This window comes from Pseudomonas sp. P4_D7, assembly GCF_056401755.1.
On record NZ_JBFUIR010000014.1, the window covers coordinates 1 to 57,671 of the forward strand.

At 59.9% G+C, this 57,671-nt stretch carries 49 protein-coding genes and 1 pseudogene (1 of these 50 running past the window's edge); 31 read left to right on the forward strand and 19 right to left on the reverse strand.

Annotated features, from left to right (window positions below):
• Positions 1–196, forward strand: a pseudogene (locus AC1DVF_RS11255) (IS110 family transposase); the annotation flags it as partial.
• Positions 197–299: 103 nt separating this feature from the next.
• On the opposite strand, the gene AC1DVF_RS11260 reads toward AC1DVF_RS11255, so the two are convergent.
• The gene (locus AC1DVF_RS11260; RefSeq protein ID WP_477782464.1) at positions 300–1,598 is read right to left on the reverse strand and encodes an MFS transporter; all 1,299 of its coding nucleotides are present in this window, start codon (positions 1,596–1,598) and stop codon (positions 300–302) included.
• 376 nt (positions 1,599–1,974) lie between these two features.
• On the opposite strand from AC1DVF_RS11260, the gene AC1DVF_RS11265 reads away from it, so the two are divergent.
• Entirely contained in the window at positions 1,975–2,379 is a 405-nt protein-coding gene (locus AC1DVF_RS11265) for an acyl-CoA thioesterase (RefSeq protein ID WP_003229628.1), read from the forward strand.
• Between the two features lie 57 nt (positions 2,380–2,436).
• Positions 2,437–3,336 carry a D-hexose-6-phosphate mutarotase gene (locus AC1DVF_RS11270; protein WP_257356625.1) on the forward strand — a complete coding sequence of 300 codons (900 nt, stop codon included), beginning with the start codon at positions 2,437–2,439 and terminating at the stop codon, positions 3,334–3,336.
• A gap of 125 nt (positions 3,337–3,461) precedes the next feature.
• Here AC1DVF_RS11270 and AC1DVF_RS11275 read toward each other — a convergent pair whose 3' ends face one another.
• The 5 genes from AC1DVF_RS11275 to AC1DVF_RS11295 form a co-directional block, all read right to left on the reverse strand.
• Positions 3,462–3,998, reverse strand: a complete 537-nt coding sequence (locus tag AC1DVF_RS11275) for a DUF3299 domain-containing protein (RefSeq protein WP_477782465.1) — start codon at positions 3,996–3,998, stop codon at positions 3,462–3,464.
• A 93-nt stretch (positions 3,999–4,091) separates the two neighbouring features.
• On the reverse strand, positions 4,092–4,337 hold the full coding sequence (locus tag AC1DVF_RS11280) for a GlsB/YeaQ/YmgE family stress response membrane protein (protein WP_003229635.1): 246 nt from the start codon (positions 4,335–4,337) through the stop codon (positions 4,092–4,094).
• A 110-nt stretch (positions 4,338–4,447) separates the two neighbouring features.
• A complete protein-coding gene (locus AC1DVF_RS11285; RefSeq protein WP_047596872.1) occupies positions 4,448–5,530 on the reverse strand; it encodes a 5-(carboxyamino)imidazole ribonucleotide synthase in 1,083 nt (360 codons plus the stop codon).
• A gap of 10 nt (positions 5,531–5,540) precedes the next feature.
• Entirely contained in the window at positions 5,541–6,032 is a 492-nt protein-coding gene (purE, locus tag AC1DVF_RS11290) for a 5-(carboxyamino)imidazole ribonucleotide mutase (RefSeq protein WP_085579114.1), read from the reverse strand.
• A gap of 331 nt (positions 6,033–6,363) precedes the next feature.
• Positions 6,364–7,272, reverse strand: coding sequence for a LysR substrate-binding domain-containing protein (locus tag AC1DVF_RS11295; RefSeq protein WP_093429621.1), 909 nt, complete (start codon positions 7,270–7,272; stop codon positions 6,364–6,366).
• A 180-nt stretch (positions 7,273–7,452) separates the two neighbouring features.
• On the opposite strand from AC1DVF_RS11295, the gene aspA reads away from it, so the two are divergent.
• From aspA to AC1DVF_RS11325, 6 genes are all read left to right on the forward strand, one after another.
• Positions 7,453–8,877 (forward strand): aspartate ammonia-lyase, encoded by a 1,425-nt coding sequence (gene aspA / locus AC1DVF_RS11300; protein ID WP_095049638.1) that lies wholly within the window; start codon positions 7,453–7,455, stop codon positions 8,875–8,877.
• Between the two features lie 463 nt (positions 8,878–9,340).
• Positions 9,341–10,789: an alanine/glycine:cation symporter family protein gene (locus AC1DVF_RS11305; RefSeq protein WP_093429619.1), complete on the forward strand. Its 1,449-nt coding sequence runs from the start codon at positions 9,341–9,343 to the stop codon at positions 10,787–10,789.
• Positions 10,790–10,960: 171 nt separating this feature from the next.
• The gene (locus AC1DVF_RS11310; RefSeq protein ID WP_099757546.1) at positions 10,961–11,965 is read left to right on the forward strand and encodes an asparaginase; all 1,005 of its coding nucleotides are present in this window, start codon (positions 10,961–10,963) and stop codon (positions 11,963–11,965) included.
• Positions 11,966–12,213: 248 nt separating this feature from the next.
• Entirely contained in the window at positions 12,214–13,206 is a 993-nt protein-coding gene (locus AC1DVF_RS11315; RefSeq protein WP_116254211.1) for an AraC family transcriptional regulator, read from the forward strand.
• Positions 13,207–13,329: 123 nt separating this feature from the next.
• Positions 13,330–14,355 carry a histone deacetylase family protein gene (locus AC1DVF_RS11320; protein WP_093429616.1) on the forward strand — a complete coding sequence of 342 codons (1,026 nt, stop codon included), beginning with the start codon at positions 13,330–13,332 and terminating at the stop codon, positions 14,353–14,355.
• Positions 14,356–14,506: 151 nt separating this feature from the next.
• On the forward strand, positions 14,507–19,102 hold the full coding sequence (locus AC1DVF_RS11325) for a dermonecrotic toxin domain-containing protein (RefSeq protein WP_477782466.1): 4,596 nt from the start codon (positions 14,507–14,509) through the stop codon (positions 19,100–19,102).
• On the opposite strand, the gene pdxR is transcribed toward AC1DVF_RS11325, so the two are convergent.
• On the reverse strand, positions 19,059–20,612 hold the full coding sequence (gene pdxR, locus AC1DVF_RS11330; RefSeq protein WP_477782467.1) for a MocR-like pyridoxine biosynthesis transcription factor PdxR: 1,554 nt from the start codon (positions 20,610–20,612) through the stop codon (positions 19,059–19,061). The two genes, AC1DVF_RS11325 and pdxR, sit on opposite strands and share 44 nt — an antisense overlap.
• Positions 20,613–20,704: 92 nt before the next feature.
• On the opposite strand from pdxR, the gene AC1DVF_RS11335 reads away from it, so the two are divergent.
• Genes AC1DVF_RS11335 through AC1DVF_RS11345 form a run of 3 tightly spaced genes read left to right on the forward strand, consistent with a single transcriptional unit; the run spans position 20,705 to position 22,470 of the window.
• A complete protein-coding gene (locus AC1DVF_RS11335; protein WP_093429613.1) occupies positions 20,705–21,328 on the forward strand; it encodes an FMN-binding negative transcriptional regulator in 624 nt (207 codons plus the stop codon).
• Between the two features lie 11 nt (positions 21,329–21,339).
• On the forward strand, positions 21,340–21,786 hold the full coding sequence (locus tag AC1DVF_RS11340; protein WP_093429612.1) for a GNAT family N-acetyltransferase: 447 nt from the start codon (positions 21,340–21,342) through the stop codon (positions 21,784–21,786).
• Positions 21,787–21,798: 12 nt separating this feature from the next.
• The gene (locus tag AC1DVF_RS11345) at positions 21,799–22,470 is read left to right on the forward strand and encodes a GNAT family N-acetyltransferase (RefSeq protein ID WP_477782468.1); all 672 of its coding nucleotides are present in this window, start codon (positions 21,799–21,801) and stop codon (positions 22,468–22,470) included.
• A gap of 100 nt (positions 22,471–22,570) precedes the next feature.
• On the opposite strand, the gene AC1DVF_RS11350 is transcribed toward AC1DVF_RS11345, so the two are convergent.
• Complete coding sequence (locus AC1DVF_RS11350) at positions 22,571–23,470, reverse strand: homocysteine S-methyltransferase family protein (RefSeq protein WP_093429610.1); 900 nt, start codon at positions 23,468–23,470, stop codon at positions 22,571–22,573.
• 113 nt (positions 23,471–23,583) lie between these two features.
• Here AC1DVF_RS11350 and AC1DVF_RS11355 point away from each other — a divergent pair, with 113 nt between their 5' ends.
• From AC1DVF_RS11355 to AC1DVF_RS11370, 4 genes are all read left to right on the forward strand, one after another.
• Positions 23,584–24,405: an ABC transporter substrate-binding protein gene (locus AC1DVF_RS11355; RefSeq protein WP_099757552.1), complete on the forward strand. Its 822-nt coding sequence runs from the start codon at positions 23,584–23,586 to the stop codon at positions 24,403–24,405.
• A complete protein-coding gene (locus AC1DVF_RS11360) occupies positions 24,402–25,241 on the forward strand; it encodes an amino acid ABC transporter permease (RefSeq protein ID WP_099757553.1) in 840 nt (279 codons plus the stop codon). The genes AC1DVF_RS11355 and AC1DVF_RS11360 overlap by 4 nt, the downstream gene beginning before the upstream one ends.
• Positions 25,242–25,322: 81 nt before the next feature.
• Entirely contained in the window at positions 25,323–28,280 is a 2,958-nt protein-coding gene (locus tag AC1DVF_RS11365; RefSeq protein WP_477782469.1) for an autotransporter outer membrane beta-barrel domain-containing protein, read from the forward strand.
• 199 nt (positions 28,281–28,479) lie between these two features.
• Positions 28,480–30,657 carry an autotransporter domain-containing protein gene (locus AC1DVF_RS11370; protein ID WP_460130434.1) on the forward strand — a complete coding sequence of 726 codons (2,178 nt, stop codon included), beginning with the start codon at positions 28,480–28,482 and terminating at the stop codon, positions 30,655–30,657.
• Between the two features lie 198 nt (positions 30,658–30,855).
• Here the strand turns inward: AC1DVF_RS11370 and oadA are convergent, their stop codons facing one another.
• Both oadA and AC1DVF_RS11380 read right to left on the reverse strand, forming a co-directional pair.
• A complete protein-coding gene (oadA, locus tag AC1DVF_RS11375; RefSeq protein WP_476334852.1) occupies positions 30,856–32,664 on the reverse strand; it encodes a sodium-extruding oxaloacetate decarboxylase subunit alpha in 1,809 nt (602 codons plus the stop codon).
• An 11-nt stretch (positions 32,665–32,675) separates the two neighbouring features.
• Positions 32,676–34,091: an acetyl-CoA carboxylase biotin carboxylase subunit gene (locus AC1DVF_RS11380; protein WP_025112637.1), complete on the reverse strand. Its 1,416-nt coding sequence runs from the start codon at positions 34,089–34,091 to the stop codon at positions 32,676–32,678.
• 190 nt (positions 34,092–34,281) lie between these two features.
• Here AC1DVF_RS11380 and AC1DVF_RS11385 point away from each other — a divergent pair, with 190 nt between their 5' ends.
• A complete protein-coding gene (locus AC1DVF_RS11385; RefSeq protein ID WP_093429604.1) occupies positions 34,282–35,244 on the forward strand; it encodes a LysR family transcriptional regulator in 963 nt (320 codons plus the stop codon).
• Here the strand turns inward: AC1DVF_RS11385 and AC1DVF_RS11390 are convergent.
• The 3 genes from AC1DVF_RS11390 to AC1DVF_RS11400 form a co-directional block, all read right to left on the reverse strand.
• Positions 35,186–35,389 (reverse strand): PA3496 family putative envelope integrity protein, encoded by a 204-nt coding sequence (locus tag AC1DVF_RS11390; protein ID WP_095188667.1) that lies wholly within the window; start codon positions 35,387–35,389, stop codon positions 35,186–35,188. The genes AC1DVF_RS11385 and AC1DVF_RS11390 overlap by 59 nt on opposite strands.
• A gap of 226 nt (positions 35,390–35,615) precedes the next feature.
• Positions 35,616–36,482 carry a transcriptional regulator HexR gene (gene hexR, locus AC1DVF_RS11395; protein WP_007962240.1) on the reverse strand — a complete coding sequence of 289 codons (867 nt, stop codon included), beginning with the start codon at positions 36,480–36,482 and terminating at the stop codon, positions 35,616–35,618.
• A 127-nt stretch (positions 36,483–36,609) separates the two neighbouring features.
• Positions 36,610–39,480, reverse strand: a complete 2,871-nt coding sequence (locus AC1DVF_RS11400) for a GGDEF domain-containing phosphodiesterase (protein ID WP_095125060.1) — start codon at positions 39,478–39,480, stop codon at positions 36,610–36,612.
• A gap of 257 nt (positions 39,481–39,737) precedes the next feature.
• Between AC1DVF_RS11400 and uvrD the strand changes: the two genes are divergently transcribed.
• From uvrD to AC1DVF_RS11420, 4 genes are all read left to right on the forward strand, one after another.
• Entirely contained in the window at positions 39,738–41,921 is a 2,184-nt protein-coding gene (gene uvrD, locus AC1DVF_RS11405) for a DNA helicase II (protein ID WP_007912069.1), read from the forward strand.
• Between the two features lie 141 nt (positions 41,922–42,062).
• Positions 42,063–42,503 (forward strand): EamA family transporter, encoded by a 441-nt coding sequence (locus AC1DVF_RS11410; protein ID WP_016984014.1) that lies wholly within the window; start codon positions 42,063–42,065, stop codon positions 42,501–42,503.
• A 177-nt stretch (positions 42,504–42,680) separates the two neighbouring features.
• Positions 42,681–43,556, forward strand: coding sequence for a Tim44 domain-containing protein (locus AC1DVF_RS11415; RefSeq protein WP_093429599.1), 876 nt, complete (start codon positions 42,681–42,683; stop codon positions 43,554–43,556).
• Between the two features lie 138 nt (positions 43,557–43,694).
• Entirely contained in the window at positions 43,695–44,102 is a 408-nt protein-coding gene (locus AC1DVF_RS11420) for an SMI1/KNR4 family protein (protein WP_003187120.1), read from the forward strand.
• Positions 44,103–44,123: 21 nt separating this feature from the next.
• Here the strand turns inward: AC1DVF_RS11420 and AC1DVF_RS11425 are convergent, their stop codons facing one another.
• The gene (locus tag AC1DVF_RS11425) at positions 44,124–45,887 is read right to left on the reverse strand and encodes a cation:proton antiporter (RefSeq protein WP_093429598.1); all 1,764 of its coding nucleotides are present in this window, start codon (positions 45,885–45,887) and stop codon (positions 44,124–44,126) included.
• Positions 45,888–46,166: 279 nt separating this feature from the next.
• Between AC1DVF_RS11425 and AC1DVF_RS11430 the strand changes: the two genes are divergently transcribed.
• Complete coding sequence (locus tag AC1DVF_RS11430; RefSeq protein WP_003229693.1) at positions 46,167–46,649, forward strand: acyl-CoA thioesterase; 483 nt, start codon at positions 46,167–46,169, stop codon at positions 46,647–46,649.
• 127 nt (positions 46,650–46,776) lie between these two features.
• On the opposite strand, the gene pdxY is transcribed toward AC1DVF_RS11430, so the two are convergent.
• Entirely contained in the window at positions 46,777–47,649 is an 873-nt protein-coding gene (gene pdxY / locus AC1DVF_RS11435) for a pyridoxal kinase PdxY (RefSeq protein WP_477782470.1), read from the reverse strand.
• A 117-nt stretch (positions 47,650–47,766) separates the two neighbouring features.
• Between pdxY and AC1DVF_RS11440 the strand changes: the two genes are divergently transcribed.
• Complete coding sequence (locus AC1DVF_RS11440) at positions 47,767–48,180, forward strand: DUF3301 domain-containing protein (protein ID WP_026000521.1); 414 nt, start codon at positions 47,767–47,769, stop codon at positions 48,178–48,180.
• A 78-nt stretch (positions 48,181–48,258) separates the two neighbouring features.
• Here AC1DVF_RS11440 and AC1DVF_RS11445 read toward each other — a convergent pair whose 3' ends face one another.
• Entirely contained in the window at positions 48,259–49,227 is a 969-nt protein-coding gene (locus AC1DVF_RS11445) for a CobW family GTP-binding protein (protein WP_477782471.1), read from the reverse strand.
• 29 nt (positions 49,228–49,256) lie between these two features.
• Here AC1DVF_RS11445 and AC1DVF_RS11450 point away from each other — a divergent pair, with 29 nt between their 5' ends.
• Positions 49,257–49,613 carry an NADH:ubiquinone oxidoreductase gene (locus AC1DVF_RS11450; RefSeq protein WP_093429595.1) on the forward strand — a complete coding sequence of 119 codons (357 nt, stop codon included), beginning with the start codon at positions 49,257–49,259 and terminating at the stop codon, positions 49,611–49,613.
• A 4-nt stretch (positions 49,614–49,617) separates the two neighbouring features.
• On the opposite strand, the gene AC1DVF_RS11455 is transcribed toward AC1DVF_RS11450, so the two are convergent.
• Together AC1DVF_RS11455 and zigA are read right to left on the reverse strand one after the other, a co-directional pair.
• Entirely contained in the window at positions 49,618–50,262 is a 645-nt protein-coding gene (locus AC1DVF_RS11455; protein ID WP_093429594.1) for a DUF1826 domain-containing protein, read from the reverse strand.
• Positions 50,262–51,467, reverse strand: coding sequence for a zinc metallochaperone GTPase ZigA (gene zigA / locus AC1DVF_RS11460; protein WP_099757564.1), 1,206 nt, complete (start codon positions 51,465–51,467; stop codon positions 50,262–50,264). Before zigA ends, AC1DVF_RS11455 begins: the two co-directional genes overlap by 1 nt.
• Before the next feature lie 224 nt (positions 51,468–51,691).
• On the opposite strand from zigA, the gene AC1DVF_RS11465 reads away from it, so the two are divergent.
• Complete coding sequence (locus AC1DVF_RS11465; RefSeq protein WP_477782472.1) at positions 51,692–52,069, forward strand: glutamine synthetase; 378 nt, start codon at positions 51,692–51,694, stop codon at positions 52,067–52,069.
• Here the strand turns inward: AC1DVF_RS11465 and AC1DVF_RS11470 are convergent.
• Positions 52,066–53,268, reverse strand: a complete 1,203-nt coding sequence (locus tag AC1DVF_RS11470) for an N-acetylmuramoyl-L-alanine amidase (protein WP_460089327.1) — start codon at positions 53,266–53,268, stop codon at positions 52,066–52,068. The genes AC1DVF_RS11465 and AC1DVF_RS11470 overlap by 4 nt on opposite strands.
• Positions 53,269–53,352: 84 nt before the next feature.
• On the opposite strand from AC1DVF_RS11470, the gene folE2 reads away from it, so the two are divergent.
• The 6 genes in view from folE2 to AC1DVF_RS11500 are tightly spaced (at most 11 nt apart) and all read left to right on the forward strand, a layout consistent with a single transcriptional unit that may run on beyond the window.
• Complete coding sequence (gene folE2 / locus AC1DVF_RS11475) at positions 53,353–54,249, forward strand: GTP cyclohydrolase FolE2 (RefSeq protein WP_460130441.1); 897 nt, start codon at positions 53,353–53,355, stop codon at positions 54,247–54,249.
• Positions 54,246–54,914: a metal ABC transporter ATP-binding protein gene (locus AC1DVF_RS11480; protein WP_093429590.1), complete on the forward strand. Its 669-nt coding sequence runs from the start codon at positions 54,246–54,248 to the stop codon at positions 54,912–54,914. Before folE2 ends, AC1DVF_RS11480 begins: the two co-directional genes overlap by 4 nt.
• A complete protein-coding gene (locus tag AC1DVF_RS11485) occupies positions 54,914–55,780 on the forward strand; it encodes a metal ABC transporter permease (RefSeq protein WP_477782473.1) in 867 nt (288 codons plus the stop codon). Before AC1DVF_RS11480 ends, AC1DVF_RS11485 begins: the two co-directional genes overlap by 1 nt.
• Positions 55,781–55,791: 11 nt before the next feature.
• Positions 55,792–56,667 (forward strand): metal ABC transporter substrate-binding protein, encoded by an 876-nt coding sequence (locus tag AC1DVF_RS11490; protein WP_477782474.1) that lies wholly within the window; start codon positions 55,792–55,794, stop codon positions 56,665–56,667.
• Positions 56,664–57,224, forward strand: a complete 561-nt coding sequence (locus tag AC1DVF_RS11495) for a gamma carbonic anhydrase family protein (protein ID WP_093429587.1) — start codon at positions 56,664–56,666, stop codon at positions 57,222–57,224. Before AC1DVF_RS11490 ends, AC1DVF_RS11495 begins: the two co-directional genes overlap by 4 nt.
• A 3-nt stretch (positions 57,225–57,227) precedes the next feature.
• A protein-coding gene (locus tag AC1DVF_RS11500; protein ID WP_460089331.1) for a dihydroorotase crosses the window boundary here: on the forward strand, positions 57,228–57,671 show its 5' portion. Its footprint extends 888 nt past the window's final position; the window shows 444 of its 1,332 coding nt (coding positions 1–444); the start codon lies at positions 57,228–57,230; the stop codon falls past the right edge of the window.

Sequence of the window (57,671 nt, forward strand, 5' to 3'; positions counted from 1 at the left end):
CCCCGAGGCCCGCCGACTTTTGCACAACGCAGCGATGTCGGCTAGCCGTACGATAGCCTGGAAAGGGTTTTACGAAGCCCAAAGAGCACGGGGTTTCAGCACCACGCAGGCGTTGGTGATGCTGGCTCGCAAACTTGCTCGGGTGGTATTCGCCTTGCTGAAAGGGCAAAGCGAATATCAGGCAAAAGTCAGTTGAGGGCTTCCCCTCAACCATAGAATCTCCCACAGTTGAAATGCATTCCAAATGCGGGAGCGAGCCTGCTCGCGAAGGCGCCGGGACTATTGAGGGAGATTTCGGATCAACGCCCTTTCTTCCAGAGCCACGCCCCGACCAGAATCCCCATCGCGCACAGCACCGCCACATAGTAGGCAGGCCCCATCGCGCTTTCTTTCAGCAGCAGGCTGACCACCATCGGCGTCAACCCGCCGAAGATCGCGTAAGCCACGTTGTACGAGAACGACAATCCACTAAAGCGCACCACCGGCGGGAACGCCTTGACCATCACGTACGGCACCGCACCAATGGTGCCAACCAGAAAACCGGTCAGCGCATACAGCGGGAACAGCCAGTTCGGGTGATCGGCGAGGCTGTGATAGAAGGTCCATGAGCTGATCAGCAAACCCAGGCAACCGAAGACGAATACCCGGCCGGCCCCAAAGCGATCCGCCAGTGCGCCGGAAATGATGCAGCCGATGCTCAGGAACACAATCGCCAGACTGTTCGATTGCAACGACTCGGTCGGCGAGAAGTGATAGACCGTTTGCAGCACGGTCGGGGTCATCAGGATCACCACAACGATCCCGGCCGACAGCAACCAGGTCAGCAGCATCGAGATCGCAATCGCCCCGCGATGATCACGCAGCACTGCGCGCAGAGGCACTTCTTCAGCCAAGGCTTTACGCAGTTGCAGCTCGGCGAATACCGGGGTTTCGTGCAGCCAGCGGCGCAAGTAAACCGAGAACAGGCCGAACACACCGCCCAGCAGGAATGGAATACGCCAGGCGTAATCGGATACTTCCGCCAGCGTATAAATGCTGTTGATCGCGGTGGCGACCAGCGAGCCGAGCAAAATGCCGGCGGTCAGGCCGCTGGTGAGGGTGCCGCAGGCGTAACCCATGTGCTTTTGCGGTACGTGTTCGGAAACGAAGACCCACGCGCCCGGTACTTCGCCACCAATCGCCGCGCCCTGAATGACCCGCATCAATAGAAGAAGGATCGGCGCCCACAGGCCGATCTGCGTGTAGGTTGGCAGCAGACCCATGATCAGGGTCGGCACGGCCATCATGAAAATGCTCAGGGTGAACATCTTCTTGCGCCCCAGCAGGTCGCCGAAGTGTGCCATGACGATGCCGCCCAGCGGTCGCGCCAGATAGCCGGCGGCGAAAATGCCGAAGGTCTGCATCAGGCGCAGCCACTCGGGCATGTCGGCGGGGAAGAACAGCTTGCCGACCACGGTGGCAAAGAAAACGAAGATGATGAAATCGTAGAACTCCAGCGCGCCACCGAGGGCGGACAGCGACAGAGTCTTGTAGTCATTGCGGGTCAACGGTCGTGCGGGTTGCTCGGGCTGCGCGAGGCTCGAAGGCGCTGTGGTCATGGCAAGGGCTTCTCTTATAGTCGGATCTGCCGCCACAACAACGCTGGCGGTGGCTTGGGCAGGTTCGGCACCATAGCAAATTGTTCGAAAAAGCACATAGAGGTGCGTATTTGACGGTCGAAATGAGAACCGGATGGTCGTCGCGGAGTCTACCGACCGATATACTCGCAACCTGCTCCGGTTTGTAGGGGGTTGCTGTGCGAAAACGTCGTTGGCCCGGCCTTTGCTCGGGATTAGCCGGTTTCGCAGAGTTTCTCCTTAGGCGCCTGATGGAAAACGTGACGAACGTAGTATGTTCGGTGCTGAATCGTTTTTCCCGAAGACGGCTACCACCAGCAATACCAACGAAGAGTCACGGGTCAGAGGCACCCCCGGCATGATAGAGCTCGAACAAGAAGATCCGATCCCGCAAGGCGACCTGGCCCTGCAAATCACCGCACTCCCACGCGAAACCAACGGCTTTGGCGATATTTTCGGCGGCTGGCTGGTGGCACAGATGGATTTGGCCGGCACCGCAATGGCCAGCCGTGTCGCTGGCGGACGCGTCGCCACCGTCGCCATCGACCGCATGGCGTTTCTCGTGCCTGTGGCTGTCGGCGCGCAATTGTCCTTTTATACCCAGACCCTGGAAATCGGCCGCAGCTCGATCCAGATGATGGTCGAAGTGTGGAGCGACGACCCGTTGTCCAGCGAGTGGCGTAAAGTCACCGAAGCGGTCTTCGTCTTCGTCGCCATCGACGGCAGCGGTCGCACTCGCTCGGTTCCACCACGCGCGCGTTAAACATCGTCGCCGTTTTACGGTCGATAGTTGTCCTTGTTACTGATCGAGAGCTGTCCCATGAACACGCCCAACGTTGAAGCCGTGAAACTGGATGAACTGAACTGCTGGCGTATCCGCCACGGTCAGGCCGAAGTGCTGGTGGCCCAGCAAGGCGCGCACATCCTCAGTTATCAGATCGATGGCCAGCCGCCGATCATCTGGCTCAACGACAAGGCCGAGTTCAAGACCGGCAAAAGCATCCGCGCCGGTGTACCGGTGTGCTGGCCGTGGTTCGGCAAGTTCGAGCGTAACCCGCAGAGCGTGCAGGCCATGTTTACCGGTGAGCAACCGGCACCCGCGCACGGTCTGGTGCGGGCGATGGATTGGGAGCTGGGCGGCATCGAATCGGAGGCTGACGGCGTCAAGGTCGAATTCAAGCTGCCCTACCCCGAAGGTGGCCTGCCGGGCTGGCCACATCAGGTCGATCTGACCCTGACCCTGCATTTGTCCGAGCAACTGAGTTTCAGCCTGACCAGCCATAACCGTGGCAGTGACAGCGTCAGCCTGAGCCAGGCGCTGCACACTTACTTCGCGGTCAGTGACGTGCGCAATGTGCATGTCGATGGCGTGGATGGTTTGAATTACATCGAGACGCTGGATGACTGGAAAACCACCAGTCAGCAAGGTGCTCTGCATTTTGCCGGAGAGACCGACCGCATCTACCTCGATGCTCCGCCACAGCTGAGCATTGTCGATCCAACGTGGGAACGACGCATTGTGCTGACGGCTACCGGTTCGCGCACGGCGGTGATCTGGAACCCGTGGATCGACCGTGCCGCCGCGCTGGCCGACATGGATAACGATGGCTGGCAGCGCATGCTGTGCATCGAGACGGCGAATGTGATGGATGACGTGGTTACGCTGGCACCGGGTGCGAGCCATACCATGGGTGTTAGCGTCGGCAGCCAACCGCTTTAAGACGCGCCGCAATACGAAATGTGGGAGCGAGCTTGCTCGCGAAGGCGTTGTATCAGTCAACATTCAAATGTCTGACACACCGCTTTCGCGAGCAGTCTCGCTCCCACAATTGTTTTGTATAGGTCCTACAGATCAGATTCCTGCACCACCCGCACCTTGTCCGCTTCCAGCGCATACGCCGCATCGGCCAGATCATTGCTGACCTTCTCGACCTTCAGCGTGCCGGTCACCCACAGCGGCGTGTAGATATCGTCCAGCTTCAAGCCTTTCGGATAACGCACCAGCACCAGTTGATTCGGTGGCGGTGGCGGCACATGGATGCACGCGCCCGGGTACGGCACGAGGAAGAACAGCGTGCTGCGACCCTTGGCGTCGGATTCCAGCGGCACCGGATAACCACCGATGCGGATGTGCTTGTCGTTCATCGACGCCACGGTTTTGGTCGAATACATCACTGCCGGCAGACCTTTGGCCTGCTTCATCCCGCCCTTCTCGGTGAAGGTGCCGGTGGCTTCCGGGGAGTTGTGGTCGATTTCTGGCATGGCCTCGAGGGCCTTTTGGTCCGACTTGGGCATCAGTTCGAGCCAGTCGGTTTCCGGCAGTTCGCCGGCGTGGGCCAAAGCGCTACCCAGGAAAAGGAGAGTCAACAAAAGACGGCGCATGAAGGTGCTCGGTATAGAAAGGAAAGAACAGTAAATCGCCGAGCATTCTAGCCCTCCCGGCCACTTTGGCAGAGAGGGCTTTGTCGCTTTGGATCAGTTCTTTTTGATCAGGCCGTAGATCACCAGCAACACGATCGCGCCGACCAGTGCGCCGATGAAGCCTGCGCCCTGACCTGCCTGATAGATGCCCAAGGCCTGGCCGCCGTAGGTGGCTGCCAGCGAACCGCCGATACCGAGCAGGATGGTCATGATCCAGCCCATGCTGTCATCGCCCGGTTTCAGGAACCGCGCCAGCAGGCCGACGATCAAGCCGATAAAGATGGTTCCGATAATTCCCATGGCATTTCCCTCTGAATAGTAGATATGCGAAGCCTAGTCAGACTTTAGCATCCTGCCATCAGAGAACGGCGGCACCTGAATGGTTCCGCCGCTGGCACATGAAACTGTCGTTACTCAGCGATCAACGCTTCGACCTTGACGATCTGCGCCTGCAGCGTGGCCATGTCGGCGCAGCGCAGGTTGGCGTGACCGACCTTGCGCCCGGCCTTGAAGGCCTTGCCGTAGTGATGCAGATGGCAGTCTTCGATAGCGATGACTTTCTCAACCGGCGGTACAACACCGATGAAGTTAAGCATCGCGCTCTCGCCGACTTTGGCCGTCGAGCCCAGCGGCAGGCCGGCAACGGCGCGCAGATGGTTTTCGAACTGGCTGCACTCGGCGCCTTCGGTGGTCCAGTGCCCGGAGTTGTGCACGCGCGGGGCGATTTCGTTGGCCTTGAGGCCACCGTCGACTTCAAAGAACTCGAACGCCATGACGCCGACGTAGTCGAGTTGCTTGAGCACGCGGCTCGAGTAGTCTTCGGCCAGCGCCTGCAACGGGTGATCGGTACTGGCCACCGACAGCTTGAGGATGCCGCTGTCGTGGGTGTTGTGCACCAGAGGATAGAACTTCGTTTCACCATCGCGGGCACGCACGGCGATCAGCGAGACTTCACCGGTGAACGGCACAAAGCCTTCCAGCAGGCAGGCAACGCTGCCCAGCTCGGCGAAAGTGCCGACCACGTCTTCCGGCTTGCGCAGGACTTTCTGGCCCTTGCCGTCATAACCCAGGGTGCGGGTTTTCAGCACGGCCGGCAGACCGATCGAAGCCACCGCAGCGTCCAGATCGGCTTGCGACTGAATGTCAGCGAAAGCCGGAGTCGGGATGCCCAGGTCCTTGAACATGCTCTTTTCGAACCAGCGGTCGCGAGCGATGCGCAGGGCTTCGGCACTCGGGTAGACCGGGACGAATTGCGACAGGAATGCCACGGTTTCGGCCGGGACGCTTTCGAACTCGAAGGTCACCAGATCGACTTCATCGGCGAGTTGGCGCAGATGATCCTGATCGCCGTAATCGGCCCGCAGGTGTTCGCCCAGCGCAGCGGCGCAAGCGTCCGGCGCAGGGTCGAGAAAAGCGAAGTTCATGCCCAGCGGCGTACCCGCCAGAGCCAACATGCGACCCAACTGGCCGCCACCGATTACACCGATCTTCATCTCAACAACCTCAGGCAATACGTGGGTCTGGATTGTCCAGGACGCTGTCTGTCTGCTCGGCACGGAAGGTTTTCAGTACCGCGTGGAACTGCGGATGCTTGGCGCCGAGGATGCTCGCCGAGAGCAGGGCAGCGTTGATCGCGCCGGCCTTGCCGATGGCCAGGGTGGCGACCGGAACGCCCGCTGGCATCTGCACGATCGACAGCAGCGAGTCGACGCCAGAGAGCATGGCCGACTGCACCGGCACACCCAGCACCGGCAGGTGGGTCTTGGCCGCACACATGCCTGGCAGGTGGGCCGCGCCACCGGCTCCGGCGATGATCACCTCGATGCCACGACCTTCAGCCTCTTCGGCGTACTGGAACAGCAGATCCGGGGTGCGGTGGGCAGAGACCACTTTGACCTCGTACGGGATGCCGAGCTTTTCCAGCATATCGGCGGTGTGGCTAAGGGTGGACCAATCGGACTTGGAGCCCATGATCACGCCAACCAGTGCACTCATCGTCGCGCCTCTTCTCTCTGGAGCGCCCGCAGGCGCGTCATAAAACAACAAGCCACGCAGGTTGCGTGGCTTGATTGTACGAAAAATGGCCGGACGTGCCGGCCGAAGGCCGCGCAGTATACCGCAAAGAAAGCAATAAACAGCCCCCCGCACGACCATCTGTCATCTGCCGCAAATGCCCGGTTTTATTGACTTGAAGGTCAGCGACAGAACACCGCAAATCCCCTGTAGGAGTGAGCCTGCTCGCGATGGCGGTGTATCAGTCACATCATCGTTGAATGTGCAGACGCTATCGCGAGCAGGCTCACTCCTACAAGGGGGCCGCGTAGGCTCAGGAAGCTTGGGCAGCGCCACCCTCGAGCTTGCGCCACAGCAGGCGTACGTTGGCTTTGCGTACCAAGGCGCAGCGGTAGAGGCGAATTTCCAGCGGCACATGCCATTGCGGGCCGCCGCAGACCACCAGCTCGCCACGAGCCAGCTCAGCACGCACGCTCAATTGCGGTACCCAGGCGATACCCAGGCCTTCCAGTGCCATGCTTTTCAGACTGTCAGCCATCGCCGTTTCGTAAATAGTGGTGAAACGCAGCTGACGCTGACGCAGCAAACCATTCACCGAACGCCCGAGAAACGCACCGGCGCTATACGCCAGCAACGGCACGCTCGCATCACCTTCGAGATCGAACAGGGGCTTGCCCTCGGCATCCGCCGCACACACAGGGAGCATTTCCGTCTGGCCCAAATGCAATGAAGGGAAAATCTCCGGGTCCATCTGCATTGCCGCATCCGGATCGTAGAACGCCAGCATCAAATCACAGCCACCTTCGCGCAACGCATGCACCGCATCGCCGACGTTGGTTGCAACCAATCGGGTGGCGATGTTCAACCCTTCATTACGCAACTGCGCGATCCAGCGCGGGAAGAAACCCAGCGCCAAGGAGTGAGCGGCAGCGACCTGCATCACTTCGCCCTGCCCGCCTTCCAGATGATGCAGATGGCGTAGCACTTCACCGAGCTGTTCAACCACCGTGCGCGCGGTCACCAGAAACAACTGCCCCGCTGCCGTCAGTTCGATCGGCGTGCGCGAGCGATTGACCAGAGTCAGCCCCAGCGCAGCCTCCAGACTGCGAATCCTTCGACTGAACGCCGGCTGGGTCACGAAGCGCCGTTCGGCCGCCTGCGAAAAGCTGCGGGTGGCGGCCAGAGCACTGAAGTCCTCGAGCCATTTGCTTTCCAGATTCATCACGTCCTCCAGGACACGCACCAAAACAGGTCACACGTCTGCCGCGCACGCGGCGTCACACGGGCATTATGCCGAATGTGCATAGGGCAGTGCTGAACAGCATTGGCCCAAAATTTCCCACAAGCCTAGCATTCGCAGCGTTCCGGCACAGACCGGGTCCATATCGAGATGATTTCTATCATGTCCTCCGCTGCATCTTTCCGCACAGAAAACGACCTGCTTGGCGCCCTCGAAGTACCGGCTCAAGCGTATTACGGCATCCAGACCCTGCGAGCGGTGAACAACTTCCGTCTCTCCGGCGTTCCGATTTCGCATTACCCGAAACTGGTTGTCGGCCTGGCGATGGTCAAACAGGCCGCCGCTGACGCCAACCGCGAGTTGGGTCACCTGAGCGAAGCCAAGCACGCTGCCATCAGCGAAGCCTGTGCCCGATTGATCCGCGGTGATTTCCACGAAGAGTTCGTGGTCGACATGATTCAAGGTGGCGCCGGTACTTCCACCAACATGAACGCCAACGAAGTAATCGCCAACATTGCTCTGGAAGCAATGGGTCACCAGAAAGGCGAGTACCAGTACCTGCACCCGAACGACGACGTCAACATGGCGCAGTCGACCAACGACGCCTACCCAACGGCGATCCGTCTGGGTCTGCTGCTCGGTCACGACACCCTGCTGGCCAGCCTCGACAGCCTGATTCAGGCGTTCGCGGCCAAGGGCAAAGAATTCGATCACGTCCTGAAAATGGGCCGTACCCAGCTGCAAGACGCCGTGCCGATGACCCTCGGCCAGGAATTCCGCGCGTTCGCCACCACCATGGGCGAGGACCTGGCGCGTCTGAAGTCGCTGGCCCCGGAACTGCTGACTGAAGTGAACCTGGGCGGCACCGCGATCGGTACCGGCATCAACGCCGACCCGCGTTATCAAGCGCTGGCTGTACAGCGTCTGGCCCTGATCAGCGGTCAACCGGTAGTGCCGGCGGCCGACCTGATCGAAGCGACTTCCGACATGGGCGCCTTCGTGCTGTTCTCCGGCATGCTCAAGCGCACCGCGGTCAAACTGTCGAAGATCTGCAACGACCTGCGCCTGCTGTCCAGCGGCCCACGCACCGGCATCAACGAAATCAACCTGCCAGCGCGTCAGCCAGGCAGCTCGATCATGCCCGGCAAGGTCAACCCGGTAATCCCGGAAGCCGTGAATCAGGTGGCGTTCCAGGTCATCGGTAACGACCTGGCGCTGACCATGGCAGCCGAAGGCGGCCAACTGCAGTTGAACGTGATGGAGCCGCTGATCGCCTTCAAGATCTTCGACTCGATCCGCCTGCTGCAACGCGCCATGGACATGCTGCGCGAGCACTGCATCGTCGGCATCACCGCCAACGAAGCGCGCTGCCGCGAACTGGTCGAACACTCGATTGGTCTGGTTACCGCACTGAACCCGTACATCGGCTACAAAAACGCCACCCGTATTGCCGGCCTCGCCCTTGAAAGCGGCCGCGGCGTACTGGAACTGGTGCGCGAAGAAGGTCTGCTCGACGAAGCCATGCTCGCCGACATTCTGCGCCCGGAAAACATGATTGCTCCGCGTCTGGTTCCGCTTAAAGCCTGAGCCGACGCGTAGTTTGTAGCACCGCTCACCAGGTCGAGGGACTAGACACCTCTCACCTTTTGAGGGCTTGGGGATTTGTCCCCAAGCCCTTTTTTTTAACTTTCTGACCCTGAGACCCGTATGTCTGGGGACTGAACAATGGGGGAGTCCGCTCCCACAAAAAAGCAGTTCCCGCACAAGCCCGGCGCCGGTAACGCCGGGTGTTTCACAGCTTCGTTTCGTCGCTTGCACCACAACCGTGCAGACGGGCGCCGCACTGATCGGTATAGTGCCGCCCCTCTTCGCGTGAGCGGTCGTCGGTAACGAGGCCACAACCCATGCGAAACCCGAACTAATAACAAACCCGCGAAATGGATCCGGGACGAAACCATCGCCTCACCTGTCGTGCCGTGCGCACACCGGTGTAACACGATATTTCTACCATCCAGCATTTGCTCACACAAAAAACAGCGAGGAAAAATCCATGCTCGAAGTCATCAACGACTTCCTCTCAGGGAAAGTACTGATCGTGCTCATTGTCGGGCTCGGTAGCTACTTCACGATTCGCTCGCGTTTCGTTCAATTGCGGCACTTCTTCCACATGTTCGCGGTGTTCCGCGACAGCCTCAAAGGCAGCGCCGGGCAACTCAGCTCGTTCCAGGCCCTGATGCTCAGCCTTGCCGGCCGTGTCGGTGCAGGCAACATCGCCGGTGTCGGCATCGCCGTGACCCTGGGTGGTCCAGGTGCGGTCTTCTGGATGTGGGTGACCGCACTGGTCGGCATGTCCAGCAGCTTCTTCGAATGCACCCTGGCCCAAGTCTACAAGCGCGCCGATGGCGACGGCCTGTACCGTGGCGGTCCGGCTTACTACATCCAGCACGGCCTGAAACTCAAAGGCATGGCGGTGGTGTTCTCGGTCCTGCTGCTGGTCACCTACGGCTTTGCCTTCATTGGCCTGCAGTCCTACACCGTGACTCACTCGCTGCAGAACGCCTTTGAATTCAACCCACAACACACCGGTATCGTCCTGGCAGTGTTGCTGGCCATCACCTTCATCGGCGGCATCAAGCGCATCGCCTCGGTGTCCGACCTGCTGGTACCGATCAAGACCCTCGCCTATATCGGCGTGACCCTGTACGTGATCGGTACTCAGATCGAACACGTACCAGCCATGCTGGAAACCATCTTCAAGAGCGCCTTCGGCCTCGACCCGGCCTTTGGTGGCCTGCTCGGCAGCGCCATTGTCATGGGCGTGAAGCGTGGCGTGTTCGCCAACGAAGCAGGCCTGGGCAGTGCGCCGAACGTCGCCGCCGTGGCTGCCGTGAAGCACCCGGGTGCCCAGGGCGTGGTTCAGGCCTTCAGCGTGTTCCTCGACACCTTCGTGATTTGCACCTGCACCGCGCTGCTGATTCTGCTGTCGGGCTTCTACACCCCGGGCTTCGAAGGTGACGGCATCGTCCTGACCCAGAACTCGCTGGCCGCTGTGGTCGGTGACTGGGGTCGCATGTTCGTCAGCGTCGCGCTGTCGCTGTTCGTCTTCACTTGCATCCTCTACAACTACTACCTGGGCGAAAACAGCCTGCAGTTCCTCACCCGCAACCGCGCCGCGCTGATGATTTTCCGCGGCCTGGTGCTGGCGCTGGTGGTATGGGGTTCGATGCAGGACCTGTCGACCGTGTTCGCCTTCGCTGACATCACCATGACCTGCCTGGCCTTCGTCAACCTGATGGCCCTGGCCATGCTGTTCAAGGTCGGCATGCGTGTAATGCGCGACTACGACGAGCAGCGCCGCGCCGGCGTTAAACAGCCCGTTTTCGACTCCAGCAAATTTACCGATCTGGATCTCGACCTGCAGGCCTGGCCGACCAACCCGTCTGCCGCTGCCGGCAAGACCGAAGCCGAGCCGCAAGGCGTGCCTGCAGCGCAACGCTGACAGGTGAATGACGGGCGCATCCCCTGCGCTCGTCAGTTATTGTGATGCAATAACTTGTAGGAGCGAGCCTGCTCGCGATAGCTGTCTTTCAGCCAACACCAATGTTGAATGATGAACCGCTATCGCGAGCAGGCTCACTCCTACAATGTCATCTCTTGTGGAGACCCTCAGATGATTGCCAATTCCTACCCAGCCGCCCAACACGTCATGGTGCTCTACACCGGTGGCACCATCGGCATGCAGGCCAGCGCCAACGGTCTGGCCCCGGCATCCGGTTTCGAAGCGCGGATGCGCGACTACTTGCACAGTCAGCCTGAGCTCGTTGTGCCGCAGTGGCGTTTCCGGGAAATGTCGCCGCTGATCGACAGCGCCAACATGACCCCGGCCTATTGGCAGCAACTGCGTGAAGCGGTGGTCGATGCCGTGGATGTGCAAGGCTGCGACAGCGTACTGATCCTGCACGGCACCGACACCCTGGCTTACAGTGCGGCGGCGATGAGCTTCCAGTTACTGGGGCTGAATGCTCGCGTGTGTTTCACCGGCTCCATGCTGCCGGCCGGTGTTACCGACAGCGATGCCTGGGAAAACCTCGGCGGCGCACTGGTCGCCCTCGGCGAAGGCCTGACGCCCGGTGTGCATCTGTACTTCCACGGTGAGCTACTGGCGCCAACCCGTTGCGCGAAGGTGCGCAGCTTCGGCCGTCATCCGTTCAAACGACTTGAGCGGCAGGGCGGCGGCGTGAAAGCGCCTTCGATTCCAGCGTCGTTGAACTACAACCAGCCGAAGCAACTGGCCAAGGTTGCCGTGCTGCCACTGTTCCCCGGCATCAGCGCCGAAGTCCTCGATGGTCTGCTCGACAGCGGCATTCAGGGTCTGGTGCTGGAGTGCTACGGCAGCGGTACAGGGCCGAGCGACAACCCTGAGTTTCTGGCAAGCCTTGGCCGTGCGCGGGATAACGGTGTGGTGGTGGTTGCCGTGACGCAATGCCATGAAGGCGGCGTTGAGCTGGATGTTTACGAGGCTGGCAGTCGATTGCGCGGTGTAGGCGTGTTGTCCGGTGGTGGCATGACTCGTGAGGCGGCGTTCGGCAAGTTGCATGGCCTGCTCGGTGCTGGGCTTGAAACTCAAGAAGTGCGCCGACTGATCGAACTGGATCTGTGTGGTGAGCTGCTCTGAGCATAACTCTGGATCGGCCCTCACCCTAGCCCTCTCCCGGAGGGAGAGGGAACTGACCGAGTTGTTTTTCGCTGTCCGTCGACCTGATAAACCGTGTCGATCGTGGATTCGGCAGAGATGTCTCACGTCGATGGATCTCGCCAATATCCCCCAATCGGCCCCCTCTACCTTTGGGAGAGGGTTGGGGTGAGGGGCTGCTGCGGCATGCAACTTGCTGCATTCCAGCCATCCTCAGGCTGGAAGATCTTATGCTCCACTCCCACCTCACCACCCTCAACGCCGTCTCGCTAATCCTCAACACCTTCAAAGCCGAAGGCCTGTCGAGCGAAGCGTTGCTGGCCGGCAGCGGCATCAGTGCGGCGGATCTCAGCCGGGCCGACACGCGCATCACCACCAATCAGGAGATGCAGGTTTGCGCCAATGCGGTCGCGCTTAAGCACGACATCGGTCTGGAACTGGGCCGGCGCATGCACGTTTCCTGCTACGGCATCCTTGGCTATGCCTTGCTGACCTGTGCCACCTTCGGTGACGCTTTGCGTCTGGCGATTCGTTATCCGGCGCTGTTGGGAACACTTTTCGAACTCAGTCTGGAGGACGATGGCGAACGCGTCTGGTTCGTCGCTGCCGATTATCGCGAGAGCCCGGCGATGGCGGTGTTCAATGCCGAGTTCTGCCTGGTGTCGCTGAAAGTCATTTGTGATGACCTGCTCGGGCATCCGCTGCCCTTGCTCGCCACGCGCTTCGAACACGCCGCACCGGATTACCGTGACAGTTATGCCGAGCACTTCGACAGCCCGCTGCACTTCGCCGCCAAGGACAACGCCTTCGCCTTCGACCGTCACTGGCTCGATCAACCGCTGCCGCTGGCCGATGCCATCACCCATCAAGCCATGGCCGAACGCTGCCGCAAGCAGAACCTTGAGTTCACCGGACGCCAAGCGTGGCTCGGGCGCATCCGCCAGTTGCTCAGCGCCCAACTGAACGCCGCGCCGGGGCTGGAAGGTCTCGCGCAACAAATGAAGTGCTCGCCACGCACTCTGCGCCGGCATCTCAAGGACATGGGCTGCAGCTATCAGGAATTGCTCGATGAACTGCGCTTCGAGCGAGCCAAGCAGATGTTGTGTGAGGATCAGTTGCCGATCTACCGCATCGCCGAGACCCTTGGCTTCAGTGAGACTGCGAGCTTTCGTCATGCCTTCGTGCGGTGGAGCGGCGTGGCGCCGAGTCAATTCCGGGCCTGAGGGGCGAATTGCGGTCAGTTTTTTTGGCCGTATCCATCCCCTTTTGGCCTTTCCTGCCGTTCTCCGATTCGCCACACACCGCAACACTGGGAGCAACCGAATCAGCCCTGCGGAGAACAACAAATGCTGACGATCTACTCGGACGATCACCACCTGCACCATGGCCGCTGCGAACTCATCGATGGCCAACTGAAGCCGTGCTTCGAGATGCCGTCGCGCGCCGACCATGTGCTGCAGCGCGTTAAAAACCAGAAGCTCGGCTCGGTCGAAGCGCCGAAGGATTTCGGTCTGGAGCCGATCGCCCGCATCCACAGCCGTGACTACCTCGACTTTTTCAAAGGCGCGTGGGCGCGCTGGACTGAATTCAATACCGACGGCGATCTGCTGCCCTACACCTGGCCGGCGCGCACTCTGCGTGCAATCAAACCGACCAGCCTGCACGGCCAGCTCGGTTATTACAGCTTCGATGGCGGCGCACCGATCACCGCCGGCACCTGGCAAGCGGCGTACAGCGCGGCGCAAGTGGCCCTGACCGCACAAGCGGAAATTCAGCGCGGCGCGCGCGCGGCCTTCGCCTTGTGCCGGCCACCGGGACACCACGCCGCCAGCGATTTGATGGGCGGTTATTGCTACCTCAACAACGCCGCCATCGCCGCACAAGCCTTTCTCGATCAGGGCCACAGGAAAGTCGCGATCCTCGACGTCGATTACCATCACGGCAACGGTACGCAGTCGATTTTCTATGAGCGCAGCGACGTGCTGTTCACCTCGATCCACGGCCACCCGGAAGCAGAATTTCCGTTTTTCCTTGGCTACGACGATGAGCGTGGCGAAGGCGCTGGGGAAGGCTTCAACTTCAACTATCCGCTAGCCGCCGGCTCCGGCTGGGACGTGTGGAGTGCGGCGCTGGATCAGGCCTGCGATGAGATCGATCGCTACGGCGCCGACATCATTGTCGTATCGCTCGGCGTCGACACCTTCAAGGATGACCCGATTTCGCAGTTCAAACTCGACAGCCCCGATTACCTGGCGATGGGCAAGCGCATCGCTGCACTCGGCAAACCGACATTGTTCGTCATGGAGGGCGGTTACGCTGTGGAGGAAATCGGCATCAACGCGGTGAACGTACTGGAAGGCTTCGAACGATAACCGGATTCCCGTCGCAATCGTAAACACCAGACCCGCCCAGGCGGGTCTTTTTTTGCCCGCAATATGTATGTACCGCACGTGCGCCGCCGCTCGCCGCTACCTTGCCCGGAACCGCCGCCCTTGGGCGCGCCCATCAGAGCAGGAGTTGCCCATGCCCGAAATCCCCTCGCCCAGCGCCGTCGATGTCGTGACTCAACTGGTGACCGGCCCTTCACTGCGAGAAGTTGCGTCGAAAACGCTGCGCCCCGCGCTCAGGACGCTGTATCCCGACCTCGATCTCGACCCGCAGCTGGCCATGGTCGTAAGACCGACCTGGGTCATTGAAGATGATCGGGTCGTCCCCGGTCGCCACCTGATCGAATCGCTGACCGACACCCTGGTACGCCTGGGCCTCTCCGGCACGACTGTGGCGTATCTCGACGGTGAGCATTATCTGACCTTGCAGCCCGACCTGCCGTCCGCCATCCAGCTGCCGGTGAAAATCAGCGCGATCGGTAAGCTGCTCAATGAGCTGGCACCGTTGCTGTTCATCGCCTACAAGGAACACCAGGTCAATTACTGGGATGATTTCACCTACCCAGGGCAGCCGCGCTGGCAGCAGATGTCACAGGCCCTGCGCAATTTGTGGAAGGTCGACGCGAACCCTGGCTGGGATGCCGACCAGCGCGCCATGGCCGAAGCGCTTTATAAATACCCGGACAAACACCAGCGACTGCCCACCGACAAATACAAGACCCGCGCCTGCCTGATTGATCTTGACCGTGGCGAGGGTGACGAGCAGAAGCATGTGACCCTGCTCGATACCGCGGTACTGATCGGCACCGATGACAAGCGCACCTTGATCATGACCCACTCGGTGCTGCAGGGCTTCGAGAGTTTTCAATCGCTGGAAAAACTCGGCGAAGCCCTGCCGCGTCGTTATTGGCAAGGTGCCTCCGGTGCCGGGTTGAAATGGCGACTGGTCGAACCACAGGGCCATTTCTTCGACTATCAAGCCTGCACACTGGTCGCCCTGGAAGCCGAGGCGCTGGGCGCGATCAATTATTTTCAGGGTTCGAGTTCCAGCGAGCTATATCCGCACACCGGGACTGTCGGCAATCCGCGAGAGCCGACACCGCGCCTCAAACCTCATATCGCTCGCCTGCGTCCGATGCTGCCAGAATGGCTCGACAGCGCCTCTCCCGCCGATCAAACCCGTTACAGCCGGCATCTGCTGGATCTGACGATGGTGCAGCACACGAACAAGGGAAAATCATTTCAAAGCGAAGTCATCAGCCTGCAAGCGTTCACCCGTGATGCCCTGAAACAACAGATAGCCAAGGATCATCCGCAAGCCGGCGAGGTGAGGATCGATGACATCGAGATCAGCATCACCAGCCTGGTGGTCTGGGGCACATTTGTCTTTCCGGGTAACACGCAGACCAAGACGCTGTCGCTCATTGAACTCGCGCTGCAGAACCTCGCGGGGCAGCCAGCCGGCAACAAAACCGTACGTTACAAGGATGGCGGCGTGTTGCCTGAGTGGATGACCGCAAGCTACCTGCAACAACTGGTCAGCAGCGTCGATATCGGCCAGACCTACCCGGCGTACCTGCAAAACCTGCTGATTGACAACAATGAGCAGGCGTCGGCAGTGCAAGCACTTTATGCCAGCCAGTTGCCCATCGAGCTGCCGCTGCTGGCGTTACAGCACAAAATACAGGGCAAGACCGGCATCACTGAGCAGGGTTATCGCTATGTGGTTGCCGCGCTGGCAAACACCGGCGATGAGCGTCATGTCGATCGCGATGAAATCGTCATTCGCCCGCTGGGGTTCGTGGCCCATCGCAGTCGATCACAGGCCGACATCGTCAACAACATGTTCGTCATCGGCCCGCGCGAGGCGGACAAAGGGCCGTGCCTGCTTTATCGACCACTGTTCGAAACGGCACTGATGCAATTTCCCTCACACGCCAACCTGTTTTACGAGATCCAGCACTCACAGGAGCTGCGCGAATCGGTCCTGGCCTGGTTGCCGGACGATGTGCGCTTCAAGTACAGCCAGTTCGTCTTCACCGCCCGATTGCCTTCAGTCTGGACTATCCCGCAATTGCTGGTGAACCCCTTCACCGCCCTCGACATGTCCGGCCCCGTTGCGCTGGCGACCGCAACGATTGAACACGATGTACTGGCGACCCTGCATAACAGCAACGTGCAGGCTGTCATCACCCAGGCCGATCGGCAATCGGTCTCTGATGCAGAAGCACGCTGGGCAACGCTCAAACACGGCGGTTGGATGCTGTTCAACGCGGCGTTGCCATTCCTCGGGCGCAGCGTCGGCACGGCAGCGTGGATCTGGCAGATCATGGACGACCTGCAAGAGATCAGCGACGAGGCCAATGAGCAATCCGGCAAGCTTGCCTGGACAGCCCTCACCGACATTCTCCTGGCCTTGGGCATGGTGCTCGCCCATCGCGCAGCGGTCGGCGACAAGCCATTCAGCGAGTCGATCCCGCAGGAAGAACCCACCGCCACCGTCACCACCGAACTCGTCGTCAGCAAACCGTTGCAGTTGCCGGACGTCTCCAGCACTGCACTGCCCATTGCGCATGAGATGGTGGTCAACCCCTTCACGGCGCTGAAACGATCCCCGGTCGCACTCGCAGCGCTGCTCGACAGTTTTCAGATCGCCAAACCCAAAGGCATCGGCGATGCCGCCACCGAGGGCACACACAGGCATCTTTATCCCCGCCAACAACAGTGGTTCGCTCCCGTAGGCCAGCGCTGGTTCGAAGTCATGCTCAATGAGCACGCCGAGGTGCAGATCATTGACTCGCGCCAGCAACCGCCGCGCAACGGGCCGCAACTGACCCGCACGGCCAACGGCCAATGGGTGGTCGACCTTCGCTTGCGCCTGCGAGGCGGCGGACTCGACAGCGCACTTGAGGCCGTTCAGGACGTGAGCAAAATGGACGCCAGGCAACTGACTGCCGAAATCAGTGCGTTCGACGTAACGATGAAAGCCAAGCAGATTCAGCGTGATGCTGACCACAAAGCCTTCAACGATGCGGTCGGGCAAGCACGAGGACCGGCACGCGAGCACTATCTGGCAACGCTAGACGCACAGCTCAAGGCGTACGGCGCGAATATTGAACAGATCAAGGCGTTGAATCAGAAAGAGCCGATTCCGAACTACCGGACCGTCATGATTGAGCGCCTGCAAATGCAGCTGTTTCTCGGGCAGGAATGGCTCGACCTGCATTCCGCCGTATTTCAGACTGACCTGAAGGCCATGCAGACAATGCTTGCCGATGAAGCCGGTTTCATCGCGCAGGCGTTTGTTCAGACCTTTGAAAGAATGACCCTCCAGACCCAGGCCATCATTGAAAAAACAGAGTTGGCCAATAGCCGTTTTGACGAACTGATGTTGTTGGGAAAAGATGCCGTCAAAATTATTCCAACCTACCGCAAGGCATTGCCGAAATATGATCTGAACGACCTCAAGCTTTTGCAGATCAGTCTTGGCCAGGAAATTTGCATCAAGGCCGGTACGACAGCGGACGCCGCCAATGCCTATCAGGCACTCGCCAGTCTCGTCGAAGACGCCGCGTTGAGTATCCAGAGCACGCTGAATCTGACCGAGGATGAAAGCCTCGACAACCTGCGCGAACGCATCGATGTCCTGAGCAATGTGGCCGAACAGTTTTCCGCCATCGATCAGCGCTTTGGTGATCTGCTCATCGACTACCCCGAACAGATCAACACTGAGCGACTGCAGCATGTGCGTAAACGGGTAAACGGGTTCAGGGCGCGCACGGATGTAAAACTGGCCGAGTTGCTGCACTTCAAGCACCTGCTGGGACCGACACCGGGGCCTTCGAAGGCGAGATCATCAACGCGCCAGATCATCAAAACCCAATCCAGAGGCACGGTAGTCGGCAATCGAAAAAAACGCATCAAGGGGCAAAAATCCGACCAGGTGGAAGTACGAACCACCCTGACGGGTGTCATCGCCACATTCCAGGAAGAGTCACCCGGTGTCTGGGTAGAACAGCGCACGGCAAAGACCCGCCAACCCAAGGCCCATTCTTCCGTGAGTGCCAGCAGCCGTGCCGGCCAGGCGCTGATCGACGGCCTGGATGCATTCCACCAACGTATCGAGGCTCACCTCAAACGAGGGCGGCGGATACCTGTCGAGGTCGAGGAGGAATACCACAAGCATGCCGCTGTCTTGCGCGAAGCCAATGCGGCGATTGATGAAGCATTGACCGCCAGTAATCTGACCGCAGACTTCAAAAAGCCGACCGAAGAAATCAGCCACAAGCTTGACGAGGCCGCTAACGCCCTTGACGAAAAAGGCACCAGCATTCGCATCGGACTGGTCAAACAACAACCACCGACTGCGGCGGGGGTGCAGTGGCTCAAAGAAAAAGGTGAAGTAACGGTTTCCAAAACCATTACCCGTCGCCGGCTCAAAGGCCACTCGAGGGGTTTTCTCGACGAATACGAAGTACGCGATGCCCACACCGGCAAGGTGCTGTGTTACGCACACTTCCACTACAGCAGTGTCGACGCTCCCGTCGCTTCGTTCACCGCCGGTCATATGAAAACAGTCGCGCAACGACACATCGGCGGTTCCCACGAGCCGAGCGATCCCACCAGTTCGCAGCTCCTCGAAATCCATCGCAGCGAGATTTCACGACAGTCAGCCGAGCATCTGTTCTTCACGCCTGCCAAACCTGCCGCAAGCGCTTCAGTGCCGCTGTAATGTCAGGTTCAGGGACGGCGGCAAAGCCCAGGACCAGCCCGGCGCGCTGGTCCAGCGGTGTAGTGGAGTCCGGCAGCCAGTAACTGCTCAAGCCGTTGATCTCCACGTCAACGCCTGCTGCCTGCGCAATCAACTGCTGCTCGCGTTCGATGCTTGTTACGGCCACGGTCAGGTGCAGCCCGGCGGAAACGGCGGGCAAATCTCCAACACCGGCAATGGCGGTCGGCCAACCGTGGAGCAAGGTATTGCGACGGCTGAGGGCGGCGCGGCGCATGCGCCGGATATGCCGCTGGAAATGCCCGGCCGCCATGAACTCGGCCATCACCGCTTGGGTACTGACCTCGGAATGGCGGACATCCACCGCGCGGCGTTGCGAGAAGGCATCGACCAGCGCCGGCGGCAGCACCAGATAACCGAGGCGCAATGCCGGAAAGGCAACTTTGCCGAAAGTACCGACATACAGCACTCGCCCCTGTCGATCGAGTGCCGCCAACGGCGCCAGCGGCGCACCGGTGTAGCGGTATTCGCCATCGTAGTCGTCCTCGACGATCCAGCCTTGGTTGCGCTCGGCCCAGGCGAGCAGTTCGAGGCGCCGCGCAAGACTCATCACCACGCCTGTCGGGTACTGATGAGAGGGCGTGACATACGCTACCCGACAGTCCCCGGTGGCCGACAACGCCGAGCAGTCCATGCCCTCCTCGTCCACGGCAATCCCGTGCAAACGAGCGCCTGCCACCGCGAACGCATGACCGGCCGCGCGGTAACCCGGATTCTCGATCGCCACACCGTCGCCCGGCTCCACCAGCAGCTGTGCACAAAGACTAATGCCTTGCTGTGCGCCGCTGGTGATCACAATTTGCTCAGGCGAGCACTGCATGCCGCGCGAACTGCGCAAATAGGCAGCGATCATTGCACGCAGGCGCGCATCGCCGGACGGATCGCCATAGCACAGTTGCTCCAGATCCGGTTTGCGCCAGAAAGCCGCATTCAGCTTGGCCCACACCTCGAACGGGAACAGATCAAACGCCGGAACCCCGACGCGAAAGGCTCGCGGTGGACCGCTCGGTGGCTTGGACAAATGGTTGTTTTCAATGCGCGAAAAACTATCGCTGTGGATAACTTTACTGGATGAAATTACAGGTAAATCCAGCCAATTTGTGGATAAGGCTGTGGGTAAGCCTGTTGAAAACCCTGTGGATACTTTTGTGGATAATTTTTTCGCAGGGCTCGCTACCGGCATCAATTGTGCGACGTAGGTGCCATCGCCTACCCGCCCTTCGATAAAGCCTTCGGCATACAGTTGATCGTAGGCGCGCACCACGCTGTTGCGGGAAATCCCCAACGCCGCCGCCAGATCGCGACTGGCCGGCAACCGCGTGCCGCTCGCCAGTCGCCCGTCCAGTACCCGCAGGCGCAACGCCTGATACAGCTGACGACTCAAACCCTGGCGGCGATCAAGCTCGATCCCGGCAGGGTTGAACGGCATGGATAACAGCGGCGAATCGGGCATGGCAATGGACCTATGAAATTGGTCATCAATGGCTCTTACAACAGACCAATAGCCTGCCTAGGATGCTGGCATTCGCCAAGGAAAATCTGCCCATGTACACGCCACGCGCCTTTGCCATCGAAGAATTGTCCCAACTGCACGAACTGATTCTCGCCACCCGCCTCGCCATTCTGGTGAGCCATGGCGAAAGCGGCTTGCAGGCCAGCCATGTGCCGGTACTGCTGCATTGCGAACAGGGCGAGTACGGCACGCTCTACGGGCACCTGGCCCGCGCCAACCCACAGTGGAAAGACCTGCGCGACGGCGCCGAAGCCATGCTGATCTTCGCCGGCGCCGATGCCTACGTCAGCCCGGGCTTTTACCCGAGCAAGGCCGAACACGGCAAAGTCGTGCCGACCTGGAACTACATCGCCGTGCACGCTTATGGCCACGCCGAAACCTTCAGCGATGGCGGACGCCTGCTCGACATTGTCAGCACCCTCACCGACCGGCATGAGGCCGGCCGCGCCCAGCCGTGGTCGGTCGCCGACGCGCCTGCCGATTACATCGACGGCATGCTCAAGGCGATTGTCGGTTTCGCCATTCCCATCGACCGCCTCGAAGGCAAGCGCAAACTCAGCCAGAACCGCAGCGCCGAAGACATTGCCGGCGTGCGCGAAGGCCTGGCCGCCAGCCCGGACATCAATGATCAAACCCTCGCCCGATTGATGCGCTAAGGAAATCCCCCATGAGTCAGATCGACATTCGCCCGGTCAGCGCCGACGACCACGCCGCCTGGCTGCCGCTATGGCAGGCCTACCTGCGTTTCTACAACACCGAACTGCCGGACGCTGTGACGCACAGCACCTGGCAGCGCTTTCTCGACCCGAACGAACCGACCCACGCCGCCCTCGCCTGGGCTGGCGGTAAAGCGGTAGGCATGGTGCATTACATCTATCATCGTTCGAACTGGAGCATCGAAAACTCCTGCTACCTGCAGGACTTGCTGGTGATCCCGGAGACCCGGGGCACCGGCGTCGGCCGCCGGTTGATCGAACACGTCTACGCCACCGCCAAGGCTGACGGCTGCTGCAAGGTTCATTGGTTGACCCACGAAACCAACGCCACAGCGATCCAGCTCTACGAGCGTATCGCCGAACGCCCGGGCTTCATCCAGTTTCGCCAAGCCCTTTAAGGAGACGCACGCATGATCGCTTCACTCGCTGACTGGAAAGGCGTCCCCGCCCCCACTGCCACCTTGCTTGAAGGGCGTTTTATTCGTCTGGAAAGACTCGACCCGGCGCGCCACGGTGACCAGCTGTTCGCCGCACTCGAAGGCCCCGGTGCCGACCCGAAACTCTGGGATTATTTGCCCTACGGCCCGTTCCCGGAACGCAGCGTTTTCGACGCTTGGCTGAACAACCACGCGGCCGCCAGCGACCCGTATTTCTTCAGCGTCGTCGATCGCGCCAGCGGTCAGGTACAAGGCATCCTTAGCCTGATGTCGATTGTCCCGGCCCAGGGCCGTATCGAAATCGGCCACGTCACCTTCGGCGCGCCGATGCAGCGCTCGCCGAGAAGCACCGAAGCGGTGTACCTGTTGGCCAAATATTCCTTCGACCTCGGCTACCGCCGCCTCGAATGGAAATGCAATAACGGCAACGCCCGCTCCAAATACGCTGCCGAACGTCTGGGCTTCAGCTTCGAAGGGGTGTTCCGCCAGCACATGGTGGTCAAGGGCCAGAATCGTGATACCGCGTGGTACTCGATTCTGGATGACGAGTGGCCGGCAATTGCGGCAGGTTTCGAGCGGTGGCTGTCGGATGAAAATCAGACGCCCGACGGGCAGGTGAAAGGTTTGGTCGAGTGCCGTTCCTGATTATCTGAAAAGCAAAAGATCGCAGCCTGCGGCAGCTCCTACACGGTGAATTTAAATCCCACGCAGGAGTGGCCGCAGGCTGCGATCTTTTGATCTGCGGCTACTCCAGTTTCTGCGCCAGCACCGCAATGTGCTCCGGCCCGATCCCGCAGCAACCGCCCAAATGGCTCGCACCGCGCTGCTGCCAGTCAATCGCCCAGTGCAAGTAACCCGGCGGATCCAGGTCATCGCGCAGCGGATCAAGTCCGTCATTGGCCGTAGCTTCTTTTGGCTGCGGCGGAAACGCATTGGCATAGGCACCAAGGTGAATTTTCGCCCCCAGACGCTCGAAGGTGTCACGCGCGGCATCAATCGCGGCACCGATCACTTCCGGCTGACTGCAATTGAACAACAACGTCTCGACGCCCAACTCAGCCGCCACCGCAGCCGCCTCGGCGACTGGCTCACCCGAGCGCAGGCGCGGCACTTCATCGGTGTCTTCGTCCTTCAAGGTGAACGACAACCAGAACGGTTTGCCATCCTTCGGCAACCCGGCGTGAATGGCACGCGCCTCGATGATCGAGCTCTGGGTTTCCGCCAGCCACAGATCAACGTGCGGGGCCAGACCATTGACCAACGGCGCCAGCAACTCGGTCACTCGTGCGGCCTCGAACAGATCCGGACGATATGAGCCGAACAGCGGCGGCAATGAGCCGGCCACCCGCACGGATTTCCCCGAGGCCTGCACCGCACGTCGCGCCAGCTCACCGGCCAACGCGGCCAGCGCCTGCCCTTCTGCGGCGAAACGCTCTTCGCCAATATGGAACGGCACCACGGCATAACTGTTGGTGGTAATCACATTGGCGCCACTGGCGATATAAGCGGCATGCACCCCCTCAACCGCTTGCGGCGCCTCGCTCAACGCCAGCGCCGACCACTCCGGCTGACGAAATGGCGCCCCGGCGCGCTGCAACTCACGGCCCATACCGCCATCGAGAATAATCGTGCTTCCTGCGCCCATATGCTTTTCACTCATATGCTTATGAAAATAACTCACTATCAGAGTCGTTCTTATAACTATTTAATACGCACCATTCCGTTAAAAACAACCTCTTTTTTACCCAGGGATCGACTGTGAAATTTAAACCGCTACTGGCCCTGGGCCTGACGATTCTGGCCGCTTCCACTCAAGCCTTTGCTGGCGCCACGCTGGATCGTATCGAGCAGAAAAAAGAACTGGTCGGCGTGCTGATGGAAAGCTATCCACCGTTCTCGTTTCTCAATGACCAGAATCAGCTTGATGGCTTCGATGTGGACGTCGCTAAGGCCGTGGCTGACAAGTTGGGCGTGAAGTTGCGACTGGAAACACCGTCCTGGGACGTCATTGCCGCCGGCCGCTGGAGCGGGCGTTACGATATCTGCATCTGCTCGATGACACCGAGCAAGGCCCGCGCCGAAGTGTTCGATTTCCCGGTCGAGTACTACGCCTCGCCCGCAGTGATCGTAGTCAACGCCAAGGATGATCGGATTCACGCTGCCAAGGATCTGAGTGGCAAAAAAGTCGGCCTCACCAGCGCGTCCAGTTACGAAAGTTATCTGAACAAGAACCTGGTCATCGAAGGTGCCGAAGACAAGCAGTTGCAGTACCCGTTCGAAGATGTGCAGATCGCGCCGTACGACACCGACAACGTTGCCTTCCAGGATTTGGGCCTGGGCGCCGGCGTGCGTCTGGATGCAATCCTCACCAACCTCGTCACCGCGCAGCCACGCCTGAACGAAGACAAACGCTTCAAACTGGCCGGCGCGCCGCTGTATTCGGAACCGAACTCGGTGGCCATCGAAAAAGGTGACGCGCAATGGGATGCCAAAGTGCGCGAGGTGTTCGCGCAACTGAAACAGGACGGCACCCTGAGCAAGCTGTCGCAAAAATGGATCGGTGCTGATATCAGCCAATGACTTCTTTCCCGACACCGCCACAGCCACCACAACCGGTGGCTGAATCACGCCTGCAACGCCTGTTCGGTTTTCGTACGCGGCTGTACCTGACATGGGCGGCGCTGTTCTGCCTGTTCGCCGGGTTCTTCCTGAGCTTCGACCTGAAGTTCTCGATCATCCTCGACAAACTGCCCAACCTGGTCGGTTTGCACCTGGCGCCCAACGGCTTTCTGCAAGGCGCGGCGCTGACGCTTTTCCTGTGTATGTGCTCGATTGTCGCCTCGTCCCTGCTGGGCTTCATCACGGCATTGGCGCGCCTGTCGAAAAGCGCCGTGGCGTTCGGTATCGCCAGCTTCTACACCTCGTTCTTTCGCGGCACGCCACTGCTCATTCAGATCCTGTTGATCTACCTCGGCTTGCCACAACTGGGCATCGTGCCTGGCGCCATTGTCGCGGGCATCATTGCCCTGTCGTTGAACTACGGCGCCTATCTCAGCGAAATCTTCCGCGCCGGCATCCTCGGGGTCGACCACGGCCAGCGTGAAGCTTCGCTGGCATTGGGGATGCGCGAGACGGTGATTTTCTGGCGCATCACCCTGCCGCAAGCCATGCGCACGATCATCCCGCCCACCACCAACCAGTTCATCTCGATGCTCAAGGACTCGTCGCTGATCTCGGTGATGGGGGTCTGGGAAGTGATGTTTCTCGCCCAGTCATACGGGCGCTCAAGCTACCGCTATATCGAAATGCTGACGACGGCGGCGATCATTTACTGGCTGATGTCGATTGGCCTGGAGTTGATTCAGGCACGCATGGAGCGGCATTACGGCAAGGCTTACGTGCGTCGCGATCAGTGACTCATCACCTCAAAGACATCATTCTGTAAAAACCCTTCGCTATACAGGACGGCCCGCTTATAACAAAAAGGCCGTCCGACCATGCCGTTCCCGCCCCAGCGTCTGTCTCTCGCCATTGCCCTGTTGATCACCGCCACGGCAGCCCACGGCAAAACCGTGCAGATCGACACCGCCACCACGGCAGCGCAAACGCTGGGAGGCAGCGATACGCTGACGATTTCCGCACCGGGCAGCATCACCAACAGCGGCAAGGCCGTGAGCCTGAAAGACAAGACCAGTGGTGCGGGTGTGGTGATCGATAACGCCGGCAAAATCGTGTCCAGCGGTGGCCGGGCCATCGACAGCAGCGGCGACCTGACCCAGGCGCGCAACTACACGATCTACAACCGCAGCGGCGGGCAGATTCTCGGCGCCAACGACGCCTTGCGCATCGACAGCAACTTCGTCAGCGGCAGCCTGTTAATCGACAACAGCGGTGTGATTCGCTCCACTACCGGCCAAGGCCTGGATCTGGATGCGCTGCGCAGCGACGGGGTGAAAACCACCATTATCAACCGCGCCGACGGGCTGATTCGCGGCGACGCCAGCGACGGCATGAAGACCGGGGCCAACGCGACCATTACCAACTACGGCGAGATTTCCACCGGCGATTCGCACAATGCCGACGAGAAGTTCGATGGCATCGATATTGACTCCGCGAGCGGCGTTAGCGTGACCAACTACGGAGTGATTTCCGGCGGCCGGCATGGCATCACCACCGACCTCGGCGCGACACTGATCAACTACGGGCAGATCACCGGCCGCAATGGTTCCGGGTTCGGTTCCGACGGCGATGGCACGGTGATTAACCACGGCACCATCACTGGCGCTTACTCAGGCTTGCAAGCGAACGGTGACGGCGATGGCGTGGACATCGACAAGATCGCCCACATCGAAAACTACGGGACCATTCAGGGCGTCGGTGCAGGTGGTGTCGACAAGGGCGGTTTCGCCAACGGCAGCGAAGGTATTGCCCTCGGTGGTGGCTACATACTCAACGCCAGCAACGCGTTGATCAGCGGTGCCGACAGCGCCATTCTGGTGGACGATGGCAGCGGCGGTTTGGGGCTGGCGGCGACCACCCTGGAAAACTTCGGCACCATCCAAGGCCTCAACGGTTTTGGCGTGAAGTTCGTCGGTGAGTTCGCCGACAACGTCATCAACGGCGGCACGATCAGCGGCAGCAATGGCCTGGCGCTGGATCTGGGCAGCGGCAACGACAGCCTGACCTTGCGCAATGGCAGTCGCTTTGTCGGCGTGGTGGATGGCGGCAGCGGTTACGACCGCGTGGTGATGGAGGACGCGGCCGGTGGCAGCTTCGGCGCCAGTCGCAACTTCGAATGGCTGGAGGTCAAGCAAGGCGCGTGGACGCTGTCCGGCAGTGGCGATTTCAGCGACGGCGGCGCGGTGCGCAACGGCGCCACCCTGATCAACCAAGGCAGCATCACTGGCAACCTGACCGTCGACGCTGGCGGTGTGTATGCCGGTGGCGGTTCGGTGGGCAATCTCAACGTCAACGGCACGCTACGCACGGACACCGGACTCGGCCGCGCCACCATCGTTCACGACTTGAACATGGGCAGCGCCGGCACCCTCGCCTACGGCGTCAATGCCGACGGCAGCAGCGCGCCGGTACAGGTCGGCGGCATCGCCAACCTCAACGGTGCAACGCTCGCCGTCAATCCCGGCAGCGGCACCTATCCCTGGCAGAGCCACTACACCGTACTGCAAGCGGCGCAGGTCAACGGCACCTTCGGCAAGGTCAGCAGCGACTACGCATTCCTGACGCCGACTCTCGCCTACACACCCACGCAAGTCGATCTGACCTACACCCGCAATGATGTGGCGTTCAATGAGTTCGCCACGACTGGCAACGGCACAAACGCCGCCAACAGCCTCGCCTCAATCGGCAAAGGCAACGCCTTGTACAACGCCTTGCTCAATACCAGCCAAAGCAGCGCCGGCGCGGCGATCGAGCAACTGGCCGGTGCCAGCAATGCCAACCTGACCAGCGCCACCCTCGGCGCCAGCAGTCAGGTCGGCAGCAGCATGCTCTCGGCGATGCAGCAAATGGGCGCCAGCCCGGGACTGATGGTCGGTCTCGATCAGCGCGACACCCCCGTGCTGGCAGCCAATGGCGTGCCGTCCGAAGCACGCAACCTGAATGACCCGAACGCTCGCGGCCGGCTCTGGCTGCAAGGCATCGGCGGCTACGGCAAGCTCGATGGCGAACATGGCAGCAGTGGTCTGGAACAACGCACCAAGGGCAGCGTGCTGGGTGCCGACTGGTCGCTGAATGCAGCATGGCGGCTGGGCGTACTCGGTGGCTATTCGAAAACCGATCTGGACGCGACCGGCGTCGACGGCAACGTCGAGAGCTGGCACGCCGGCGTCTACGCGCTGCACCAGAACGGCCCGATCGCTTTGCGCCTCGGCGCGGCGTACAGCGGCCATCAGGGCGAAAGCAAACGCACCATCGCCTTCAATGGTTTCAGCGACCGCCCGAAAGGCGACTACGACGCCGATAGCCAGCAAGCCTTCGCCGAACTCGGCTATGCCATGGGCAGCGGCCGCCTCAGCGCCGAACCATTCGCCAGCCTCGGTTATCAGCGCTACCACCGCGACAGCTATAAGGAAAAAGGTGGCGCCGCCGCACTGCAAGTCGACAGCCAGACCCAGGACAACTTCAGCAGCACCTTCGGCCTGCGCCTAGCGCACCTGAGCAGCCTGGACAACGGCATGAGCGTGACCCCGCGCATGGCCGCTGGCTGGAAACACACCTATGGCGATGTCAGCAGCTCGACTCGTCAGGCGTTTGTGACTGGCGGCACGGCGTTCAGTGTCGATGGCAGCTCGCTGGATCGCGACAGCCTGGTGCTGGAGGCCGGTCTGGATGTGGGGATCTCGGCGCGGCACACGCTGGGTGTGGGATACAGCGGTGAGATCGGCAGCAACAGCCGCAATCACGGTTTGATCGGGCAGTGGCAGATGAGCTTTTGAGGGTTGAACAGCCGGCGGGGTCTTGAATGGTTGTAGGAAAAGGGAACGCTGCAACCGAGTAAAAATCCTGGTTGCGGATCTCGCGGTCATTTTCTACAAAACGATGCGATGTCGCCTGCAAGCCTGCGGGAAGCAGCCGACATCGGATTTTTTGGGGCATCAATAGAGTTGGGTCTCCTGCTAACCGAGGCTCGACTCAATGACCATTCGACACACGTTCAAACCAAAACATCTGGCTTTGGCCATTTCGCTGGCGCTGGGTTGCGTAGCGGTTGCCAACGCTCAGCAACCCTCTGAAGTCGCTGATTCAACCGCAGTAGCGGATGTCACTGAATTGTCCGAAACCAGCCCTAAAAAAATGGCGCTTGAACGACTGAAGGGATTTCTCACCGACCCAAGTACGGTGCCCATCGCTTTTAAAACCCCTAAAGAAACGTTTAAAGGTACCGCTGTAAACGATCTGATCACGCTCACGGACGGCGCAAGCTTTACCGGCCTGCTGGATGGTGGCGGGGGAGATAACGTCCTGTTCCTGGATGCAGCGGCAGGCGGCGAGCTGAAAGACACACGTAATTTCAACGGCCTGTTCCTCAGCCGGGGCGATTGGGCGCTGAGTTCCAAGGGAGACTTCAAGGAGGGCGTGCTGGTCAACAGCGGTACCACGTTGACCAACCTGGGGAGCATTAAGGGCGACGTGTATGTCGAGAGCGGTGGCAGCTTTGCCGGTAAAGGTGTGGTGGGAAGCCTGGAGGTCGCCGGCCTGCTCACCGTCAATGAGGTGCTAGGCAGCCCGCGCGTGAAAGGCGACTTGCGCTTGTCCCCGACCGCCGAACTGGCTTACGAGGTCACCCCCGGTGGCAGTCAAACGATCAAGGTTGATGGCACCGCCAAGCTGGAAGGCGCCACCCTGAAAGTCGTTGCAGGTCCGGGAGAATATCCGCAAAGCAGACAGTACAAAATCCTCGAAGCGGGCAAGGTAGAAGGCGAATTCGGTACGGTCGTTAGCGACCTCGCCTTCATGACAGCCACTGCGCAATACAACAAAAAGTCCGTCGGGCTGACTTACGCCCGTAACGGTAAGCCGCTTTCGAGCGCTGCCACGACAGCCAACACTCGTGCCGCTGCCGAGGCCATTGTCGATCCAACAGCACCTCCGCCATCAGTGACAACAACGCCATTGACGGCGTCTGCACCAGCTCCAATTTCTGTTCCTGTCCCGACTTCAGCGCCGACTCCCACTGCAGAGTCCGTCCCATCGCCAATGCCGGACGAACCTCTTACTGCGCAAGTTAACGAGACCGCCGAACCGCCCGCACCTGCGCCTATAAAACCTGCAAACGCAGCAGTCGCCGCGCTTCTGACCAGCGACAAAACCACCGCACCGGTCGCCCTCGAACAACTCGCCGCCGGCAGCAATGCAAACCTCGCCAAAGCCACGCTGAGCAGCATCACTCCCGTAAGCGCGAGCATGCTTTCGGCCATGCAGCAACTGAACAGCCGTTACGGTTCTGCCTACAGTTCCGGCAACTCGCCGCGTCAGGCCGCCGGCGCTGCCGATTCCGGGCGCGTGTGGATTCAGGCGCTTGGCCATGGTGGCAAAGTCGACCGCAACTTCGACAGCACCCTCAAACACGCTACCCAAGGCCTGGTCATGGGCGCCGACTGGCGGCTCAACGAGCAATGGCATGTCGGCCTGGTCGGCGGTAAATCGCAGACCAGACTCGATGCCCGGCAATACGATGGCGACCTCGACAGCTGGCACCTCGGTGCCTACGCCGCACGTCAGGACGGCCCCTTCTCGCTGCGTCTCGGGGCGACCTACGCCAGTCATGACGGCGCCAGTAAACGTCGCGTGGCCTTCAACGGCTTCAGCGATCGCCTCAAGGGCAACTATGACGCCAACACCCAACAAGCCTTTGCCGAACTGGCGGTCAACATCGGCCGGCACAACGCGACGCTCGAACCGTTCGCCAGCGTCGGCTATCAGCGCTATCAACGCGACAGCTACCGCGAAAACGGCGGGGATGCGGCGCTGAAAGTCTTCGGACAAACCCGCGACAACCTCAGCAGTACCTTTGGCCTGCGCACGGCGAAAATCAATCGGCTGGACAACGGCATGACGCTGACACCGCGATTCAGTGCCGGCTGGAAACACACCTTTGGCGAGATCGAAAGCGACACCCGCCAGCAACTGGTCAAGGGTGGCAAACGCTTTGAAATTGCCGGTGCCGCGCTGGATCGCAACAGCCTGTCGGTGGATGCCGGCCTCGATCTCGGGCTGTCTGCCAATCACACGGTCGGTGTGGGTCTCACGGGTGAAATGGCCACTGACAGCCGCACTCATGGCGTAATGGGCCAATGGCGCATGGCGTTCTGACGGATTGAACATCGTCACTGTGGGAGCGAGCCTGCTCGCGAATGCGATCGGTCAGTTGAATAAATATCGACTGACACTCCTCTTCGCGAGCAGGCTCGCTCCCACATAGGCCTCATGTGATGCAGACAAATTCCGGATGAAAAAAAAGGGGAGCACATGCCCCCCCGAGGTTTAAAACGTTGGATCGCGGCCGTTATCTCAGCCTTCGATCTCGATCAGAATTTCACCCGGATTGACCCGATCACCCTTGGCCACATGAATGGCGGTTACCTTGCCGGCAATCGCTGCCTGGACTTCGGTTTCCATCTTCATCGCTTCGGTGATCAGCACAGCCTGGCCGGCCTTGACGGTATCGCCCTCCTTGACCAGCACATCAACGATGTTGCCCGGCATGGTGGTGCTGACGTGGCCCGGTGCAGAGGCTTGCTTACGCTTGCTGCTGCCACCGCCGACGAATTCGTTGAGCGGTTCGAACACCACTTCTTCCGGCATGCCGTCGATGGACAGGTAGAAGTGACGCTTGCCTTCAGCTTTGACGCCGACACCGGTGATGTCGACGCGGTAAGTTTCGCCGTGAACGTCGATGACGAACTCGGTCGGCACGCCTTCGCCGCCCGCCTTGGTCACACCGCCCGCTTCCGGAATCGGCAGCAGTACTTCAGGGGTCAGGGTGCCGGCAGCACGCTCTTCGAGGAACTTGCGGCCGATGTCCGGGAACATCGCAAAGGTCAGCACGTCTTCTTCGGACTTGGCCAAGGCGCCGATATCAGCACGCAACTTGGTCATTTCCGGCTTGAGCAGATCGGCCGGACGCACGTCGATGACTTCTTCGCTGCCGATCGCCTGGCGACGCAGCTTCTCGTTGACCACGCCCGGCGCCTTGCCGTAACCGCCCTGCAGGTACAGCTTCACTTCGTTGGTGATGGTCTTGTAGCGCTCGCCGGCCAGCACGTTGAAGAACGCCTGGGTGCCGACGATTTGCGAAGTCGGGGTCACCAGTGGCGGGAAGCCGAGGTCCTCACGCACGCGTGGGATTTCCGCCAGCACTTCGGCCATGCGGTTAAGGGCGCCCTGCTCTTTCAACTGGTTGGCGAGGTTGGAGATCATCCCGCCCGGCACCTGGTTGACTTGCACGCGGGTGTCGACGGCGGTGAACTCGCTTTCGAACTGGTGGTACTTCTTGCGTACGGCGTAGAAGTACAGACCGATCTCTTGCAGCAGTTCGAGGTTCAGACCGGTGTCGTACTCGGTGCCCTTGAGTGCTGCAACCATCGACTCGGTGCCTGGGTGGCTGGTGCCCGAAGCGAAGCTGGAGATCGCGGTGTCGATATGATCGGCGCCGTTTTCGATCGCCTTGAGCTGGCACATGGTCGCCAGACCGGCCGTGTCGTGGGAGTGGATGAACACCGGCAGCGATTGCTCGGCTTTCAACGCGCGAACCAGTTCGCCAGTGGCGTACGGAGTCAGCAGGCCGGCCATGTCCTTGATCGCCACCGAGTCGCAACCCATGGCTTCCATCTGCTTGGCCTGCGTGACGAACGCATCGATGGTGTGCACCGGGCTGGTGGTGTAAGCGATGGTGCCTTGCGCATGTTTGCCGGCAGCCTTCACCGCCTCGATCGCCACGCGCAGGTTACGCACGTCGTTCATCGCATCGAAGATGCGGAACACGTCGATGCCGTTGACCGCAGCTTTGGCGACGAAGGCTTTGACCACGTCGTCGCTGTAGTGGCGGTAGCCCAGCAGGTTCTGCCCGCGCAGAAGCATTTGCAGGCGCGTGTTAGGCAGCGCCGCGCGCAGTTGGCGCAGACGCTCCCACGGGTCTTCTTTCAGGAAGCGTACGCAGGCGTCGAACGTCGCGCCGCCCCAGCACTCCAGCGACCAGTAGCCGACTTTGTCGAGCTTGTCGCAGATCGGCAGCATATCTTCGGTGCGCATGCGGGTGGCGAGCAGCGATTGGTGAGCGTCGCGCAGGATGGTATCGGTGACAAAGATCTTCTTGGACATTGTTGTATTCCTCACAGGCCTGCGTGGGCGGCGATGGCGGCGGCGATGGCCAGGGCCAGCTCTTCGGGTTTGCGCTTGATCGAGTAGTTGGTCAGTTCAGGGTGGCTTTCAACGAAGCTGGTATTGAACTGGCCGCTACGGAATTCCGGGTTGCGCAGGATTTCCTGGTAGTACGCGGCGGTGGTCTTCACACCTTGCAGACGCATGTCGTCGAGGGCGCGCAGGCCACGGTCCATCGCCTCTTCCCAGGTCAGCGCCCAGACCACAAGCTTCAGGCACATCGAATCGTAGAACGGCGGAATGGTGTAGCCGGTATAGATCGCTGTGTCGGTGCGCACACCCGGTCCGCCGGGGGCGTAATAACGGGTGATCTTGCCGAAGCTCGGCAGAAAGTTGTTCTTCGGGTCTTCGGCGTTGATGCGGAACTGCAACGCGAAACCCCGGTGCTGAATGTCTTCCTGCTTCACCGACAACGGCAGGCCGGAGGCGATGCGAATCTGTTCGCGGACGATGTCGATCCCGGTGATTTCTTCGGTGATGGTGTGCTCCACCTGCACCCGGGTATTCATCTCCATGAAGTACACCTCGCCCTCGGCGAGCAGGAACTCCACGGTACCGGCGTTCTCGTAACCGACAGCCTTGGCCGCACGCACCGACAGGTCGCCGATGTAGGCGCGCTGTTCCGGGGTCAGTTGCGGACTCGGGGCGATTTCGATGAGTTTCTGGTTGCGGCGCTGGATCGAGCAATCACGCTCGAACAGGTGCACGACATTGCCGAAGCTGTCGCCGAGAATCTGCGCTTCGATGTGCTTGGGGTTAACGATGCATTTTTCCAGAAACACTTCGGCCGAACCGAAGGCCTTGGTCGCTTCGGAAATCACCCGAGGGAAATTCTGTTCGAGTTCTTCGCGGCTGTTGCAGCGACGGATACCGCGACCGCCACCACCGGAAGTGGCTTTGAGCATCACCGGGTAACCGATGCGGTCGCCCTCGGCCAAGGCTTCTTCGATGTCGGCGACGTTACCTTCGGTGCCCGGCGTCACCGGTACACCGGCCTTGATCATGCTGCGCCGGGCTTCGGTCTTGTCGCCCATGCGGCGAATGACTTCCGCCGACGGGCCAATGAATTTGATGCCGCGCTCGGCGCAGATGTCTGCCAGCTCGGCATTTTCCGAAAGGAAACCGTAACCGGGGTGCAACGCATCGCAGCCGGTTTCAACCGCCAGGTTCACCAGCTTGCGCGGGTTCAGGTAACCCGCCAGTGGCTCGGCACCGATGCTGTGGGCCTCGTCCGCGCGTTTCACATGCAGCGCATGGCGGTCGGCGTCGGAAAAAATCGCAACCGAGCGAATGCCCATTTCGGCGCAGGCTCGCACGATTCGTACGGCAATCTCACCACGGTTGGCGATCAGGATCTTTGTTATCACTTGGAGGTTCCCTTGAGCCGGTGGCACCACGACCTGCTAGACCCAGGTCGACGCGTGACCAAATGTTTCAATTCAGTCGCAGGTCCACACTAGCGCTCATGAGGGATTAACAAAAATGAATAAAAATTGGGTTAGCCATAAGCAAAGACTTATAGTTGAACGATCAGCCTGCCATCAGAGCCTATAAGAAATGCGTAAGTCATTGATGCGTATGACATTGCGTCAGTTGCAAATCTTCAATGAAGTGTGTGATTTACGCTCTTACAGCCGCGCAGCCGAGGAAATGTCGCTCACACAACCGGCCGTCAGCCTACAGATTCGTCAGCTCGAAGAGCTGATCGGGCAGCCATTATTCGATTACGTCGGCAAAAAACTCTACATGACCGAGGCCGCCGAAGCACTTCAGCGCGCCAGCCGGGACATCTTCGGGCGTCTGGAAAACCTCGATATGCAGCTGTCCGACATGCAGGGTTCGCTGCAGGGCCAATTGAAGCTGGCGGTGGAATCCAGCGCCAAATACTTCGTGCCGCACCTGTTCGCCGCGTTCAAGCGTCAGCACCCGGAAGTGAATCTGCAACTGACCGTGGTCAACCGTGGCCAGGTGATTCGCAGGCTGTCCGACAACCGCGACGATCTGGTGATCATGTCGATGGTGCCGCAGGACATGGGTCTGGAATTCCTGCCGTTCCTCAACAACCCGATTGTTGCCGTGGCGCGCCCGGATCACCCGCTGGCACACATGGGTCCGCTGCGGTTACAGGATCTGGAACCCTACACGCTGCTGATCCGCGAGCCCGGCTCGGGCACACGATTGGCCTGCGAAGAGTACTTCAAAGAGAAACGCGTGCACTTCACCCAGACTCAGGAAGTGGCCTCGGCCGAAGCTCAGCGTGAATGTGTGCAGGCGGGTCTGGGCCTGGCGCTGTTGACGCGCCACGCCCTGAACCTGGAGCTGGCGACCGGCGGCCTCGTCGAGTTGCCGGTCGAGGAATTGCCGCTATTCCGTAGCTGGTGTCTGGTGCAAGCCAAGGCCAAACGCTTGTCACCGGTGGCACACGCCTTCCTGGCGTTTATCCGCAGCGAACGGGTGCAGATCAGCGCGCTGGTTGAGCGCTTCGACGGGAAGCTGCGGGTGCTGCCTGCCAATGGTTGATCTCGGGAAAATCGCCGATTTCGGCTTGTAGCTGGCGAAGTTCGAAGCGATCTTCGATAGCGCGGCGAAACTCCATGCGGCGCTGGTCTTCCTGCTGACGACGGGTTTTCGCGGCGCTGTTGCGTTCTTCGTAGGGCTGAGCCATTTCGAGTCTCCCAAGGCGATTACGGGAGTTTCACCATAGGCGGGAGGGATGACGGTTTGGCTGCGCGGGGATGACAGTGCGATGAAACTTGCGCAGGGTTGTGGTGTTTTTGTGGACGCCTTCGCGAGCAGGCTCGCTCCCACATCTGATCTCGGTATGACACAGAATCTGTGTTCACAGGAAATCCCCTGTGGGAGCGAGCCTGCTCGCGATTACTTAGATAACTTCAGTCATCCAGCGCTTTCACGGCTTTCGGCGACAAGCGCAAGCTGCGCAGACTGCGCTTCACGCTCTTCAGGTGATTGACCAGACTCGGCCCACGCGCCATCGCCACGCCCATCGCCAGCACGTCAATCACTACCAGGTGAGCAATACGCGAAGTCAGCGGCGTATAGATTTCGGTGTCTTCGTGCACATCGATTGCCAGATTGACGGTCGACAGTTCGGCCAACGGCGTCTGGCTCGGGCACAGAGTAATCAGCGAAGCGCCGCTCTCACGCACCAGATTGGCGGTAATCAGCAGGTCCTTGGAACGCCCCGACTGGGAAATGCAGATCGCCACATCGGTCGGTTTCAACGTCACCGCCGACATCGCCTGCATGTGCGGATCGGAATACGCCGCCGCCGTCAGCAGCAAACGGAAGAACTTGTGCTGCGCATCCGCCGCCACCGCGCCCGACGCGCCGAAGCCGTAGAACTCGACGCGCTGCGCCTGCGACATCAGTGTCACCGCACGCTGCAACTCAACCGGATCGAGCTTCTCGCGAACCTCCATCAAGGTGTGCAACGTGGTGTCGAAGATCTTCAGGCTGTAGTCGGCGACCGAGTCGTCTTCATGGATCGCGAACTGGCCGAAGCTGGCACCGGCCGCGAGGCTTTGCGCTAACTTCAGTTTGAGATCCTGAAAACCGGAGCAACCAATGGCGCGACAGAAGCGCACGATGGTCGGCTCGCTGATGCCAACGCTGTGGGCCAGGTCGGCCATGGAACTGTGCATCACCGCCGCAGGGTCAAGCAGCACGTGGTCGGCGACCTTGAGCTCCGACTTGCGTAACAGGTGACGTGACTGGGCGATGTGTTGCAGCAGATTCAAGGGGCTGGACTCTTCTTATGGGCAAGGATGTAGCACGCTTGTAGTTATACTACATGAATTGGCTTTTTGCCTGCTCAATGCGTAACTCCATGTCCCCATATCAGGCGCGATGGGATGCATGTAGCCCTTAAAACGGTTTTTCCTGTTCGCGCAAAAGCCCGGCCAGACCGCTCGCCTCCACCGGCCGGCTGATCAGGTAACCCTGCACTTCATCGCAACGCTCGGCGCGTAAAAATTCCAGCTGCTCCTGGCGCTCGACACCTTCGGCGACCACTTTCAGTGACAGCCCATGGGCCATGGCAATGATCGCGCGAGTGATCGCCGCATCTTCACTGCCCTCCCCCAAACCGCGAATGAATGCCTGATCGATCTTCACGTAATCCACCGGAATGCGCTTGAGGTAACTCAGCGACGAATACCCGGTGCCGAAATCATCTATGGCCAGTTTCACCCCCAGATCACGCAGTTGCTGGAACGTTGCGATGATGTGTTCGACGCTATCGAGCAACTGGCTCTCGGTCAGTTCCAGTTCGAGGTAGTGCGGCGCCAGGCCAGTTTCCTCCAGTACCTGCCGCACCAGACTGACCAGTTTGCCCTGACGCAGTTGATGCACCGACAGGTTGACCGAAACACGAATCGGCTCCAGCCCCTGACGCTGCCATTCGCAGGCCTGCCAGCACGCCTGACGCAGGACGAATTCGCCGATCGGCCCGATCAGACCGGTTTCCTCGGCCAGCCCGATGAAGTCCCCCGGCGGCACCTGGCCCATGGTTGGATGATCCCAGCGCACCAGTGCCTCTGCCGCATTCAAACGCCCGGTTTGCAGGCACAGCTTCGGTTGATAGAAAACTTTCAGCTGCTTGTCTTCGATGGCCTTGCGCAGATGGTTTTCCAGCTGCAAGCGCTCAAGGGTGCTGGCCTGCAGGCTTTCGGTGTAGAACTGGAAGTTATTGCCGCCGAGGTGTTTGGCATGCTGCATGGCCATGTTCGACTGGCTGACCAGTGCGGAGATTTCCCGGGCGGTGTCCGGCAGCATGCTGATGCCCATCGAGGCACTGACCACCAGCTCATGCCCTTCGACCGTCAGTGGCAGGCGCAACTTGCTCGACAGGCGCGTGGCGACCCGGGCCAGACTTGAGAGATTGCCGTAGGCATCGAACAGTACGGCGAACTCGTCACCGGACAAGCGGGCGATGGTGTCCGCTTCCGGCAAGGCGTTGACCAGCCGGCGCGCCATTTTCTGCAGTAACTGATCGGCAATCTCATGGCCGAGACTGTCGTTGAGCAATTTGAAGCGATCCAGATTGATGTGCAGCAACGCCAGGCTGCGCCGGCCCTGACGCGAGCGCTGATGCGCTTCATGTAAACGCTCGCGGAACAGCGAGCGGTTGGCCAACCCGGTGAGCTCGTCGTAATGGGTCAGATAGCGCATGCGCTCTTCGGATTCGCGGCGTGCTGACAGATCGGCGAAGAAGCCGACGATATGGCTGACATTTCCCCGACCATCACGCACTGCATTCAGTTGCAGCCACTGCGGATACAGCTCGCCATTCTTGCGCGTCTCCACCAGTTCGCCCTGCCAACTGCCGTGCTGCTCAAGTGCATGACGGATGGCGACGTAATGGCGGCGGGCATCACGGCTGCACGGTAGCTCGACGACGTTGCGCCCGAGCATGTCTCCGATGTCGTAGCCGGTGACGCGGCTGAACGCCTGATTGATTGCGATCAGCGCGTAATTCGGGTCGAGAATTACGATGCCTTCACTGGCCGCTTCGAATACGGTCGCCGCCAGGCGCTGCTGCTCTTCGAGGCTTTTGCTGGCGCTGATGTCGCGGCGGGTGCCGACCATGCGGATCACCCGGCCGCTGTCGCTGCGCTCTACGGCGCGGCCTCGGTCTTCGATCCACACCCAATGGCCATCGCCGTGACGTACGCGGTATTCGATCTGATAGTCCTCGGTGCGCCCCTTCAAGTGCTCGATCAACGCGTATTTCAGCGTCGGCACATCGTCTGGATGCAGACGTGGCTTGAGGTCGCGCAAAAGTGCCGTGACATATTCCGGAGCGAGGCCGAACAGTTCCTGAATCTGCGTGTGGTGGACCTCATCGGTTTGCAGGTTCCAGTCCCACAGCCCCAGCTCACTGGCCTTCAGCGCCAGCGCCAGCCGCGCTTCGCTTTTGCTCAGGGCCTGATTGGCCGCGTCCAGTTCAAGGCTGCGCTGTGCCACGCGGTCTTCGAGTTCGACCTGCGCTTCACGCAACTTGCCCTCGGCGCAGCGGCGCTGATCGATTTCTTTGGCCAGTTCCTGATTGAGCTGTTCGCTGCGCGCCTGCGTCTGTTGCAGGTGTTCGATCAAGCGCTGATTCTGGAAGCGCCGCAGCAAGCCCCGATCAATCAGCCGATTGACTTGCCACGCGACCACGCTCAGCGAGCCGAGCAGGATCAGACCGAGCCAGCCCCAACCGCGCGCCTGCTCGTCACCGCCCCAGAACAGATAACCGATCGCCGGCAACAGGCAGGGCAAGGTAAATGACAGAAACGCTGGCAGGCTCACCGCGTAGGCGACGCTGGCCGAGAGGGTTGCGGCGCCGATCAGGCCGAACACCCAGGCCTGTTGTATGAAGTTGTCGGCGGGCACCAGGGCGATGCCGGCACCGGCCAGGGTCAGACCGGTCATGGTCGAGCCGAGCAGAAACATCCGCCGCCAGATCGGTTGCGCCTGACGATCAGGGATCGCCGAATCGAACGCCGCCACCTGAATCACCCGCAACGCCACCAGCGACAGCAACCACACCAGCCAGACGCTGACCACGAAATAGCGCTGCGGGCTCCAGAGCAAAGCGGCGCAGACCAGACCATTGATCAACATGAACAACGTGGGCAACAACGAGCCCTGATACAGCAGACGCGTGCGCTCGACCGCCATCTCGACGGCATAGTGCTTGCGGATAACCCGGGGATCCACGGAGGGGCCCGACAGTTCGGAGCTGAGGGTCATGGGCAACGTTCTTGTTCTTATAAGGAGGGCGTGCGCCCGAAACGTGGACGGAGCATACACAAGCCGATCCCGTTGCCAAACTGCTCCACATCATAATTTCAGCGAAACTTTTCCGTCCTTTGCCACCGGCCAAACCCTTGGAGCGCGGCGGGCCGATGCCTGTAGCCAGTGACCGACCGGTCGTCATCGACGGGAGTTTCATCGGCTAATGCAAAGCTCGGTTTGCCCGGGCCTGCGGCGCACCCTAGAATGCCCCGATGCGCGATGATCTCTCCCTTCTGCTGAACTCCCTCAACGATGCCCAACGCCAGGCCGTAGCAGCCCCCGTTGGCCGTCAGTTGGTCCTGGCCGGTGCTGGCTCCGGTAAAACCCGAGTGCTGGTGCACCGTATCGCCTGGTTGATCCAGGTCGAAAACGCCTCGCCCCACTCCATTCTGTCGGTGACCTTCACCAACAAGGCCGCTGCGGAGATGCGTCACCGCATCGAGCAGTTGCTGGGGATCAACCCGGCCGGCATGTGGGTCGGCACCTTCCACGGCCTGGCGCACCGCTTGCTGCGGGCGCACTGGCAGGAAGCAGGCCTGAGCCAGACTTTCCAGATTCTCGACAGCGATGACCAGCAACGGCTGGTCAAACGGGTGATCCGCGAACTCGGCCTCGACGAGCAACGCTGGCCGGCGCGTCAGGCGCAGTGGTTCATCAATGGCCAGAAAGACGAAGGCCTGCGTCCACAACACATTCAGGCCAGCGGCGATTTGTACCTGGCGACCATGCGCGGCATCTATGAGGCCTATGAGGCGGCGTGTCAGCGTGCCGGCGTCATCGATTTCTCCGAACTGCTGCTGCGTGCCCTCGACCTGTGGCGCGATCACCCGGGCCTGCTGGCGCATTATCAAAAGCGCTTCCGCCATATTCTGGTGGACGAGTTCCAGGACACCAACGCCGTGCAGTACGCCTGGTTGCGCTTGCTTGGCAAGGGTGGCGACAGCCTGATGGTGGTCGGCGACGACGACCAGTCGATCTACGGCTGGCGCGGCGCGAAAATCGAGAACATTCATCAGTATTCTTCCGACTTCGCGGATTCGGTGACCATTCGTCTGGAGCAGAACTACCGCTCCACCGCCGGCATCCTCAAGGCCGCCAACGCCTTGATCGCCAACAATACCGGGCGTCTGGGCAAAGAGCTGTGGACTGACGGCGGCGACGGCGAAGCGATCAATCTGTACGCCGCGTTCAATGAACACGACGAAGCACGCTACGTTGTCGAAACCATCGAAAGCGCGCTGAAAACCGGCTTGGCCCGCAGCGATATCGCGATTCTGTACCGCTCCAACGCCCAATCGCGCGTTCTCGAAGAAGCCTTGCTGCGTGAGCGCATTCCCTACCGCATTTATGGTGGCCAGCGCTTCTTCGAACGTGCCGAAATCAAGAACGCCATGGCCTACCTGCGTTTGCTCGAAGGTCGCGGCAACGATGCGGCGCTGGAACGGGTGATCAACGTGCCGGCCCGAGGCATTGGCGAAAAAACCGTCGAAGCCATCCGCGATCACGCACGCCACAGCGATGTGTCGATGTGGGAAGCGATGCGTCAACTGGTCGCCAACAAAGGCCTGACCGGTCGAGCAGCCGGTGCGCTGGGTGCGTTTATCGAGTTGATCGAAAATCTCGCTGCCAAGTGCATGGAGATGCCGCTGCACTTGATGACCCAGACCGTCATTGAGCAATCGGGGCTGATCGCCTATCACGAAGCGGAAAAAGGCGAGAAAGGCCAGGCCCGGGTAGAAAACCTTGAGGAACTGGTCAGCGCCGCGCGCAACTTCGAGAACACCGAAGAGGATGAAGAACTGACGCCGCTGGCGGCGTTCCTCGGCCATGCTTCGCTGGAAGCCGGGGACACTCAGGCTGACGAACACGAAGACAGCATTCAGCTGATGACCCTGCACAGCGCCAAAGGCCTGGAATTCCCTTACGTGTTCCTCGTGGGCATGGAAGAAGGCCTGTTCCCGCACAAGATGAGCCTGGAAGAACCGGGGCGTCTCGAAGAAGAGCGGCGTCTGGCTTACGTGGGCATTACCCGGGCAATGCAGAATCTGGTGATGACCTATGCTGAAACCCGACGCCTGTACGGCAGCGAGACCTACAACAAGGTTTCGCGCTTCGTGCGCGAAGTACCGAAAGGCCTGATTCAGGAAGTGCGCTTGTCGAACAGCGTCAGCCGACCGTTCGGCGGCAATCAGTCGATGAGCGGCAGCAATCTGTTCAGCGGCAGCGAGATTCCGGAAACGGGTTTCAGCCTCGGTCAGGCGGTACGCCATTCGATCTTTGGTGACGGCGTGATCCTCAACTTCGAAGGCGCCGGCGCCCAGGCACGGGTGCAGGTGAATTTCAGCGAAGGCAGCAAATGGCTGATGCTCGGTTACGCCAAGCTGGAAGCGATCTGACGCCGATTTCGCTTTTCTGTGGGAGCGAGCCTGCTCGCGAATGAAATCACAGCGGTTGATCTGATAAACCGTGGTGCGGCATTCGCGAGCAAGCTCGCTCCCACAGGATCTGGGTCGGCAGGTTGATCAAAGGACATTTCCATGGGCTCAGGCTTCTTTTCTTCTTGGACATTCTGGGCCCTGCTCTCGGCGACTTTCGCCGCATTGACGGCGATCTTCGCCAAAGTCGGCATCGAAAACGTCAATTCCGACTTCGCCACCCTGCTGCGCACCATCGTGGTACTCGTCAGCCTGGCCTTGATTTTGTACGCGACGGGCCAATATCAATCTTTGGGATCGATCTCTGCGAAGAGTTATCTGTTCCTGCTTCTGTCTGGCTTGGGAACCGGTGCGTCGTGGCTGTGCTATTTCCGCGCGCTGAAAGTCGGTCCGGCCTCGCTGGTCGCGCCAGTGGACAAACTCAGCGTGGTGCTGGTGGCAGTGCTCGGCGTGATCCTGCTGGGCGAGAAACTCGACCTGCGCCAATGGGGCGGCATCGGCCTGATCACCGCAGGTGTGGTGATGCTCGCTTTTCGTCGCTAAACGAGCTTTCTCACTGAACCTGTCCCGATTTCCTACAACCAAAAGTACATGGCCTTATTGTCCCGACCGAGCTGAACGTAACCTGTCAGGCAAAAGCCCGAAACACTCTCTCGCTAGCCAGTAACACTTCAGCTGTGCAACATGGCGCGCGTGTCTCCACAAACGGGAATTCCCTTTATGAAACGTTTTCTTAGCATCGCCATGGCGTTGTGCATCGGCCTGACGATGAGCCTCGACGCCAACGCCAAGCGCTTTGGTGGTGGCAAAAGCGCCGGCGCTGCGCCGACGCACCAGACCAGCCAGATGGCTCCTTCTTCTCCAGGTGTCGGCGGCGCTGCGGCGACCGCAGGTGCTGCCGGTGCCGCAGGCGCTGCCGCCAAGGCCGGCGGTGCTTCGAAATGGCTCGGCCCTCTGGCCGGTATCGCCGCCGGTGGCCTGCTCGCTTCCATGTTCATGGGCGGCGGTTTCCAGGGCATGCAGATCTTCGACATCCTGATCATGGCCGTGATCGCGTTCGTGATCTTCCGCTTCATCGCCGCGCGTCGACGCAAGCAGCAGGAGCAGTTCGCTCCGGCCGGCGCGCCGATGCAGCGTGAAGTGTTCGAGCAGAAGCCTGCCGCCATGGGTTCGATCTTCGGTGGTTCGGCCGCACCCGCCGCCGCTCGTCCGGTGATCAACGCGCCAGCCTGGTTCAATGAGCATAACTTCCTTGAAGCTGCCCGCAGCCACTTCCAGGCGCTGCAGCAGCACTGGGACGCCAACGAGATGGACAAGATCGCCGAGTTCGTGACCCCGCAAATGCTCGAGTTCCTCAAGCGTGAGCGTGCGGATCTGGGCGATGCGTTCCAGTCGACCTACATCGACAACCTCCAGGTTCAACTGGATGGTGTGGATGACCGCGCCGACAAGACCATCGCCACCCTGACATTCAGCGGTGTGTCGAAGACCTCGCGTTTCGACCAGGGCGAAGTGTTCAGCGAAAGCTGGAACATGGAACGTCCGCAGGGCGAGAACCAGCCTTGGCTGGTGGCCGGTATCCGCCAGAACGGCTGATCCCTTCCAGGCGTCACTTGCCGTAATAAAAAACCCCAGCCTCGGCTGGGGTTTTCTATTTCGCGGTTGCATCTATAGCGAGCTACTGTATAAACCGGCCCATATAAACCGCGCCATTCAAGCAAGAGGATCCCGGACGTGGAAGAAATCATCGAACAACTGCGTGAAGCCAACGAACCCGTGCCGGTTCCATTGGAGTTGCCTGACGAAGATCTGCTGGTCGAAATCGAAGAACAGCTGTTCATCGACATTCCGTTTGTCTTCAGAGAGTTTTTGCTGACCGTCAGCGATGTGGTGTACGGCAGCCTCGAGCCGGTGACCGTTACCGATCCACAATCCCACACCTACTTGCCGGATGTTGCCGCCAACGCCTGGGATGCCGGTGTTGATCGCAGCCTGATTCCAATCTGTCAGGACGGCGATGACTACTACTGTGTCGAAGAGGATGGCACGGTGGTGTTGTGGCAGGCCGAAGAAGAGTTGATTGCCGAGGAAACCTGGGAATCGGTATGGCACTGGGCGCGGGACGTCTGGCTGGAAAGCTGATCGGCCAGCCGCCCCGTATGATCAATGCCCCGACGACTCCTTATGGTTGTCGAGGGTTTCCAGCAGCGCCACTTGCATCCGCGTGTGCACGCGGATGAACCAGCGCCAGAGCAGCGCCGCCACGGCCGCCGCCACCACAGCGATCAGTACCAGCAACTTGTTGGTCGGCAAGATACTGGCCGACAAGGCTGCCAGCAGCAGGAAAATCACCAGCAGCGAGAGAATCGGGATCACTTCGGAGATCACCCGGCGCACTCGCTGTGTGTGACGCCCGGCCATCTCGGGCTTCACACCCATCTCCGCCAGCAGCATCGACAACGCCTTGAGCTTGCGATAAGCGGCGATCAGGAACGGCAACGACACCAACAATGCCCCGCCCCAGATCAACGCCTTCTGCCAGCTCGGATCGCTGATCCAGTCTTGCAGCCACAGCGAGATGCGTTCAGCGAAATACGCGCCGGCGAAGAAGATCGCAATCACCAGCGCCAGGTTGACGCCGACTTGCAGCAAGATCTTGCGAATGATTGACGCCAGCATCGCACCCTCGCCTTGCGGCTGAATGCTGCGCAGCCATTCGCCATACATGCCCAGCACGCGGCCGAGAGGCTTGGGCACAGCCGCGGACAACTTGATCGACAGCGGATCAGCCGCGCGGATCAGATACGGCGTCAGCAAAGTGGTAATCACCGACACCGCCACGGCGACCGGGTAGAGGAAGTTACTGGTCACCTGCAACGTCATCCCGAGAGCGGCGATGATGAAGGAAAATTCACCAATCTGTGACAGCCCCATCCCCACGCGCAGTGAGGTACGTCCGTCATTGCCGGCGATAAACGCTCCGAGACCGCAGGACAACATCTTGCCGAGTACAACGGCTACGGTGATCACCGCAATCGGCCACGCGTATTCGAGCAGAATCATCGGATCGAGCATCAGCCCGATAGCGACAAAGAAGATCGCGCTGAACAGGTCGCGAACCGGCTCGATCAGACGCTCGATTTTTAGCAGTTGTCGCGACTCGGCCATGATCGCGCCGATCAGGAACGCACCGAGTACCATGCTGTATTCGAGTTTGACTACCAGCAGACAGAAGCCGAAACACAGGCCGAGCACGGTGATCAGCAGCATCTCGTTGCTTTCGAATTTGGCCACATAGGCCAGCAATCGCGGCACCAGCAGAATGCCGATGACCAGCGCGACGATCATGAACAGCGACAGTTTGCCAACCGTGGAAAACACTTCTCCGGAACTGACCGTGCCGCTGACGGCGATGCTTGAAAGCAGTGCGATGATGCCGATGCCGAGGATGTCTTCGACGATCAGCACGCCGAAGATCAACTGCGCAAAGCGCTCGTTTTTCATCTTCAGATCATTGAGGGCCTTGACGATGATGGTGGTCGAGGAGATCGCAAGAATCGCGCCGAGGAACAGCGAGTCCATGGTGTTCCAGTCGAACCAGCGGCCGATTTCATAGCCGATCCAGATCATCAGGACGATCTCGAGGAACGCCGCAATAAACGCCGTGGCGCCGACCTTGAACAGCTTGCGCAGGCTGAACTCCAGGCCGAGGCAGAACATCAGGAAAATCACCCCCAGCTCGGCGAGGGTCTTGATGGTGTCTTCGTCGTGGATCAGGCCGAACGGCGGGGTGTGCGGGCCGATGATGAAGCCGGCGACGATATAGCCGAGCACCACCGGCTGTTTGAAGCGATGAAACAACACGGTCACCACGCCCGCGACCAACATGATCACTGCCAGATCCTGAATAAAGCTGATGGCATGCATGGTGTGGGCTCCTTGAATGACGAGGCCCGTCAGCAGACGTCAGAAAGGTCTGGGCGAGCGTAGTAAAAGTCCGCTTTTCGTGTGGGAATTGCCTTTATAAGGGGCTTTTGCAGGTTAACACCGCGACTTGCGGCTGGAAGGCGGTGCAATATATGGAAACAGATCGATTCCGGCGTGACGACGGCCAGTCGCCCGGCGTCCCGATAACGGTGCTTTTGAAAAGCGACCAGGCACCCGCAGAGGTGCTTCCAGCAATCAGCCTTGATCCGTGAGAACGTTATGGAACCCGGAAACGCCCAGCTGTCGATGACGGTACTGATGACCCCCGACATGGCCAACTTCTCTGGCAATGTCCACGGTGGCACCCTGCTCAAATACCTCGACGAAGTGGCCTACGCCTGCGCGAGCCGTTATGCCGGTCGCTACGTGGTGACGCTGTCGGTGGATCAGGTGATTTTTCGCGAGCCGATCCATGTCGGCGAACTGGTGACCTTCCTCGCGTCGGTCAACTACACCGGCAACACCTCAATGGAAGTCGGTATCAAAGTCGTTACCGAGAACATCCGCGAGCGCTCGGTGCGCCACACCAACAGCTGCTTCTTCACCATGGTCGCGGTGGATGACCAGCGTAAGCCGGCCGCCGTGCCGCCGCTGCAACCGCAGAACAGTGAAGACAAACGTCGTTACATGCAGGCGCAGCAGCGTCGGCAGATTCGTCAGGAGCTGGAAAAGCGCTATCAGGAGATCAAGGGCGACGCCTGATCAGTCTTTGAACTGATGCTGTCTGAGCTATAGCCTTCGCGAGCAAGCTCGCTCCCACACTGGACCTGTGGCGTACACAAAACCAAATGTGGGAGCGAGCTTGCTCGCGAATGGGGGCAGCGCGGTCTTACAGACTGATCGCCGTCGCCTCGAACTTCACCCGTGGATGCGCAATCCGGTCCTGCGCCCGCACCAGTTGCAGCTCATAGCTGGCGCAGGCTTGAGTTTCCAGCAGCACCTCATGCACCGCCGCCGCGGTGAATTCGAACGCCGCCACCAGACTGTCACCCAGCAGCACCCGCGCCAGGAACAGGCCGGATGTCAGATCGCCCACACCCACTGGCTGACGCGGGAACGCCAGCAACGGACGGCGCAGATGCCAGCTGCCTTCAGCCGTCACCAGTAGCATTTCAAAGCCATCGGCCGGTTTGCCCGGATAATCCAGATGCTTGACCAGTACTGCTTTCGGCCCGCGCGCCAGCAAGGCCCGCGCCATTGCCAGGCAATCGAACAGCGACTGCGGCTTGCGCCCGGAGAAGCTGTCCAGCTCCAACTGGTTTGGACACATGATGTCCGCTACGGTCGCCGCCTCTTCCAGCAGGAAATCGCTGACCTCGGTCGGCACGCTGCAGCCCTTCTCCGGATGGCCCATCACCGGATCGCACAGATACAGCGCCTTCGGATTGACCGATTTGATGCGCTCGACGCCGCTGAGAATCGCCCGGCCCTGCGCCGCGCTGCCGAGGTAACCGGACAGCACCGCATCGCAATTGCCCAGCTCGCCAATCGCAGCAATCCCTTCGACCAGCTCGGGAATCTGTTGCGGTGCCAGCACTTCACCAGCCCACTGACCGTACTGGGTGTGGTTGGAAAACTGCACGGTGTTGAGCGGCCAGACATTAACCCCGACCCGCTGCATCGGAAAAACCGCGGCGCTGTTGCCGGCGTGGCCGAACACCACATGGGACTGAATGGCGAGCAGATGAGGCGTACGTTTCATTCGGGTCATTCCGTAAAACGATTGAAATTCAAGCCGCGCAGTATGCGACGAAACGCAGCCTGTACGACAGACCAGCGACGCAGTTAAGCTGACGCTATCTTTTGGAGTTCGATGTTGATGCTGACCCTGGAAAACATCTTCGTGCTGATACTGTTCGCCGCTGCCGGCGCGTGGTTATGGCACAACCACGGCTTGCGCGAGCGCGCGCTGGAGCGGGTCAAACAGCATTGCCTGAACGTACGGGTCGAGTTGCTCGACGGCAACGTTGCCCTGAAGAAGATCGGTTTCATCAAGGACGCCAACGGTCGCCGACGACTGGCGCGGGTGTACAACTTTGAATTCACCGTGACCGGCGAAACCCGGCATAACGGCACCATCACCCAGTTTGGCGCGCACAGTGCGCAGATCGAACTGGCGCCCTACCCGGCACCGTTCGACGACACGCCGCCAGTAGTGGAAGTGCACAAGCCGCGGGCGGAAGTGATCGAGTTGAGCCAGTGGCGGCAAGAACATACGAAGTGGAAACCGTAAAAATCGCAGCCTTCGGCAGCTTCTAAAGGGTGCAAAAAAATCCCATGTAGGAGCTGCCGAAGGCTGCGATCTTTTGATCTAACCCTCCCGACACCCCAATAGCTCCCGCTGCAACACTTCAACACTCTGTGCCTCAGCGAAGATCAGCTCGAGTCGCGAATCTTTTCGCCATTCGCTGGCTTGCCAGATCAGTTCGGCATTATTCAAAGCATTAGCCGACACCCAACCCTCCGAGCTGTGGATAACCAGTTTCGCCCGCTGCCAATTGAGGCTGGCTAGCCAGTCAGCAATGTGCCGCTTGTCGAACGTCTGTCCCGGATGCCAACGCCAACCAATACTCCAGCCTTCCTCCTGCGCCTGACTCAGGCAAATCGGCAGCGTCGGATCAGTCCAGACGGCCGGCATTTGTCCTAATAATCCTTTGGGTACGGCCAAATTATCCACACCGTTGACCGCTTTTGCGGCTAGGCCCGGCAGTTCGCCCAGGCTTAGTTGCGCCTCTTGAGTCCAGACCAACGGCACTGCCGGCAACTGACTGGCGATTTTTTCTCTGGCCCTGTCATCAAGGTTTTCAGCCTTGTTCAACAACAGCAGGCCAGCGGCTTTTAAGGCTTCTTGTTGCGCTACCGGCAAGGCTTTCCCTGCCTGCAGCGCTTGAGCATCCAGCACCAGCACACACGGCTGCACCGCCAGCACACCTCGCCACGGCGCCTCATTCAACTGGCTAATCAGCTGCGCCGGATGCCCCAGCCCGGACGGTTCGATAAACAACCGATCCGGCTTCGCCTTGCGCAACAACCGCCCCAGGCCAATCTGAAACGGCGCGCCGTTGACGCAACACAGGCAGCCGCCGGCCACTTCGCCCAGTGCGATACCCTCGGCGTCACTCGTCAACAGGGCGGCGTCGAGGCCGATCTGGCCGAACTCGTTGATCAATACCGCCCAACGTTCGCCTTCTGGACGCTGGGCCATGAGTTGGCGAATCAGGCTGGTTTTGCCGGCGCCCAAAGGGCCAGCAATGACATGGGTAGGAATGTTCTGCAACATGGCCGGGAGCTTTCTTGGGAGATTCAAAGATGCGTTGGAGGGGATGGTCGTTGCTGTTGGCGCTGCTGTCGAGTGAAGCATGGGCCCAGGCCTGCGTGGTGCACAGTCAGGGCGAGCGGCTCGACGTCAAAGTCTGTCAGCAGAACCGCAATATCCCGGAGAAACTGTTCAACGACGGTTTCTGCCAGCCGACGCTGGCCGGGCAGAAAGTCAAAGTGCAGTACGTCGACCAGTGCCCGAGCGGTGCATTTGGCGTATGCAGCAACGCACAAGTCGCCAATCTGCCCTATCGCCAGGATATCCACTATTACGGCGTGGCCACGGATGCGGCGTATCTGCAACCGTACTGCGAAGGCCTGAGCCAGGGTAAGTGGCTCAAGCCTTGAGGCGTCAGCCGAGCCAGTCGAGGGTCAGTATCAGACGGCGCTGCCCCGCGTCCGGGTGTGGCGAGCGGTGGATCAGGCCAAAGCCTTCATTGCCGTGCCATTTCTCGCCTTTCAACAGCGCCACGTCGCCGCTGTTGAGTTGCTGGATTTGCACGTGGGGCTCGGCGTTGGCCTGCCCCAGCTGACGGCGATCCATCGCACCTTCCTTGAGCCATTGGCTGCCAACACCCGCATAAGTCGTGATCAGTCGCACCGGCACGTGATCGACATGGAAGCGTGGACACATGGCTTTATCCAGTACCCGCAGGCGCAGGCCCACGCGCTTTGCCCCCAGTAAGCAGGCGAATGCGCTGACCAGCCATTTCAGGTCGGCGATAAAGCCCTCGTAGCCTTCCAGATCACGGAAGCCTGATGCCACACCGGTGAGATCAGGCTCGGCGTCCTCATCCGGCAACTCGAGGCACAACGATTCCGCCAAGGGTTCATTGAGCGACAGCAGCAGGTGGGCGAACTCGCTGATGTGCAACGGCAGTTGGCGTTGCCAGACGGCGAGGTTGGTGTCGTCTTCGAGGATTCGCGTCAACGCTTTCGGTGTCGGACCTTGATGCTGATGGCGCGTACGGTTCTGCAGCAGCTTTAGCGCGAGCATCAGGCAGCCTCTTCGTGCCAAGGGCCGAACGGATCGGGCAACAATTGCCAGCCTTCGACACCGAGCGCCATTTCTTCATCGTTGAGCAGGCAGGCATCCAGTTCGGCTGAGAGCTGTAGGAAATCAATATTTTGACCGATAAACACCAGCTCCTGGCGGCAGTCTCCTACGCTCGACAGCCAGTTTTCCATGATGGCAGCGGTGCTTTCCTGATCTTGTGGCCACTGCTCCTTTGGCACGAAACGCCACCAGCGCCCGGCAAAACCGTGGCGCATCAAACCACCGGCTTGCGACCAACTGCCGGCGTCGGTGGGTTTGCTCGCGAGCCAGAAGAAGCCTTTGGAGCGCAGCAATTTCCCGTTCAGCCAAGGACGATCGATAAAGCTGAAAAACCGTTGCGGGTGAAAGGGTCGGCGGGCGCGATAGGCTGTGGAGGCGATGCCGTACTCATCGGTTTCCGGCACGTGTTCGCCGCGTAATTCCTGCAACCAACCCGGTGCCTGTGCGGCTCTCTCGAAGTCGAAACGCCCGGTGTTGAGGATTTTTTCCAACGGCACCTCACCCATCACCATCGGGATGATTTCCGCTTGGGCGTTGAGACGCTGGAGGATCGCGATCAACTCCTCACGCTCGCACTGGCTGATCAAGTCGATCTTGCTGATCAACAACACGTCGGCGAACTCGATCTGTTCGATCAACAGATCGGTGATGGAGCGTTCGTCTTCTTCGCCAAGGATCTCGCCACGGGACGCGAGGCTTTCCGCTGCCTGGTAGTCCGGCAGGAAGTTCACACCGTCGACTACAGTGACCATGGTGTCCAGACGCGCGATGTCGGAGAGACTCTGGCCGTGCTCATCGCGGAAGGTAAACGTCTCTGCCACGGGCAGTGGCTCGGAAATCCCGGTGGACTCGATCAGCAGGTAATCGAAACGATTTTCACGGGCCAGCTTGCTGACTTCTTCCAGCAGGTCTTCGCGTAACGTACAGCAGATGCAGCCGTTACTCATTTCGACTATTTTTTCTTCGGCGCGGTTCAGGCTGACATCACGCTGGACTTCGCTGCCATCAATGTTGATCTCGCTCATATCATTAACGATAACAGCCACGCGCAAACCCTCTCGATTACGTAGTACGTAATTCAAAAGTGTACTTTTTCCAGCGCCGAGAAATCCTGAAAGTACGGTGACGGGCAATTCTGCTGACATTGGATAATCCTCTTCAGAAGGCAGCCAATTGGCGCTTTTACTGGCGCATGGCGTTTTTGCGCTTCCCACGGGTGGATTACGTAGAAAACCAACGCCTTGAAATCGGGCTGCCCAGGCTTAATTCAAATCAATGTTATATTATAACAATAAAAAGAAACCAGCCTTCTCTTGTCTTGATCGACAAACAACAGGAAGCTTCACCAATCCCGCACCCGGAAATCGCCATGAGAAATGCGCTGAAATGCTCGATGTTGAGCCTTGGGTTGTTGCTGGGCGGCAATGCCTACGCGCAGTTGCCGGCACTCGCCAGCTGCACACGCAGCGCCAACCTGCTGGCTTGTGTCGACGCCGATGGCAACGCTTATAGCGTCAACACCGCCGGCAACACCCTTTATCTGCGTGGGTTTGAGAAAAATGGCCGGCGTTATTGGGCGCAGACCAACAACCGTTTCGGGCAATTGACGTTTTTCACCGGGATCGCCTCTGACGGCGAAGCCTGGGTTGGCTACACCCGACGTGTCGGCTGGACGACCATCAATCGTTTCTCCAGCTCGGGCGGCAGCAGCGCAAAATTCACCTGCAGCCGCATTACCGGCTGTTAAACCTGGGTGTTTTTCTGCGCCTGCTGCCAGGCAAGGTAGCTGTCGATGGGCGGATTCTTTGCAAAATAACGCTGCAATCCTTCAAACAAACCGTTGGCCACGGCCTGCTGATGTCGCGCAGTAACCAGCCGTTGACTGTCGCGCGCATTGGAAATGAAGCCTGTCTCCACCAGAATTGAAGGTACGTCTGGCGATTTCAGGACCGCGAATCCTGCCTGCTCCACACGCTTCTGATGCAGCGTAGTGATGCCGGCCAGACTGCCAAGTACCGTGCTGCCCAACTGCAGACTGGCAGCGATCGTCGCGTTCATCGACATGTCGAGAATCACCCCCGCCAGCATCGGATCCTTATCTTTCAGGTTGAGCAGACTGGTGGCGCCGAGCAGATCCGCACCATTCTCGCGCTGCGCCATGAAGCGCGCCGTCGCCGATGTCGCACCGCCCTCAGACAGGCAATAGACCGACGCGCCGGAAGCAGTCAGACGCGGCGCTGCATCGGCATGCACTGAGATAAACATGTCCGCCTTATGCTGACGCGCGATCTCCACGCGTTTGCGCAACGGCACGAAAAAGTCGTCATTGCGCACCAGTTTTACATTGAAGCCCCTCTCTTTTTTCAGGCGTTTGGCGAGCAGTTGCGCAATGGCAAGCACCACATCCTTTTCCCTTTCGCCCTTGGCACCGACAGCACCGGGATCCTTTCCGCCGTGCCCAGGGTCAACGACAACAATGATGTCGCGTCTGGGATGCGCTTTCAGCGCAGGTGTTTCACGTGGAACCATTGGCGTATTTGGCGTTGATTTGGCGCTAACCAGATCCAGAACCAAGCGATGGCCCTGGCCGTCCTGCGGCGCCAAAAGGAAGCTGTTCAACAGCACCCGATTGCTCAGATCCAGAACAATCCGCGTGTCACCGTGACCAAAAGGCCCGGAGCGAATCGAACGAATCACCGTTCCATTTAGCGCGAGCTGACGGAAATCTGCGCCTACGCTCGCACTGGACACATCAATTATCAGACGTTCCGGGGCCGTTAGCGTGAAGGTTTTATAGCGCACCGGGCCGCTTAGATCGAACACCAATCGTAGCTTTTCATCCGAGCGCCATAGGCGCGCATTACGAATTTGCGTAGCTGAAACACTGAAAGGGAGAGCGAGGGCCGCGCTGGCCAGGATCAGATTAAGCAAGTGGCGTCTGTGCATATGAAAGCCTGTTCATGAAAAAGGCATCGTGATTTGAATTGTTATAATGTAACATTCAATTCAATCAACACGACGGTCCCGAACATGAATTCGATGACACTTCCGGATATCGCCGCGCAGGCCGCACGCCAAACTTTGCCACTCGAATGGGTGGGCATGCGCGGCATTGCGTTACCTGTTTTGTTAGAGGGTCAGCGATTGAGCGCCAAGGCTGATGCGGGTGTCAGTCTTGATGATGGCGAGGCGCGTGGCATTCACATGTCGCGGCTGTATCTGGCCTTGGAAGCACTCGAACAGAAGAACCTGTCCCCAGCGCTACTGCATCAGGTGCTCAAGGATTTCCTGCAAAGCCACGAAGGTTTATCCACCCGCGCCTACCTGAATATCCACACCGATTTGCTGCTAAAGAGGTTAGCGCTAATCAGCCCATTGGCCGGCTGGAAGTCTTATCCCGCGAGCATTTTCGCCAGCCTGATAAATGAAGTGTTCCACGTGGAACTCAAAATCGAAGTGCCCTACTCCTCAACTTGCCCTTGCTCAGCAGCCTTGGCGCGACAGTTGATCCAGCAGAAATTCATCGCCGACTTCGCCAACAAAGCTCTACAACACGCCGACGTTCTGGCATGGCTTGGCTCGACCCAAGGCATCCTTGCCACGCCTCACAGCCAACGCAGCACAGCACAATTGCACCTTCACCTCGACGACTTCATTGATGAGTTTCCTCTTAGCGTGATCATCAATGACGCTGAAGCTGCCCTCGGCACCGCCGTACAAACCGCCGTGAAACGCGCAGACGAACAAGCCTTCGCCCTCGCCAACGGGCAAAACCTGATGTTCTGCGAAGACGCGGCACGCCGTCTGAATCTGGCCCTGCGACGTACTCCCGGTATCAGCGCATTTCAATTGCGAGTGATCCACGCCGAAAGTCTGCACGCTCACGACGCCGTCGCCGAAAGCCATTGGCAGCGTGAGCAAGCATGATCCGCTGCCAATCCCTGAGTTGGGGTGCACCCGGCCAACCACTGACCGTGCCCCTGGACCTTGAACTCGACAGCGGCAGCCTGACGGCGATCATCGGTGCCAACGGCTGTGGCAAAAGCAGCCTGCTGAAAGTTATCGCCGGGCTACAAAAGCCATTGGCAGGCAATGTCGGGCTGAGTGTCCCACGTCAAAGCGGGTTGTCCTTTCTGCCCCAGCAACAGCATCTGGATCGCCAATTCCCCATCAGCCTTGAAGATCTGGTCGCCGCCGGTTTCTGGGGACGCAGGCTCTCGACTCAACTACGAAGCCAGCGCCTGAAAGACGCACTGGCGAACTGGCACCTGAGCGGACTTGAGCAACGCCCACTCATGGCCCTGTCCGGTGGCGAACTGCAACGCGCCCTGCTCGCGAGACTGAGCCTGACCGACGCGCCCGTGCTGCTGCTCGACGAGCCCCACGCCGCACTCGATGAACTCGGTCAGCAGTTGCTCTGGCAGCACATCCACGGCTGGCACGGCGAAGGTCGGACACTGGTCGTCGTGTGTCACGACCTCGCCGCCGTACGCCAACACATCCCGAAAACGTTGCTGATCAAAAACCGCGACTGCGTGTTTGGTGCAAGCGCAGAACTCATTCAGCAAACACCTCACACACAGGTGGCCTGATGCTCACCGTCGCCCACCTCTGGCAACCATTTAATGAGTTCGTGTTCATGCGCCGTGCCCTGCTCGGCGGATTGGTATTGGCGTGCAGCACCGCCCCCCTCGGCGTGTTCTTGATCCTGCGACGGATGAGCCTGATCGGTGACGCCGTGGCCCACGGTATCCTTCCCGGCGCGGCACTGGGTTTCTGGTTTGCCGGACTGAGCCTGCCCGCGTTAACGCTGGGAGGCTTGGGCGCCGGTTTGAGCATGGCTGGCCTCGCCGCCTGGATCACCCGTCGCACGGGCCTGCGCGAAGACGCCAGTCTCGCTGCGATCTATCCGATCTCGCTGGCCAGTGGCGTACTCATCCTCGGCATCGCCGGCAAACGCCTCGACCTGTTGCACCTGCTGTTCGGCTCAGCACTGGCCGTCGATGGTCCGACCCTCACCGGCATGATGTGGGTTTCGGGATTCAGCCTGATCGCCATGGCGCTGATCTACAAACCGCTGCTGCTCGACACCCTCGATCCGTTGTTCTTGAGAACCGTCAGCCGCCTCGGCCCACTCGCCCACGGCGTGTTCCTGACGCTGGTCGTACTCAATCTGGTAATCGGTTTCCAGGCCATCGGCGCGCTGATGGTGGTCGGCCTGATGATGCTTCCCGCTGCGGCTTCGCGATTCTGGAGCCGCCGGCTGCCGACCCTGATTGCCATCGCGGCCGTCATCGGTTGCCTCTCGGTCTGGTTCGGCTTGCTGCTGTCGTTCTACTACTCGTTGCCGAGCGGCCCGGCCATCGTGCTGATCGCCGGTCTTGGCTATCTGTTGTCCGTGGTGTTCGGGTCGGTGCACGGTCTGTTGCGCCGCCCGCCTTTGCTCACATCCCAATGAGGTGCTTCCCGATGCGCGCTCTACTCGTGCTGTTCAGCCTGATGCTGTCGATGTCATTGTCGGCGGCAGAAAAACTGCCTGTGGTCACTAGTTTCAGCATTCTTGCCGACATGGTTCATCAAGTCGGTGGTGAGCATATCCAGATCACCAATATGGTCGGCCCGGACAGCGATGCGCACACTTACGAGCCGACACCGGATGATGCGAAAGCGCTGCTCAGCGCCAAACTGATCATCAAGAACGGTCTTGGTTTCGAGCCATGGCTGGATCGTCTGGTCACCAGTACCGAGACCAAAGCCACGGTCATCAGTGCCAGTCACGGCGTGATTCCACGCTCGCTGGATGAAGACGGCGAAACCGTTCCCGACCCGCATGCCTGGCACAATCTGGCGAACGCCGAGTTGTACATCGCCAATATCACCAAAGCACTGATCGCTGCGGATCCCGCGAACAAAGCCGACTACGAACGCAACAGCAAAACCTACCTGAAGCAGATCTACGCCCTGCTCGCCGAAGCCAAAGCCAAACTCGGTGCGCTGCCACCGGGCAACCGCAAGATCGTTACCAGCCATGATGCTTTCGGTTATCTCGGTCAGGCCTACGGTATCGACTTCATGGCACCGCAAGGCCTGTCCACCGAACGCGACCCCTCGGCTGCCGAAGTCGCCGCGCTGATCACCCAGATTCGCCAGGCCCACGTCAAAGCGGTGTTCATGGAAAACATCAAGGACGCACGCCTGCTCAAACAGATCGCTGACGAAAGCGGCGCGCACATTGGCGGCACGCTGTACTCGGATGCCCTCGCTGCCAGCGGTCCCGCCAGTACCTTCACCGGTCTGTTCGAATACAACCTCAACACTCTTTACGACGCACTGAGCCAACCATGATCCGCAAGAATCCTTCAGGTGATCTGCCCCACATTGCCGAGTCGGCCTACGTCGATAAAACCGCGATCATCTGCGGCAAAGTGGTGATCGGGGAGAACGTCTTCGTTGGCCCCTATGCAGTCATTCGCGCCGACGAAGTAGACGCCTCAGGCGAGATGGAGCCGATCATCATCGGCGCCAATTCGAATATCCAGGACGGCGTGGTCATCCATTCCAAATCCGGCGCGGCAGTGACCATCGGTGAGTACAGTTCCATCGCCCACCGCTCGATCGTGCACGGCCCCTGCGTCGTCGGCGATCGAGTGTTCATCGGTTTCAACAGCGTCCTGTTCAACTGCGTCGTCGGCAACGGTTGTGTGGTGCGGCACAACTCGGTGGTCGACGGTCGGGATTTGCCGGACGCTTTCTATGTGCCCTCGACGACTCGCATCGGCCCGAACACCGACCTCTCGCAATTTCCACCGGTGAGCGTCAGCGCCTCGGAGTTTTCCGAAGACGTGGCGCGCACCAACGTCGACCTGGTGCGCGGCTACAAAGCCTTGCAGAACGAGTTCTGAACCATGAGCAGCGTGCTGATTCGCAACGCAAGGCTGGTCAACGAAGGACGCGAGTTCGACGGCGATCTATTGGTCAGCAATGGGCGCATCGTCAAGATTGCCCGCAGCATCGAAGGCGAAAACGCCAAGGTGGAAATCGACGCGAAGGGCCAATGGCTGCTGCCGGGGATGATCGACGACCAAGTGCATTTTCGTGAGCCTGGTGCGCCAGCCAAGGGCAGCATTCATACCGAGTCGCGGGCGGCGGTCGCCGGTGGCATCACCAGTTTTATGGACATGCCGAATACAAACCCGGCCACTCTCACCCTCGAAGCGTTGGCGGATAAAAAGCGCCGGGCTGCGATCAACTCCGTGGCCAACTACGGGTTTCACTTTGGCGTGAGCCAGGACAACCTCGATACAGTGGCGGCGCTCAATCCGTGTGAAGTCGCCGGGGTGAAAGTGTTC

Bases quoted from the DNA above. Each gene is read 5' to 3' on its own strand.
- AC1DVF_RS11410 (WP_016984014.1), top strand. From the start codon at position 42,063: ATGGGCTCAGGCTTCTTTTCTTCTTGGACATTCTGGGCCCTGCTCTCG.
- AC1DVF_RS11335 (WP_093429613.1), top strand. From the start codon at position 20,705: ATGTACACGCCACGCGCCTTTGCCATCGAAGAATTGTCCCAACTGCAC.
- AC1DVF_RS11325 (WP_477782466.1), top strand. From the start codon at position 14,507: ATGCCCGAAATCCCCTCGCCCAGCGCCGTCGATGTCGTGACTCAACTG.
- AC1DVF_RS11270 (WP_257356625.1), top strand. From the start codon at position 2,437: ATGAACACGCCCAACGTTGAAGCCGTGAAACTGGATGAACTGAACTGC.
- pdxY (WP_477782470.1), bottom strand. From the start codon at position 47,649: ATGAAACGTACGCCTCATCTGCTCGCCATTCAGTCCCATGTGGTGTTC.
- AC1DVF_RS11310 (WP_099757546.1), top strand. From the start codon at position 10,961: ATGATTGCCAATTCCTACCCAGCCGCCCAACACGTCATGGTGCTCTAC.
- aspA (WP_095049638.1), top strand. From the start codon at position 7,453: ATGTCCTCCGCTGCATCTTTCCGCACAGAAAACGACCTGCTTGGCGCC.
- AC1DVF_RS11320 (WP_093429616.1), top strand. From the start codon at position 13,330: ATGCTGACGATCTACTCGGACGATCACCACCTGCACCATGGCCGCTGC.
- AC1DVF_RS11440 (WP_026000521.1), top strand. From the start codon at position 47,767: ATGCTGACCCTGGAAAACATCTTCGTGCTGATACTGTTCGCCGCTGCC.
- AC1DVF_RS11400 (WP_095125060.1), bottom strand. From the start codon at position 39,480: ATGACCCTCAGCTCCGAACTGTCGGGCCCCTCCGTGGATCCCCGGGTT.
- AC1DVF_RS11495 (WP_093429587.1), top strand. From the start codon at position 56,664: ATGATCCGCAAGAATCCTTCAGGTGATCTGCCCCACATTGCCGAGTCG.
- AC1DVF_RS11430 (WP_003229693.1), top strand. From the start codon at position 46,167: ATGGAACCCGGAAACGCCCAGCTGTCGATGACGGTACTGATGACCCCC.
- AC1DVF_RS11415 (WP_093429599.1), top strand. From the start codon at position 42,681: ATGAAACGTTTTCTTAGCATCGCCATGGCGTTGTGCATCGGCCTGACG.
- AC1DVF_RS11275 (WP_477782465.1), bottom strand. From the start codon at position 3,998: ATGCGCCGTCTTTTGTTGACTCTCCTTTTCCTGGGTAGCGCTTTGGCC.
- AC1DVF_RS11315 (WP_116254211.1), top strand. From the start codon at position 12,214: ATGCTCCACTCCCACCTCACCACCCTCAACGCCGTCTCGCTAATCCTC.
- AC1DVF_RS11480 (WP_093429590.1), top strand. From the start codon at position 54,246: ATGATCCGCTGCCAATCCCTGAGTTGGGGTGCACCCGGCCAACCACTG.
- AC1DVF_RS11385 (WP_093429604.1), top strand. From the start codon at position 34,282: ATGCGTAAGTCATTGATGCGTATGACATTGCGTCAGTTGCAAATCTTC.
- AC1DVF_RS11465 (WP_477782472.1), top strand. From the start codon at position 51,692: ATGAGAAATGCGCTGAAATGCTCGATGTTGAGCCTTGGGTTGTTGCTG.
- folE2 (WP_460130441.1), top strand. From the start codon at position 53,353: ATGAATTCGATGACACTTCCGGATATCGCCGCGCAGGCCGCACGCCAA.
- AC1DVF_RS11340 (WP_093429612.1), top strand. From the start codon at position 21,340: ATGAGTCAGATCGACATTCGCCCGGTCAGCGCCGACGACCACGCCGCC.
- purE (WP_085579114.1), bottom strand. From the start codon at position 6,032: ATGAGTGCACTGGTTGGCGTGATCATGGGCTCCAAGTCCGATTGGTCC.
- pdxR (WP_477782467.1), bottom strand. From the start codon at position 20,612: ATGCCCGATTCGCCGCTGTTATCCATGCCGTTCAACCCTGCCGGGATC.
- AC1DVF_RS11445 (WP_477782471.1), bottom strand. From the start codon at position 49,227: ATGTTGCAGAACATTCCTACCCATGTCATTGCTGGCCCTTTGGGCGCC.
- AC1DVF_RS11280 (WP_003229635.1), bottom strand. From the start codon at position 4,337: ATGGGAATTATCGGAACCATCTTTATCGGCTTGATCGTCGGCCTGCTG.
- AC1DVF_RS11450 (WP_093429595.1), top strand. From the start codon at position 49,257: ATGCGTTGGAGGGGATGGTCGTTGCTGTTGGCGCTGCTGTCGAGTGAA.
- AC1DVF_RS11485 (WP_477782473.1), top strand. From the start codon at position 54,914: ATGCTCACCGTCGCCCACCTCTGGCAACCATTTAATGAGTTCGTGTTC.
- AC1DVF_RS11350 (WP_093429610.1), bottom strand. From the start codon at position 23,470: ATGGGCGCAGGAAGCACGATTATTCTCGATGGCGGTATGGGCCGTGAG.
- AC1DVF_RS11260 (WP_477782464.1), bottom strand. From the start codon at position 1,598: ATGACCACAGCGCCTTCGAGCCTCGCGCAGCCCGAGCAACCCGCACGA.
- AC1DVF_RS11360 (WP_099757553.1), top strand. From the start codon at position 24,402: ATGACTTCTTTCCCGACACCGCCACAGCCACCACAACCGGTGGCTGAA.
- uvrD (WP_007912069.1), top strand. From the start codon at position 39,738: ATGCGCGATGATCTCTCCCTTCTGCTGAACTCCCTCAACGATGCCCAA.
- AC1DVF_RS11345 (WP_477782468.1), top strand. From the start codon at position 21,799: ATGATCGCTTCACTCGCTGACTGGAAAGGCGTCCCCGCCCCCACTGCC.
- AC1DVF_RS11470 (WP_460089327.1), bottom strand. From the start codon at position 53,268: ATGCACAGACGCCACTTGCTTAATCTGATCCTGGCCAGCGCGGCCCTC.
- AC1DVF_RS11455 (WP_093429594.1), bottom strand. From the start codon at position 50,262: ATGCTCGCGCTAAAGCTGCTGCAGAACCGTACGCGCCATCAGCATCAA.
- AC1DVF_RS11305 (WP_093429619.1), top strand. From the start codon at position 9,341: ATGCTCGAAGTCATCAACGACTTCCTCTCAGGGAAAGTACTGATCGTG.
- AC1DVF_RS11490 (WP_477782474.1), top strand. From the start codon at position 55,792: ATGCGCGCTCTACTCGTGCTGTTCAGCCTGATGCTGTCGATGTCATTG.
- AC1DVF_RS11390 (WP_095188667.1), bottom strand. From the start codon at position 35,389: ATGGCTCAGCCCTACGAAGAACGCAACAGCGCCGCGAAAACCCGTCGT.
- AC1DVF_RS11370 (WP_460130434.1), top strand. From the start codon at position 28,480: ATGACCATTCGACACACGTTCAAACCAAAACATCTGGCTTTGGCCATT.
- AC1DVF_RS11365 (WP_477782469.1), top strand. From the start codon at position 25,323: ATGCCGTTCCCGCCCCAGCGTCTGTCTCTCGCCATTGCCCTGTTGATC.
- AC1DVF_RS11425 (WP_093429598.1), bottom strand. From the start codon at position 45,887: ATGCATGCCATCAGCTTTATTCAGGATCTGGCAGTGATCATGTTGGTC.
- zigA (WP_099757564.1), bottom strand. From the start codon at position 51,467: ATGTCAGCAGAATTGCCCGTCACCGTACTTTCAGGATTTCTCGGCGCT.
- AC1DVF_RS11285 (WP_047596872.1), bottom strand. From the start codon at position 5,530: ATGAAGATCGGTGTAATCGGTGGCGGCCAGTTGGGTCGCATGTTGGCT.
- AC1DVF_RS11265 (WP_003229628.1), top strand. From the start codon at position 1,975: ATGATAGAGCTCGAACAAGAAGATCCGATCCCGCAAGGCGACCTGGCC.
- AC1DVF_RS11295 (WP_093429621.1), bottom strand. From the start codon at position 7,272: ATGAATCTGGAAAGCAAATGGCTCGAGGACTTCAGTGCTCTGGCCGCC.
- oadA (WP_476334852.1), bottom strand. From the start codon at position 32,664: ATGTCCAAGAAGATCTTTGTCACCGATACCATCCTGCGCGACGCTCAC.